Genomic DNA, 55,845 nt, shown 5'->3' on the forward strand with positions numbered 1-55,845 from the left:
TGCCGGAGCTGCACCGTCCGCGTCCGCCCGGATCGGCATAACGCCCGGAATCGCTGTCGGTACATCCCGAGCTGCCACGCCCGCGGCCCACCGGATCGGCATAGCGCCCGGTGTCGCTGTCGGTCGTCTGGAATGCGCGGGCGGGCGTGCCGCCAACCACCGTACTCAGCGCGCCGATGCTCGCTGCGGCGCCGACGCGTCCTAAAAAGGACCTGCGGTCGAGTTTGGAACTCATGTGCCCCTCCCCATCAAAATGTTACGCGCGCCCGGTGAAATCCTGTAAGCTTCCGGCGGTGAGCTGTCAAAACCCTGCAGTAAAATAACAAAATTTTCCATTAAACGGTCTCCTCGCCGGTTCGCTGTGATCCGCTGACCCTGATATCGTGCCGCTTTCCGCATTTCGGCGTCATTCCGGGCAGGTGGTTCGCGTGCCGCCCCGGCCATAGCCGGCAGGATCGCCGCACCGCCCGGAATCGCTGTCGCTGAAGCCCGATCTCCCGCGCTCCCCGCGCCCGTGGCCGGCAGGATCGGCATTGGCCCCGCCGTCGCTGTCGGTCACGCCCGAGCGGACGTCCGGGCCCCGGCCATGACCGGCCGGATCGGAAACCGCGCCGCCATCGCTGTCGGTGATACCGGTATGGCCATAATCGCGTGCCGGCTCGCCCGGCGGATCGGCATAGCGCCCGACATCATTGTCGCTGCGTTGATAGGCATGGGCCGGCTGCGCTCCCGCGACGACGCCGAGCGCACCCAGGCCGGTCGTCGCGCCGACCTGCCCGAGAAAGGAGCGCCGGCCTATCCTGTGGCGCGAGGCCATCAGTCGCTCGCCGCCATGCTCGTCACCCAGCGCACGCGCGGTTCGGTGAAGTCCACCACCTCGCCGAGTTCGTAGACATTGGGATAGCCATAGCCGACAAGATTGATCATCGTCTGGATGTTGAGCGCCAGGGTGATCACCTTGCGCACGACCGGGGTTACGTCGTTCGAGAAATTGTTGTTGCAGTAGATCAGGATCGCGCGGTCCCGGTCCTCGCCGATCACTTCGGCCAGGCTCTGCGCGGTGAAATCGGGCAGCGGCAGGTTCACCGCGCCGTCGATATGGCCAAGGGCGAACGCCCCGGCCGAGCGCGCATCGAGCAGCAGCACGTCATCGCGCGCTGCCATCGCTTCGAAGGTCGCATGGTCGACAAGCCGGTCCGCGCGGGTCGTCTGCACCTGCGCGGCCATTTCGACATAGCCGGGAAAATCGATCTGGGGATTGTCGCCCGGGGCCGGTTGCAGGCCTGGTTGCTGGGCGAGAGCGGGCAGGGCGGCGAGAAAGAGGGCCGTCCCGGCAGCCGCTCGGGCAAGAGAAAGGCGCGCGCGCATTCGGCAATGCTCCTTTGGCATCGTGGCGCGACCCGGGTTAAGACGTGGCCCAGCGAAGATGAGCGGAGGCTGAACGACAGTCGGCCGCCGGAAACGGGAAGGGCATCGATGAACGAGAACGCCGCGGCGATTGTCGAAGCGCTGGGCCTCCAGCCGCATCCGGAAGGCGGATGGTATCGCGAGACCTGGCGGGCCGACGCGGCGGGCGGCGAACGCGCGGCGGGAACGGCTATCCATTTCCTGCTCGCAGCTGGCGAACGCTCCCACTGGCACAGGGTCGACGCCGCCGAGATATGGCTTTGGCATGGCGGGGATCCGCTGACATTGCAGATGGCGCAGGACGAGGCGGGGCCGATCAGGGCGGTGACGCTGGGCGGCAATGTTCCGCGGGGGGAGGCGCCCCAATGCGTGATTCCCGCCGGTGATTGGCAGGCCGCCGAGCCGCTGGCCGGCGATGCGGGCTATGTGCTGGTCAGCTGTATCGTCGTGCCGGGGTTCGAATTCGCCGGCTTCACGCTCGCCGATTCGGGCTGGGCGCCGGGGCAGGCCTGAGCGGCGCAGCGGCGATCCTGCGATGCAAAATGCTGCGCCCATGCTGCGCAAAAGACAGGCTTGCGCAGAAATTCCCCAAGCGATTCAAACGGCTGGAAAGTTATCCCCGATATCCTCGTTATTAGACTGCATTTTTCGCTTGGCGCGACTCGGAATCCCGTGAGACTTTTCAGTTGTCAGCGAAGCAAGCCGAGGGAGGCAACGACCGAAGCAAGCATCGCAGACCACCGAACCGGAAAGATTGCGGACCGCAAGGAAAGCAAGATGGAAAGCGAGGTGCGGCGTTCGGGACAATTGTCGGCAGTCATCGTGCAAGCGACGACACAGCAGACGATAGAAACAAACGCCAAAGGATAGCGCAAAAGATTTTCGGATCGATTCGCTGTCCCCGTGCCAGAGCGCGGACCGGAGCGCCTTCGGGCAATTCGATCTCGACGCTCGGCGCAGTGGGGGCTGATCTTCGGGTCAGCCCCCATTTGATTCCGGGCTCGCCGATCCGGCTTCAGCCCGTCCCGGGCCGTTTAACTCCCGGCCGCTTTCTTCGCGGCAAGAAGCCGCGCGAAGCGATCTTCGGGCCAGGTCTCGCGCATCGGATAATAGCCTTCGACCGCCAGCACGCCATCGGGCAGCCGCACCCAGGCCTGTTTCGAGCGCGTGAAGATATGGATATCGGGCGGGCAGGCGGCGGGCTCGTCGAGCGTGCCGGCGCGCAGAAAGGCGACGCCGCGCCCGGCACCGGGATAATACATCCAGAGAACCGCGCCGCATTCGCCGCATTGCTGGGTCGCAAGGCCGCCGCCGCTTTCGGTCGGCAGCATCACTTCGCGGATTGCGCCTTGCCGCACGGCGATCCGATCGGCCTCGATCAGCGCGTTGACGGCAAAGGCGCCTCCCGTCTGGCGCTGGCATTCGGTGCAATGGCAGCAATGGACGAACATCGGCGGCGAGGCGAGCGTGTAGCGGACGGCGCCGCATCCGCACCCGCCTTCGCGTGCGCCGTTGTCGTCGCCCCCAACCACGCCTGCGCCTAGCGCTCCAGCTGGCCGCGGATCGCGCCGGCCGGATGATCCGCATTGTGGACGTTGAAATAGAAGCCGGCCGGGTTCTCCCGGATTTCCCGTCGCAGCGCCGCGGTCGCATCGAGGCAGCCGTCGCTGCCGCCATCGGCGCCCGGCGCGTCCAGCGTCAGCACCGGCGGCCCGGCTTCGCCCACCGCGCCGCGATGAACATGCGCCGCCGTCGCCGTGCCGATATTCTCGACCGCGAGGACATAGCAGAACTGTTCATTCTCCGCGTGCCATTCGAGCGTCGCGATGCCGGTGCCGTCGGCATCGCCCGGCCCGGGCGCTTCATTGGCGCCCGAAAGATCGGCAAAGTAGCTTTCTTCCTCCTGTGCCGCCGCCGGCCCCGCAAGGCCGATCGCGGCAGCGATCAGAGCCGCAAAACATGATATATTCCGCATCCCTAATTCTCCCAAGATCGTCCGGTCGGCTCGGGAGGCGCGGGACGCCCGCGCCGCCGCCGGATCGTGGCCCGACCATAGCATATCGCCGTGCCCGGGCGGGAGAGGGATTCGCGCCGCCGGGGGAAGGCGCCGGCCATCTATATCGCGTCGAGTATCTCGGCTTTCTTGGCCTGGAAATCGGCCTGGGTGATCAGATCCCGGTCGAGCAGGTCGCGAAGCTCGGCGAGCCGCGCCGCCGCGTCATGATCCTCGCCGGCCCATTCCCCGTCGCCGTCGTCCTGCGTGTCGAGCGCCCTATGGCGGACAGAGACCTTGCCTGTCTTTCCGTTCTTTACGGCGTCGGCGACGAGCGAGAGTATCGCGCTGATATCGCCGCCGCGCGCCGCTTCGTGCAGGCTGTCGGTATCGCGCGGCGCTTCGTCGGGCGCTGCCGGGGCGACGAGCGGATCCGGAACCTCCTCCCATGGGCCGACCCGGTCTTCCGGCCGGCGCCGGAGGACCGGCAGGAGGGGGAGGATCAGCGCGAAGGCGGCCGCCGAATAGACGAGAAACGCCGCGAGGAGCGCGTTCAGCGACACATCCTGCACGCGCCCTTCGGCCAGGCAGGAGAAGCTGCGCAGGAGGCCGCTTTCGCCGGGATCGATCGCAAGAACGCCATCGCAGACCAGCGGCGCGGCGACATTGGCGAGCGGCGGATAGAGCGCGATTCCCGCCGTCGCGATCGCCAGCCCGGCCAGCAGGGCGCCGGCAATCGCGATGAGCCAGAAGGCCCGGGGAAGGGATCGGAACAGCAGCATCGTCGGCGCGCCTTTCAACCGATTGGCCGGAGAGCGTAGCGCGCCGCCATGATTCGGCCCAAGGGGAATCGTCTCCCCTTCGCCCTCGGCCCGGCCCGACTCCGCCCCGGCTTGCCGAGCATCGCCCCAACATCGCCGGAGCATCGCCCGAGCATGGCGCGGCCCCGGCCGGGAAAGCGGCGAAGCGGGCTTCAGAAAGTGTGGGAAGACCGGGGCGGGCCCCAGCCTCTAATCTTCGCGCGCGGCCTTTTCGGCGGCGATCTTTTCGCGCTGGGCGGTATTGTGTTCGACGCGCTCGGCCATTTGCAGCCAGGCGTCGCGCGAGCGGATATTGCGTTCGCGGACATTGTCGAGACTGGTTTCGCTGGCCTCATGTTCGGCCTGGGCGGCGAGCTTGCGGTAATGTTCGGCGGGGTAGGTAACCATGAAACCGGAACTCGCTTTTGGAGGAACGGGAAAAAAAGGGCGGCGCCGCTACCGGTCGCCGCCCCGTTTTCCGGTTTAGGCCTCGGCGAGGTTCGTCGCGGCTTCCTTGCCATTGCGGCCGGTTTCGAGCTCGAAGGAGACCTTCTGGCCTTCGTTGAGCGTCTGCATGCCGGCGGCTTCAACGGCGGAAATGTGGACGAAGGCGTCCTTGCCGCCGTCTTCGGGCTCGATAAAGCCGTAGCCCTTGCTGCTGTTGAAAAATTTTACGGTGCCAATAGGCATAGTCTTGTTCCCTATTTTGGGTGTCGTCCCCATCGGGGGAGGACAGGATAAGCCGCGACCGAACACCGGGCGCGGCCTGCGTCATATTGCGTGTAGTAAGGGAATAGAGGGCGTTGGACGCCTTAGTCCGTCGCCACGTGCGACATCGGCAGTGCCCGCGATATACGCCCAGTTGTGGATAAGTGCAATCAAAAGGATTCCGGCCCGTGCGGCGCCCCGCCGCAGGGCCGGGTCCGGCGATCGAACGAATCCCGCCGCCCTAGCGCGAAAGCTGCCCGCGGACCGCGCCGCCGGGATAGTCGGCCGTATGCACGTTGACATAATAGCCGGCCGGATTGGCGATGATCGCCGCGGCGAGCGTGCGTTCCACGCTGTAGCAGCGCGAGGAGCGGCCGTTCAGCGGCGGATCCAGCGTTAGCACCGGCGGCCCGGCCTCCCCGCGCGCGCCGCGATGGATATGCGCGGCGGTCGGCTGGGAAATCGCCTGCACCGTCAAGGCGAAGCAGATATTGTTGGTGGTCGCGTCGGCGGTGATCCGTGCGGTGCCCGATCCGTCGGGGTCGCCCCGAACGCCATCGGGCCCCGGCACCTCCTGCCCGCCGGAAAGCCCGGTCGTATAGGTTTCGCCGACGGTATCGGCGATCGTCGCGCAGGCCGTGAGCGCCAGCGCCCCGGCCAGCGCCCCGGCAAGCGCCGCGCAGGGCAGCGGAAGGGCGGCAGGGAAAAGCGCGATGCGGGATAGGCGGGGCATGATATTGGTCTCCTCACTGCCCCTGCCGCCCGGGATTAGGGGGCGGCGCGGGCTTTGGCTAGAGGCCTTGTGGCGAGGGCGGCCCGGTTGACACTGGTTGACACAGGTCAGGGGTCTTCGCCGCCCGCCAGGCCCCTGCCGTTGCGATCCTCCCCGTCGCGATCCTCCCAGTCGCTATCCTCCCAGTCGGCAACCGCCTCATCGTCATCCTCATACATCCGGTCGGCCAGCCCGCTGCGTTCGGCGCGCAGCCATTGCTCCCCGCTCCATTCCTCCGCCTCGGCCGGATCGAGATCGGCGATATCCACCTCTTCGGGCGGGGTCGCCATGATGCGCTTATAGGCGATCAGCGCCTCGAGCGCCTCTTCGTCGCCGGCATAGCCGCACGGCCCTTCCGCCGGGGCGACAAAGGGCTGCCCCTCCTTCCAGTCCCACTGCGCGCTGGCGGCGATCTCGGCGAGCAGCATCTCCCGGTCCACCGCCGGCGCTTCCTGGCCGCCGTCCGCCCCACCGTTCCTCCCGTCGCTCTCGGGCGGATCGAGGCAATCGAGCAAAGCCTCGAAATGCCGTTCGGACTGCTGCAGCGGCCGGGCGGCGAGCCGATCGTCGTCGCAGCGCCGGTCCGCCCGGGCCAGCATGTGGCGCAGCATCACGCCGTCGGGCTTGGTCCGCTCGGCCAGCTGGCCGTCGATCACCACCTCCTCGGTCACGCCGACCATCGCCCGTTCCAGGCACAGATCGACCAGCGCATCGCGGTGCCGCAGCATCGCCCCCTGCCAGGCCCGCTCGAACGCCGTGTCGCGCGCGCGCAGCGCATAGACCGACTGGCGCGACAGCCCCATCTCCCGGCACACGCCCAGCACATTGCCGGTATCGGCGAGGCGGCTGAGGAAATAGCGGATGCGCGGCGGCGTCCAGCCCGGATCGACGGGCGAAGCGCGAGCGGGGAGGGCGTCCGGCAATTGGCGCGGAGGGGAGGAAGCGGCCGGTCCGGCGGCGTCCGGGCGATGCTGATTCTCGGGGGTCGTCATCCGACAGGATAAGTCAGATGATCTCCAACATTGCAAGGAAATAGGATTTTGTACTGTTAACTGGCCTTCTCCAATTCGGAATAGGTGGGAAGCTCAATCTTTACGCCGACATAGAGCTCATCGGGGTCGAAGAGTGCTCCGATGTTGAGATTGTGCAGCAACAAGATGGCTGCGTCTTCCGGGCCGTTCATTTCGGCGGTAGCGATCTTTTGGGCCGTATCGCCCGGCTTGATTACATACGACCGAACCTTGTCCGGAACCCGTAGGTTCCGATCGTCCCACAGGGATTTCGTTTCTAATAGCGCTTGAGAAATCTCGATTTCAGTCTCTTGCTTCATCTCTTCAAGTGCAGGCCAAAATTCTTTCAAAGAAGGAGGGCGATATTTCTGAACTTCTGGTAGATTTTTCGCATCAGTGTGAAAGCGCCGCACTAGAGATTTATGAAAATCTGTGCGGTCTATCCCGGTGAAATGGCGGTCGCCTAAGCCAACTCCTACCAACCTATCTTTCCAACTCCAATCAAGCTTTCCATTAGCGTTGAACAGCTGCGCCCGATGGTTCGGCTTCAAATCATAAAGTGGGGATTGCGAATCAACATCAAAAGCTAGTCCTTCTCGCCTCGCGGCATTAAAGATCCATTCTAGTGCCGCGTCCGACAGTCCTCGAACTGGGCCACCGCCACCAACCGCGGAATGGGTGCCCGGAAAAATAATCTGTTCGTATCGATTGCCGCTATCTGACGCTGCATTCAGGTCTGCCAGATTGCTCCATAGGCTTGGTTCAAAAGTTTTGCGCTTTTCATCCGCTGCCACTGCATGCCGAGCTCTTTTCACGAATGAACTCAGTGCAGTGTCATGAAACTGATACTTTTTATTCAAAAACCGTAACAATCTCAGATTGTTGGGGATCCCTAGTGCCCCAACAGTGTCCCAAACTCCAACGTATTTTATCGCCAGATCAACATCATGATCTGTGCCTTCATAATCGTGAGCTTTCTTCCTCCATGCCTTGTCGCCGGGCAAGCACAGCATAGGGCAGTGTTCGAAACGGAACTGGCGAGCGAGTTCTGAACCTGGAGAGGCTTCTTTGTCGCGACTCAAATATAAGTTGAAAGCTGCTCGGATGTGATGGAGAGAGCGGCGAGATACTATACCACAGTTCCTAACCAGTCCCACAAATGAGCGTGCAGTAAATGCCCCTCTAGAAAAACCAAAAACATAAATTTCATCGCCGGGTTCATAGTTCAGAACTAAAAAATGATATGCCTCAATGACATTATCTTTTAGGCCGTGGCCAAAAATCCCACCTGTCAGTCGAGCTGTTCTTGTTGTACCAACACCTTCATCATAGTGGATTATCTGCGGATTGCCCTCGGGATCTCGGCGGCTAATCGATTGGCTAACTCGCGCTACGTTGGTTGGATACGCGCCATCAATCTTGTTCCACGTACCATCAAAGCAAAAAGCTATGCGCCTCATAATCTTCGCCTCGAATTTGCCATCCAGCGATCATTTGTAATCGGCGAGCGATAGATGCCGTTATCGAGAAATTTGAGAACGGTGATAAGGTCCCTTCCTTCGGGCAGAACAATTCTCCCTCGTTCTACCTGAATTTCTAGCTCCATTTGTGCTGCAAGTTCTTGCACGTCTTGAGCTGGCCGCTCCGCAATTACTCCGGCCCTGGAAATGGAAAAAATCAGTTTCCTTGCCGTTTGATTTGCATTTTCACAAAAATCCTCGAGATTTCCCAAATCAACTGGATGATTATCTGCAAATGCAATTATATCCGCATCCGTAGCTTCTCGATATATCTCAAATAAATTAAATACTTGTTTTAAAACATTAAATTTCTTGAACTGCACATGCCCTCGCTGCATGATTGCGTCGATTTTAGGCGCTATTAACAGCGACGGCTCCTCCAACTTAGAGAAGGTTTCCCCATTAAAAAACAGTGGTGCTTTCCGAGTTAGGGCTTGGGCGCGAGTAAAATTCTGAACCAAATACCGTTCATTCGCGACTTCTTCTGGGCACCAGACAAGGGCTCGTATATCTTCAATGGGCGTTTCATTCGGTCGAAATGGATCTCGACCAATGGCTCCCTGAGCTATTTGTTGGACAACATCCCCCATTTCCTCAATCATCGGCATATCTACAATTTGATGTTGATCGGGGTTATACCCGCCATCAAATCCGACGGTTTCCTCAATGCCTTCAAGAAACTGCTCTTCATATATCGGAAATAGATCGTTCAGACTCTGCTGGACAGCGCCATCAACCTGCATCAATCGAACTTCTGCTATGCCGCGAGGACCGATTAGCCCGTATAAGTTGCCCAATTTTCTCTCCCCTATCTCTCCTTCACTTCCATGATTACATAGTCGCTCAATGACACCACTTCAATTGTATCAACTACGTTTCGAATCGATCTACGAGTAATGAGGACTCTTGCCACGTTATCTGGAGTGGCCACCTTATAAAAATGCCACTTAAATATATTCAGAAGTGGGTTAAAATGATAATTATTTCCACTCATAACAACTATTAGAAAGAGTATAACTACTGGTATTGCTATAGAATAATTTAAACTATCTGCGGGACTTGTAAAAAGTGGAGATATGTATAGCAATAGAAATGCGATATTTTCCTGATCTGCCGTTTCTGCATATGTGAATTTCACCTTCTTTCTTGATAATTTTGCTCGAATAAGCGAAATATATATAAGGGCAGTTAAAGTCAGTACGATTGCAGCTAAAAGCAAAATCAGGGCGGCCCGTTTTTCTCCTGATATTGATAAGGCATAGGCATAAACTATCGCTACGGGAGCTATCGCCGTAGACGTAAATAAAAACCGAGAAATAAAGCCAAGCATTTTGTTCTACTTCAGCATAGCCTTCAAATACTCCCCCGTAAAACTCCCCTTCGTCTCCCCTAGCCCTTCCGCCGCGCCTCGGCGACCATCCGCTCATAGCTTGCTTCGTCGATCAGCCCCTGGGTGCGCAGGGTGGAGAGGGCGTCGAGCTTGGCGGGGAGGTCGGCGTCCTGCATGTCGATCGTCCGGCCCTCCATGCGGATGCGCGGATCGCCGATCGCGCGGATCGCCTCGCGCATCCGTGCCGTCTGGCCGCGCAGCGCGCGCAGGCCGAAGAAAAACAACAGCAAAAAGGTGATCAGGCTGTAGATGCCGATGGCGGTGAGGATCGCGCTGGCCGTCACGTCCTCCGCTTCCTGCCCGTCGCGATAGCATACGAACGCGCTGTTATAGGTGACCTCGTTGGCGGACTCGCCGCGGATCACATCCTGGCTCAGCTCGCCGCCCGCGCACACGATCGGCTGGGCGACCTGCGCGATGGGCGGGAAGGCGAGCGGCGCGACCCAGCCGATCATCACCCCGAAAAACAGGCTGATCCCGATCAGCCAAGCGAAAACCTTGCGCAAGTTCATGCCGTCATTCCCCCCTGTGGCGGCGCGCCCTCTGTTTCGCGCCCTATTTCGCCAGCATATCCTTCAAATATTCGCCCGTAAAACTGCCCTTGGTTTTCGCGACCTCTTCCGGCGTGCCTTGCGCGACGATCCTGCCGCCCTTGTCGCCGCCTTCGGGGCCGAGATCGAGGATATGGTCGGCGGTCTTGATGACGTCGAGATTATGCTCGATCACCACCACCGTATTGCCCTGCTCGACCAAGGTGTGGAGCACCTCCAGCAGCTTGCGGACATCCTCGAAGTGCAGGCCCGTGGTCGGCTCGTCGAGGATATAGAGGGTGTTGCCGGTGGCGCGCTTGGAAAGCTCTTTCGAGAGCTTCACGCGCTGGGCTTCGCCGCCCGACAGGGTGGTCGCCTGCTGGCCGACCTTGATATAGCCGAGCCCGACCTGTTCCAGCATCGCCATCCGGTCCCGGATCGGCGGCACGGCCTTGAAGAATTCATGCGCATCCTCGACCGTCATGTCGAGCACGTCGGCGATGCTCTTGCCCTTGAACTTCACCTCCAAGGTTTCGCGATTGTAGCGCGCGCCGTGGCAGACGTCGCACTCGACATAGACGTCCGGCAGGAAGTGCATTTCGATCTTGAGCACGCCGTCGCCCTGGCACGCCTCGCAGCGGCCGCCCTTGACGTTGAAGCTGAAGCGGCCGGGCTTGTAGCCGCGCGCCTGGCTCTCGGGGAGCCCGGCGAACCAGTCGCGGATCGTCGTGAACGCGCCGGTATAGGTGGCCGGGTTGGAACGCGGGGTGCGGCCGATCGGCGACTGGTCGATATCGATGACCTTGTCGAGAAATTCGAGGCCTTCGAGCTTGTCATGCTTGCCGGCGACGACGCGGGCGCCGTTCAGCGTGCGCGCGGCGGCCGCATAGAGCGTGTCGATGGTGAAGGTCGATTTGCCCGATCCCGACAGCCCGGTGACGCAGGTAAAGGTGCCGAGGGGGATCGACGCGCTGATGCCGTGGAGATTGTTGGCGGTGGCGCCCTTGACGGTGATCTTCTTCCCCGTGCCCTTGCGGCGTTTCTTCGGCACCGCGATTTCGCGCTCGCCGTTCAGATATTGCGCGGTGAGGCTCTTCTTCGATTTGAGGATCTGCTTGAGCGTCCCCTGCGCGACGACCTCGCCGCCATGGACGCCGGCGCCCGGGCCCATATCGACGATATGGTCGGCATGGCGGATCGCGTCCTCGTCATGCTCGACGACGATCACCGTGTTGCCGAGATCGCGCAGGCGCTTCAGCGTGGCGAGCAGCCGGTCATTGTCGCGCTGGTGCAGGCCGATACTGGGTTCGTCGAGCACATAGAGCACGCCCGACAGGCCGCTGCCGATCTGGCTGGCGAGCCGGATGCGCTGGCTCTCGCCGCCCGAGAGCGTGCCGGAGGAGCGGTCGAGGTTCAGATAGTCGAGGCCGACATTGTTGAGGAAGCCCAGCCGCTCGACGATCTCCTTGAGGATCGGGGTCGCGATCTGGAGCTGGGTGGGGTTGAGTTTCTCGGGCAGCGCCTCGAACCAGGCGAGCGCCTTGCCGACCGGGCGGCGGGCGCTCATCGAGATGTCCTCGGCCGCGATCTTCACCGCCAGCGCCTCGGGCTTGAGCCGCGCGCCGCCGCACACTTCGCACGGCGCGGCGGTCTGGAATTTCGACAGCTCCTCGCGCATCCAGGCGCTCTCCGTCTGCATCATCCGGCGATTGAGATTGCCGATCACGCCCTCGAACGGCTTGCGCACGTCATAGCTCTTGCGCCCGTCCTTGAAGCTGAGGGTGATCGGCAGGCCCTGGGTGCCGTGCAGGATGACGTCGCGATGCTCCTCGCGCAGCTCGCCGAACGGCGTGTCGAGCGAGAATTCGAAATGCTTCGCGATGCTGGCGAGCACCTGCATATAATAGGGCGAGGGCGGGTTGGACTTGGCCCAGGGAACGACCGCGCCCTTTTTCAGGCTGAGCTCGGGATTGGGGACCACCAGCTCCTCGTCGAACTCCAGCTTCTCGCCCAGTCCGTCGCAGGCCGGGCAGGCGCCCTGCGGCGCGTTGAAGGAAAAGAGCCGCGGCTCGATCTCCGAAATGGTGAAGCCGGAAACCGGGCAGGCGAATTTCTCCGAGAAGACGATGCGGTTGTCGGGCAGGCCCGCGCCCTTCAGCTTGCCGCTGCCGTCCTCGTCCGGTTCGCGCCCCGGCACCGTCCCGTCGGCCAGGTCGACATAGGCGAGGCCGTCGGCGAGCCGGATCGCGGTCTCGAAGCTGTCCGCCAGCCGCGTCTCCATGCCTTCCCGCACGACCAGCCGGTCGACCACGACCTCGATGTCATGCTTGAATTTCTTGTCGAGCTTCGGCGCGTCCTCGATATCGTAGAACTCGCCATCGACGCGGACGCGCGTAAAGCCCGCCTTCTGCCACTCGGCGATTTCCTTGCGATATTCGCCCTTGCGACCCCGCACGACCGGCGCGAGCAGATAGAAGCGCGTGCCCTCTTCGAGCGCCATCACCCGGTCGACCATCTGGCTGACGGTCTGGGCGGAAATCGGCTCGCCGGTCGCGGGGCTGTAGGGAATGCCCGCCCGCGCCCAGAGCAGCCGCATATAATCGTAGATCTCGGTAACCGTCGCGACGGTGGAGCGCGGATTGCGGCTCGTCGTCTTCTGCTCGATCGAGATCGCCGGGCTGAGCCCTTCGATATGCTCGACGTCCGGCTTCTGCATCATTTCGAGGAATTGCCGGGCATAGGCCGACAGGCTCTCGACATAGCGCCGCTGGCCCTCGGCATAGATGGTGTCGAAGGCCAGGCTCGATTTGCCGGAGCCCGAAAGCCCCGTGATCACGATCATCGTGTCGCGGGGCAGGTCGATATCGACGCCCTTGAGATTATGCTCGCGCGCGCCGCGCACGCTGATTTTCGAGAGACTCATGGGAAAGGTTTGTTCCAGATTTGTTCTGTTCGCGCAAGCCCGAATCCGGCGCGATCCGGGCAGGCTGCCGACATGTGTGGCCGCCCTGCAAATGGCAAGGGTTCGGTGCGTTGCGGATCCGAAACAATTCTCGACGGCTTTAAATGGCTGTTTACCCCGTGCCCCTACGGCTTTGTGCGGGGGACAACGGGGGAGCGGGGGAGGCACGATGAAATTGCCGACCGCGATAAGGCGCGGCCTTGCGGGGCCGGACGCGCATATCGACGATACCGCTCTTGAATCGGCGGTATCGTCGGCGGTTGCCGTTTCGCTGGCCGAGCATGAAAAATCGTCGGTGCTTGCCGGGATATTCGGCATCATCGTCATCGCGCTCACCGCCTATTTCTCGTCCAAGGCGCTGTGGTTCGTGCCGATTGTCGCGCTGCGCATCGCCTTCATGGCGGCCAACTATCTCGCCTGCCAACGCATCCTTGCCGCCGTCGCCGAAGGCCGGTCGCCGGCCGGGCTGTTGCGGCGCTTCGACGGGACGATGGCGCTGAACGGTTTCTCCTGGGGCCTGTTCATCTGGCCGGTCGGCGGCGATATCGCCGGCGATCTCGCCGCCCAGATACTCATCATCGCCACGCTCGTCTCGGTGGGCATATTGACGATCGCGATCGTGATGCGGCCGCGCGCGATGTTCCTGTCGCTCGGCTTTTTCGGCATCAGCGCGCTCGCCCCCCTGCTGCTCAGCATCCCTGCGATCGGCCCGGTGCCGGCGATCGGCATGACCGGCTATCTTTTCGCCATGGCCTATTATGGCTGGCGGCAGGGACGAAGCGTCCGCGCCCATATCCGCGTGGGGATCGAGAATGAGCGGCTTGCCGCCGATCTCGGCTCCGCCAACAAAAGGCTGGCCGAGGCGCTGGAGACCGCAGAGCGCCTGTCCGAGGAAGACAGCCTGACCGGCCTCTATAACCGCCGCGCCTTCCAGCACCGGGCGATGAAGCTGCGCGCGGCGGCCGGGCAGACCGACGCCGTCTATCTGCTGCTCGCCGATATCGACGAATTTCACCGGGTGAACGACGAATTCGGCCATGTCGTGGGCGATGGCGTGCTGCAACTCGCCGCCGAAGCGCTGGCCGAAGCCTGTGGCGGCCATGCGCTGTGCGCACGCTGGGGCGGCGAGGAATTCCTCGTCGCGATGACGGCATCCTCGCGCGAAGAGGCCGAAGCGGTAAGCGGGCGGATCGGCGAGGCTGTCGCACTGGCCGGCGGCCGGCTCGGCATAGACGGGGTCGCGGTCAGCGCATCGATCGGCCTTGCCGTCTGGGGCGCGGACGACGCGCTGGACGACGCCATCGTCCGCGCCGACGAAGCGATGTACCGGGCGCGGGAAGAGAAGGGCCTCTGATCGCACGAGACGGGCGGGGCGGTTGCGCCGGGCCGCGGCTTGCTTCATGCGCCGGGCATTGGCTTTCGTCCCCCGGTTAACCGATTCGGATATCATGCGCCTCTCGATCCACGCCCTGCTCGACTACACGGTCCATGCCGAGGCCGATGTTCTGTTGCAGATCGAGGCCGCGCCCGACGGGCCCGCGCAGAATGTCATCGAGGGTCGGATGACGGTGTCGACCGGCTCGGAGCTTCATCCCTTTCACGCCGGGGAAGGCTATGGCCGCCGCACCTGGACGCGCGGCGCCGGGCATTTCCGCGCCGATTATCACGCGACCGTCGAGGTCGAGCGGACGCCGCCCGATATCGCCGGCCTGCCGCAACATGCCTATCACGAGCTGCCCCCCGAGACGGTGCCCTTCATCTGGCCCAGTCGCTATTGCCAGTCCGACCGGTTCGAGAGCTTCGTCGCCAAGGTGTTCGGCGACAAGATGGGCGGCGACAAGATCCTCGCCATGGCCGACTGGATCGAAAGACAGCTCGACTATGTTCCCGGCGCCAGCACCGCCGCGACGAGCGCCGTCGATACCTTCATCTCGCGCGACGGCATCTGCCGCGATTATGCGCACCTGCTGATTTCCTTCTCCCGGGCGGCGGGCATCCCGGCGCGGATGATGTCGGCCTATGCCTGGAATTTGCAGCCCCAGGATTTCCACGCGGTCGTCGAAGTATGGCTGGGCGGCAGCTGGCATATCGTCGACCCGAGCCGCCTCGCGCCCGTCGAAGGCCTGGTGCCGATCATCGTCGGCCGCGACGCGACCGATATCGCCTTCATGACGATCTTCGGCCGGGCGGACCTCAACGAGCAGCAGGTGACGGTAGAGCGGATCGACTGACGATATCGACAATTCCCGTGCGGCTGGGCTAACCGGCGATCATGCTGCGCCTTCTCCTCCTCCTCATCCTGCTCGTCATCGCGGCGGGCGCGGTCATGGCGTTCACCGCCGACCGGCTGATGCTGTTCAACTGGATGGTGCCCAAGGATGCCGGGTCGGAGCAGGTGGCGCGCGACATCGCCTATGGCCGGGACGCGCGCCAGCGGCTCGATATCTATGCCCCGCAAGGGGTGGATGCCGATGCCGCGCTTCCGGTCATCGTCTTCCTGCATGGCGGCGGCTGGCGGAGCGGCGACAAGGCCGGTTATGCCTTTGCCGGGCGCGCCTTTGCGGCGCGGGGCTTCGTCACCGTGGTCGCCAATTACCGGCTCGCGCCCGATCATCCCTTTCCCGATTTCGTCGAGGATGCCGCCGCGGCCGTGCTCTGGACGGAAGCGAATATCCGCGCGCGCGGCGGCGATCCGGGGCGGCTCGTGCTCGTCGGCCATAGCGCGGGCGCGCATATCGCCGGGCTGCTCGCGATGGACGGGCGCTGGCTCGGCGAAGCCGGCCACCGTGCGATCGCGGGCTGGGTCGGCATGGCCGGGCCCTATGATTTCCTTCCGCTCGATACGCCCGCGACGCGCGGCGCGTTCGGCAATGCGACCGATCTGGCCGCGACCCAGCCGATCAACTTCGCCGATGCCGGCGATCCCCCCGCGCTCCTCCTCCATGGCGATGCCGACGAGACGGTGCGGCCCTTTCATTCCGAGCGTCTTGCCGCGCGGCTGGAAGCGGCGGGGGTGCCGGTGACGCTGCGCAGCTATGCCGGTATCGGCCATATCCGGATCATGACCGCGCTGTCCCGCTGGACCCGGGGTTCGGCGCCCTCGCTCGACGATATCACGGCCTTCGTGCGGTCACTGTAAATTTGTCAGAACGTTGCTTGCGCAACGTCGCCGCGCCAGCCCGCCCTCCAATCCCGACAAATGGCTTCGACGAAGCGCTGCGAACCGTCGCTTTCCGCCGCCTGACCGCCGCCTTGATCGACGCCGGGATGCCGTTCGTCGATTGGACGCTCCGCTGGCCGCGATTGTCGATCCGCGCGCGAACAACTGTCATCTTCGGCTTATAAATGGCCCCAGACGGCAAGACCGGGAAACCCGGCAGCCGCCCGTCAAAGGATCTTTCGGGATGGTCCCGAAGGGCCAAGGTTCAGGAGTTTGAAACGATGAAGAAATTTGCTTTCGCTGTCGCCGCCATCGGTATGGCCGGTGCCACCACGGCGTTCACCGCCGCCCCGGCTTTCGCGGGAACCGAAACCGGAGAAACTCAGAGCGTCGCGATCAACACCGGCATCTATAATGTCGGTTCGGCCGCCGGCTATCGCGAACTTTCGCAGCGGATCGATCGCGCCGCCCGCCAGGTGTGCGGTACGGTCAGCCCGCAGCGCCTCGCCGAAGCGCCGGCGATCCGTGCGTGCCAGGAAGATGCCCGCGCCTCGGCGATGCGGCAGCTCAGCCAGATCGCCGAAGCCCCCGCGGCGGACGGTGTGATCGCCACCCGCTAGGCGCAACCCAATTGCTCCCAGGGCCCTCCAGCCCCTATCAAGGGCCCAGGCAATGCCCCCGGACGGGAAACCGTCCGGGGGTTCTTTGTTTCGGCGAGAAAAATCGTCTTTTTCGAGCATCTTGCCCGCACGGCCATATTCAGGATTATGCGATCTATATCAGCGATCTGGCCAATAGCGGCGACTTCAACCTGATGCTGGTCACGACCTTTGCCAACACCGCCGATCTGGCGCCCAACCAGGCGCGTTACCAGGCGTTCATGCGCGAATGGGGCGCGGCGAACGAGGCCGCCGGCGAGGAAATCGCCACGACCGTGTATCCGAATATCCGGAATATCACCGGCGACTATCTGATGCGCGAACCGACCATCAATCCCGAATAACGCCAATTGGGGGCGGGAGCGCCGCGCCCTGCCGCGCTCTCGCCCCCAAGCCGGGCGTTACTTGCCGGCGATCTGCTTGACCTTTTTCAGGTAGGTCCGCCCGATCCGCACTTCGGAAGCATCGGCCATTTCGGCATACCAGCCGCCCTGGCCGTCATGGCGCAGCTTGGCGATGCGCTCGCGGTTGAGGATCGCCGAACGGTGGACGCGGATGAAGCGTGCGGGATCGAGCCGGTCCTCCAGGTTGCTGATCGTCTGGTGGAGCAGATAGCTGCGCTCGCCGATATGGAGGCGCATATAATCGCGTTCGGCCTCGATCCGATCGATATCCTCGGCCGCGACGCGGATCACTTCGGAACGGTGCGGCACCCAGAATTCCTCGGTCCAGGGCGTGGATTCCTCGGCCTCTTCGGCCTTTTCGCGGATCTGCTCGGTAACCCGCGTCAGCGCCTTTTCGAGCCGCTCCTGCGCGACGGGCTTGAGGAGATAATCGACCGCGGCGACGTCGAACGCCTCGACCGCGAACTGGTCGAACGCGGTGACGAAGATGATCGCGGGTTTCAGCGTCGCATGTTCGAGCGCGCGGGCGACCTCCATCCCGTCCATGCCGGGCATCGCGATGTCGAGCAGCAGCAGCTCGGGCTGCAGCGCTTCGACGAGGCGCAGCGCGCTCTCGCCGTCCTGCGCCGTGCCGATCAGGTCCAGCCCCTCGGTGCGCGCGCACAATATCTGCATGCGTTCGATCGCGAGCGGCTCGTCGTCGACGAGCAGGGTGCGCAAGGGTTTCGTATCGGCCATGACGAGCGTGTCCTGCATCAGCAACTTTCCCTGTTGATAGGCATTTCGAGGCGTACCGCAAATCCGCCTTCGGGGCGCGGACCCCAGGTGGCCGAGGAATCCTCGCCATACCGGGCTTCCAGACGGTCGCGGACATTGCCGAGGCCCACGCCGGTGCCGTGCGGCCCGTCCGCCGGCATCGGATCGCCATCGTCGGCGATGGTGATGATGAGCTTGCCCTCGGCCTCTTTTGCCCGGATCGCGATTGTCACCGGCCGGCGGACGCGCGAAACACCGTATTTCAGCGCGTTTTCGACGATCGGCTGGAGGATCAGCGCCGGCACGCAGCAGCCGTTGAGTTCCTTGGGGACCTCGATCTCGACCTTCAGCCGTTCGGGGAAACGCACCGCCTCGATATCGAGATAGAGCTGCTGCAGGCGGATTTCCTCTTCCAGCGAGACATCGTCGGCGGGTTCCGCGGTCAGGCTGGTGCGGTAGAAGGTCGAAAGGTTGAGGATCATCTGCTCGGCCTCGTCGCGCCGGTCGCGCATGACGAGCGAGGAGAGGACGTTCAAGGTATTGAACAGGAAATGCGGATTGACCTGGTAGCGCAGCGCGCGGAGCTGCGCGGTTTGCGCCTCCTGCGCGAAGATCGCGGCGCGGCGTTCGGCACGGCGCACGATCTGGGCGTAGCCGAGCGCCATGTAGAGCAGCGACCAGGCGATCACGACGAAATAGCGCGACATCACCTGTTCGACGAAGATCCGGTATTGGGCATAGGGATCCATCTCCAGCATCTGCTGCATCTGCTGGCGCTCGACCTCCCATTCCTCGCCCGAGAACAGGTTCATCGGATCGGCGACCTCGAAGATCAGCGCATTGAAGGCGGCGATCGCGGCGGCCACGGGCAGCGCCGAGGCAAAGGCGATCGGAATCCGCCACCGCAGCGGCCGGTCGGCAAAGCGTTCGAGGAACAGGAACAGCAAATAGGTGAGGAAGATCGCGAACAGCGTCACGACCACGCGATAGGCGAGCATGCCCAGCTGGCCCTCCCAGCCGAACACCGCGGCTCGGATGGTGATCACGGTAAAGTAGAAGGCCCAGAAGCCGACGATCGAGATCATCCCGATCTGCCGGTCCACATTGACGCTTCTCACCGATTCGGGATGCGCATTGTCCATAGGGCCTTCTAACCACATCGGACCGAATCGTCGCCTAACCGCCGCGCTGCCAGTCGAACGCGCGCGGCTTTTTGTCGATGGGACATGCCGTTCGCGTTTCGAGCGGCATTTTCGGGCGTTTTCAAGCCGGTGGCGGCCTGTCCTTGCGCAGCGCGACGAACAGCCCCGCGATCATCGCGACGAGAACGACGGAAAAGGGCAGCGCGGCGGCGATGGCAATCGCCTGCAGCGCGCCGAGCCCGCCCGCGAGCAGCAGCGCCGCGGCGACCGCGCCGATGGCGATGCCCCATTGCACGCGTTCGGCCAGCGGCGGATCGGTATCGCCGCCCGCCTGCAGCGTGGTGACGACCAGCGTGCCGGAATCCGCGCTCGTCACGAAGAACAGGGCGACCAGGATCGTGGCGATGGCGGCGACCGCGGTAGCGATGGAGCCGGGCTGTACCGCCTCGATCATCGTATAGAGCGAGAGCCCCGGCGATTGCTGGGCGAGCGCGATGATGTCCGGTTCGGCGCGCGCGACCGAAAAGGCCGCGCCGCCCATGATCGAAAGCCAGACAAAGGTGACGACGGTCGGGATCAGCAGCACGCCGCAGACGAATTCGCGGATCGTGCGCCCGCGCGAAATCCGCGCGATGAACAGGCCGACGAACGGCGTCCAGCTGATCCACCAGCCCCAGTAGAAGGTCGTCCAGGCCGCGGACCAGCCGCTATTGTCCGCCGCCGTGGCCAGGGTGAGCGAGGGCAGGCTCCACAGATAGTCGCCGATGCGCAGGGTCAGGTTGCGCAAGATCGGCTCCAGCGGCGCGAACGCCAATGTCACGGCTAGGATCAGCGCGGCGAGCCAGATATTGGTGAGCGAGAGGATCTTGATGCCGCGCTTGAGGCCCGAAGCGACCGAGAAGACGGCGACGGCGGTGATCCCGGCGACGATCAGCAGCCGGTGGGTGATGCTGATCTCGAAGCCGAACAATTGTTCGAGCCCGGCATTGATCTGCGCCGCGCCGAAGCCGAGCGAGGTCGCGACGCCGAAGACGGTGGCGACGATGGCGACCACGTCGATCGCCTTGCCGGGCAGCCGGTCGACCGCATCGCCGATCAGCGGGCGCAGCGCGGAACGGATCGTCAGCGCCTCGTTCTTGCGGAACGAGAAATAGGCGAAGATCAGCCCGGCTATCGCATAGAGGCCCCAGGCGTGCAGGCCCCAATGGAAATAGGTGATCCGCATCGCCATGCGCGCATGTTCGACATCGTTGGTATTTTCGGACCAGCTTCCGATAAACGGATTGCCCGCATAATGGGTCAGCGGTTCGGCGACCGACCAGAAGACGAGGCCGATCCCCATGCCCGCGGCGAACAGCATTGCCGACCAGGCGAGCCAGGAAAATTCCGGCCGCTCCATGTCGCCGCCCAGCCTGATCTTCCCCCATTTGCCGAACAGCAAGGCGATACAGGACAAAAGGCACAGCGTGACGACGAAGCTGTAGAACCAGCCCGCGGTCTGCGAAATCCAGTCGCGGAACAGCGCGAACCAGTCGTTCGCCATGGTCGGGAAAAGCACGGTAAAGGCGACGAACAGCGCAACCGTATATTTCGCGCCGCCGGAAACGCCCCGGATATCGTCCCTGTGCAGGATCGCGGCGCCGGCGACCGGGCTCTTGTCGGGCATGTCGTCCATCGGCCGCCTGTCCTTCCGGGCTATTGCCCTTTTCGGAAATGCAGGATGCCCCAGGCGAGCAGCCCCTTGTCCGCGCCCTCGACCCAGTGGGAAAGCCCCTCCAGCATCCGGTCGACAAAGGCATCGTTCGCGGCGAGTTCGCTGCGGCGGGCGTCCAGCTCTTCGGCGACGCGCGCATAATGGTTGCGAAGCTCGTGGGTCAGTATCTCGACATCGACCTCGCTGAGGCCGCGATCGAGAAGTTCGTCCCGGTAAAAGCCGACACTGGCGAGATCGGGCAGATGGATGCGGTCGTAGATCGGGCGCAGCGCCGAGGGATCGTCCAGCCGGTCGGCCTGCATCGGATCGGTGAAGATCAGTTCGCCGCCCGGGGCGAGCACGCGGGCAATCTCGTCGAGCACGGCGCGCCGGTCCGGCGCGTGCAGGATCGCGTCCTGGCTCCAGGCGATATCGAACTGGATCTCGTCGAACGGCATCGCGTCGAACGATCCGTCGATGATCGCGATCCGGTCTCCCAGCCCCGCCTCGCGGGTCAGCTGCCGGTTGCGTTCATTCTCGACCCGCGAAAGGTTGAGGCAGGTGACGCGGGCGCCATATTCGCGCGCCAGCACACGCGCCGCGCCGCCGAAACCGGCGCCGAGATCCAGCACATGCTTGCCCTCGATGCTGCCGAGATGCTTCGCCATGCGATCGACGGTTGCCCGGCTCGCCTCGCGGATATCGCGGCTTTCCTCGTAGATTCCGACATGGATATCCTCGCCGCCCCAGATGGTGGCGTAGAAATTGTCGGCTTCCTCGCTGTCATAATAGTCGCGTGCGGTGGCAACGCCCGCGCTGATCGCCTCAGTCACCGGCATAGCTCTTCTCCGCGACATGGATGAAGAAATCGGGGTCCTTTTCCTCGCCCTCTTCCTGGAAATCGCCATAGCTGTGGAATTGCTGGAAACCGACATCGCGCAGCAATCCGCGGACATAATCCTTGCGCAGCGGAAACATGTTGAGATTGTGCTTGGAACCGTCCGGGAAGGTATATTCGAACCGCGCCAGCCCTTCGTCGATATGGACGGGCTCGGCGGTCACCTTGTCGCCGCAATAATAATATTTGTGCTTCGAGCTGAATCCGTCGTCGAGGATCTTGTCGTAATTGCGCTGGTCCAGGATCAGGATCCCGTCATGTTTCAGCGCGGCATAGAATTCGGCGAGCGCGCGGCGGCGGTCATTCTCGTCGAACAGATGGGTGAAGCTGTTGCCCAGGCAGATGATCGCGTCGAACTTGCCGTGCACGTCCCGGTTGAGCCAGCGCCAGTCGGCGTGGACGGTCTTGATGACGACATTGTGATCGCGGCCATTCTCGAATGCCTTGCCCAGCATTTCCGCGGAGCCATCGGCCGATGTCACGTCGAAGCCGGCTTTCAGCAGCTGGATCGAGTGGAAGCCGGTGCCGGTCGAAACATCGAGTATGGTCTGCTTGCCGCGCGCCTTCAGCACATCGATGAAGAAGCGGCCTTCGCTCTTCGCGCGCTGCTCCCAGTCGATGAGCTCGTCCCATTTTTCGACAAAGCCGCGGACATATTCCTCGACATATTTATCGGTTTCGCGGACCTCGGTCGGATTGTCGCCATAGTCCTGCTGGTCGTCGGGCGCAAAGATCGTGCGCTCGGAATCGGCCATATTGTCCCCCGTTCGGGTTGAGTCTGTTATTTACGGCGCAAAAGCGCAACCGAAACGCGCGCTACAAGGCCGCGGCGCCGAACATATCGGGCACGGCCATCGCCAAGAGTGCGCCCATCCTAAAGATCGACGGGGCTATGACAACCACCCTTATAACTCTTTTTTGCCGGTCGCCGCGAAAGCGCCGGCGCGAAGGGAACGAAGCGACGGTCCGGAGGGTTGAGACCAAGGAGGAGAAACATGATGACCGATACCATTCCAGCCGGCGGTGCGGGCAAGGACCGCGAAGACGAGGAACTCGACGAGGGACTCGATGAAAGTTTTCCGGCGTCCGATCCGCCCGCCAATACCCAGCCCGGCCATGAACAGCCGCGGCCCGAACCGAAAGACGCGAAGGACTAGCTGCTTCGGCCCCTGATTATCGCTTTCGTGCAACATGTGGGCCGCAATCCACATGATATTGCGATTTGGCCTTGATGCAGTGCAGCATTGTCGATTCTAATGGTGGCGGGCCTCGATGGTTAACGCACCGTCAACCTGTTGCGTGCCATAATCGGCCCTCGGATCAACAGCGAACCGGAGGGTTCGATGGCCAAGGCAAATTCTCCCAAGGACGGCTCGCTGGCGCTTGCCGAAATGAAGGAATTTGGCTCTTTCGAAGCCGCGACCCAGCGCTATGTCCGCCGCTCTCTCGATGTCGGTCTCGATCGCCGCGACGCCGTCCGCCGCTGGTCGCGCGACGTCGTCGAGGCCGCCAGTATCCGCGCGCAAAAGGCGGTGTACCGCCGGCTCGAGGAAATCCGCGAAAATGTGCCGGACGATAGCGGGCTCGACGCCGTCGAACCCTTTTTCGCACCGCTCATCACCATTTCGGCTTTCGATCTGGGGCAGGACAGGCTGCCGAGTTTCGCCGCCTATCGCTTCCTCTACGAACGGTTGCTCGGCCCCTATGTGCGGCCCTGGCTGCCCGGCGCCTTTTGCGCCGCCGCCGCGCTGCCCCATATCCATCCCGAACGCCGGCGCGAACTGCTCCAGTCGATCAGCGAAGCCGCCGCGACCGCGCCGGGCTGGTCCAACCGCGCGCCCTGTTTCTACCCGGACTGGGTGGAAAAAGTGCCCGAAGGCGCGCTTCCCAACTAGGGCGCCCCGGCCGCGCGCGATGGCGCTTTTCGCTTTGCCGCTTTTTCGCTATGCTCCCGCCTGCAACGCTCGGGAGAAACGCAATGAACGCTTTCGTGAAATTCGGCGCGGCCGCGCTCGTTTTCGCCGCCGCGGCGCCCGCTTCGGCCGGATCGGTTGCCGCCTGTCTCGGCCATAGCCAGGATCGCAACGGCGTCACCAGCTTCGAAGGCTATACGGTGGCGGTGTCCGATGCCATTGATGTCGATGCGGCGGTACTCCGCCGGGAAGCCGAAACCGGCTTTGCGGAACGCTATGGCGATCCCGGGCGAGTGATCTGCGAAGCCCATTCGGGCAGCGGCCATTATGTCGTTGTCGGTGGGGGGATCGAGGTGAACGGCGCAGTCCGCAACCTGATCGGTTTCGGTTTTGGTCCCACGCGCTCGGCCGCGCTCGCCAATAGCGACAACCGTCTCAACAATGTCCACGAATATAATGTCTTCCGGCATAGCGGCGGCCGCCTGACGGTGATCGAAGAAGGCGAAATCGGCGGATAACCCCCAAGCGGGCGGCCGGTTCGCACCCAAGTCAAAGGAAACCGGCATGTCCGCGCAGCAACTGGCGACCCGCGCTGTCGTAAAGCCCTGGGGCCGGCGCGTGCCGGGTCTCGGCTTCGACGATCCGGCGCCCGGCGGCCAGCCGGTCGGCGAGATCTGGTTCGAGGCGCCCGGGACGAGCGGGCCGGAGGCCGATCTTCTCGTCAAATATCTCTTCACCAGCGAAAAGCTCTCGGTGCAGGTCCATCCGGGCGATGCGGCGGCGCAGGCGCGCGGCCATGCCCGCGGCAAGGAGGAGTGCTGGCTGGTGCTCGATGCCGAACCCGGCGCGCGGATCGGCATCGGCCTTGTCGCCGCGACCGCGCCGGAACGGCTGCGCGCGGCGGCGCTCGACGGTTCGGTCGAGGCGCTGCTCGACTGGAAGGATGTGGCGGCCGGCGATTTCTTCTACCTGCCCGCCGGCACGATCCATGCGATCGGCGCAGGCGTGACGCTGCTCGAGGTGCAGCAGAACAGCGACATCACCTATCGGCTTTTCGATTATGGCCGGCCGCGCGAACTCCATCTCGAAGAGGCGGTCGCGGTGGCCGATGCGGCGCCCTGGCAGCCCCTGGCGGCGCCGGGCATGGTCGACGAGGGGCGGGAAATCCTGGCGGCCGGGCGCGCGCTCGTCCTCGAACGCTTTGCCGAGGGGGCGAGCGGCACGCTGGCGCCCGATCCCGGCCGTCCGGTCTGGATCGTCCCGCTTTCGGGCGAGGGAAGCATCGATGGCGCGCCGCTCGCGCCCGGTACGGTCTGGCTGGCGGACGGCGAAACGGCGCTGGATTTCGCCGGAGATCTGGTGATTGCCTATCCGGGCGCCCGCCCGCTGGCCGCGTCTATCGTCCCGCCGGGCCCCTGAAAATCATTCCTGAACGATAATCGCGCGCGCCCGTTCACGGGCCTCGTCGAGCGCGCCCGAAACATCGGCTTCGGTCAGTGCATCGACCAGTGGAGCGCCGTCGGAGGCGATCGCGATTCCCCGGGCCGGCTCGGGGCGTAGGCCGGCCGCGACCAGCGCACGGAAGCGTTCGGCGACGCGCCGGGGATGCATCCGCCGGGAAATCATCGCCGGCCGGGCATTGCCGCACAGGAAATCGCCGACATGGCCATGCTGTTCGTACCAGCCGGCCGTGTGGCGCAGCCAGGGCGGCAGCAGCGCATCGCCCGGTTCGCGCTCCATCCTGCGCCAGTCGAAACCGAGATCGCACTCGCCTTCATAGGTCAGCGCGACCGGCCCTTCGGCCGTCCACAGGGTCGCCCTGTTTTCCCAATCGACCGTCGCGACCCAGGGCAGGGTGACGATCAGCACCGCCTCTTCATCGCCGGTGACGAGGAAGCTGCGCGTTTCGACATGGGCGGCGCCGGGCCCGGCGGCCAGCAGCGCCAGCGCGCAAAAGGCGGCGATCCGCATCAAAGGCCGAGCAGCGCCATGCGAACCTGGGCCTGCAGCGCCTGCGGCACGGCCGAGGCGATCAGCGGTTCGGCCGTGCGCAGGTCGCGGATCGCGAGGCTGCGTGCCAGCCCGTCGTCGATGCCGAGCGCGCGCAGCGCGGCATAGGCCCCGGCCGCCTGGCGCGGGGTGCCGGCGATCGCCACCTGGGCCTGTTCGAGCCGGGACTGGCGCGTGCCGCAGACGAACGCGACGATCGCCTCGTCGCCGCCGCCCGCCGCCCGGTCGAAGCCGAAGGACGGCGCCGTTCCGTTTTCGAGATAAGGGAGCGCTTCCTCGCCGGGGCCGGTCGCTGCGGTCAAGGTGCCGCTGACGACGCCGGCCGCACAATCGGCGGTGGCGCGCATCCGCGCGGTGCCCTGCAGGGCGCCGTCCTGGAAATAGAAGAAGCTGAGCGGCCAGACGCCGGAATCGACAAGCGTTTCCTCGATCGAAACGAAGGCCGATCCGGCGGGGTCGGCATAGACGAGATAGGTGCCGCGCGGGGTCGCCTCTTCAGCGTCCTGGGCGGCCGCGGGGGCTGCGAGCAGCAGCAGAAACAGGGGCAGGAAACGGGTCATTGCTACGCTATCCTCAAGTTCGGCTTAATCGCGGCTGTATCAGCCGCGTGTCGCCCGGGTCAGCTTTTCGGCGGTCACCGGATAGCCGGCATCGTCCGGGATGCAGAGATATTTGTCGCCGTCGCGTTCCTCGATCCAGGGCGTGATCATGTCCACCGCGAAAGCCTCGGCATGGCTGCGGGCCGCTTCGAAACTCTCCCATAGCGCCAGCCGTTCCAGGTTGCGCAGGGTGGGGAAGATCACCGAGCATTTGCCGTTCGCGGCATCGTCGATCACATGCTGGGCGGCGGCCCAGCGGCTGGCCACGCTTTCGCTGCCATCGGCGGTATCGTCGGCGAGTTCCGGCGCGCGGGCGACGAAGAACCAGGTGTCGAAGCTACGCTCCTGCCGGAAATTGGGCTTCCAGCGGGACCAGGGCGTCAGGTACGACAGATCGAGCCGCCAGCCGCCGGTCGCCAGCATCGCGCCGAAATCGGCTTCCTCGTGCAGGGCCTCGCGCAATTGTTCGACGGCGACGGGATCGGGCAGCGGATCGAAGGCCACGGCGACGCCGGTCTCCTCCAGCGTCTCGCGGATCGCGGCGACCCGCGCCGCGCTTTCCAGCGCATCGCCCGGCGCACCGCGCACCACCGCGTGATTTTCGGCCAGCGCATGATCGCCGGGATCGATCCGCCCGCCGGGAAACACCATCGCGCCGCCTGCGAATGCCATCTTCCGCGCGCGCTGAACGAGCAGCAGTTCGGGCGCCGCCGTCGGCCGGTCGCGCATCAGGATCAGCGTTGCCGCCGGAATGCCGGGATGGTTTTCGGGAAGCTCTTCCATCGTCCCTGTCTATACGCGCTGGCGCATCGGGCAAGGGCGCGCGCCCTTGCCGCGCGATGCGCGCCGTGTCAGCGTCTCCCGGTGGGCGCGGTCGAACTTGTCGCGCTGGCCGGATCGGTCAGCCTGCTCGCCGGATGGCGGCTCTATCTGTGCGTGTTCGCGACCGGCCTTGCGATGCGGGCGGGCTGGGTGGCGCTGCCCCGGCATCTCGAAAGCCTCGATATCCTCGCCAATCCCTGGGTGATCGGGGTCGCCGCCGTGGCGCTGCTGCTCGAATTTCTGGCCGACAAGATCGCGCTGCTCGACAGCGTGTGGGACGCGGTCCACACCCTGGTGCGGCCGGTGGGCGGGGCGCTGCTCGCACTCGCCATCGTCGATGCCAACGATCCCGCCTGGCAGGTCGTCGCGCTGCTGCTGGGCGGCGGCGGCGCGCTGGTCGGCCATGCCGCCAAGGCGAGCACCCGCGCGGCGGTCAACACCAGTCCGGAACCCTTCAGCAATGTCGTGGTGTCGACCGGGGAGGATGTCGCGACGGCGGGGCTGACCTTCGCCGCGCTCGCCAGCCCCGTGCTGGCGGTGATCGTGTTCGTCGTCGTGCTGGTCTTCAGCCTGGCGGTGCTGTGGATCGCCGGGCGGTTCCTCAAGCGCCTGTTCCGGCGAGAGGTGCCGCCGGGCTAGCGCGGCGGGAAGGGCGCGAAATTGTCGACAACGATCCGCCAGCCATCGCCTTGGCGCTGCCAGATCCGCAGATAGGCGGCGCGGCGCGTTTCCTCGCCCTCGCGCCAATCGGCATAGCCATAGGTCCAGCCCAGATCGCCTGCCGCCGAAACCCCGCCGCCCTCATAGTGGGCGGCAACCGGCTCGGGCCGCGCCGCCAGCGCGCCGGCGGCCGCCGTGCGGCCGATCGCCGTGTCGGCTTCCATCCCCATGACGCGCGCATCATCGGAAAGCATCTCCGCTATCGCCGCCCAGCCGTGGGCGAGGCTCGAATCGACATGCGTGTCGGCGGCCATCAGTTCGAGCATACCATCCGCCTCAGTGTTCGCGGGATTCGCCGACGGTCCGAGAAGCGCGACCTCGGGCGCGTCGAATGCGGCAGGCGTGCGGCTGCCCGGCGCGCCATGGTCGATCAGCCAGCGCCATTCGCCATCGGCCTGGCGCTGCCAGACGGTCAGATAGGTGCCGTGTCCGCCATCCGCCGTCTCATAAGGGCCGGTCGTGAAACCAAGATCGCCCGACAGCGCGGCCCCGGCAAAGGCCGGTTCCCATTGCAGGCTGCCTGCGCTGTCTGCATCGGGCCAGCTGGCGATAAATTCATGCGCGCCGAGAATGGCGAATGGCCGGAGCGCGATGCCGTCTTCGGCGGCGAAACGCGTGAAAGTCGTCTTCAGCGATTCGGACTGGCTGTCCGCAGCAAAGGCGCGCTCGGCAGCGATCACCTCCTCGACCGGCGCGGCGGCGGCCGGAGCCGCAATCAGCAGCGCGGCGAAGAACAGGATGGAACGGTGCATGGCTATCCCCTCGCCGCCCTGCCTTTCTCGCCGGGTGCTGTCCCGCAACCCGGCTTCGGCGGGCGCGCCGATTTTCTCGACCGGCGGCCCGCGATCAGAGCCGCGCGGCCTGGACGTGCATCCAGTCATAATTGCGTTCGCGGCCCAGGCTGATCCAGCCTTCGCTCTCCCAGATATCGAGAAAGGGCGCATAGTCCGGCCCGGCCATCCGTGCCTTGTCCCGCCCCCAGCGCAGGGGGTTATGTTCGGGATCGAAATCGATGGCGATGCCCCAGCTGTGCATCGAGAGCGCCTTGCCGCCGCGCATCGCCCGAATGTTGAGGCAGCCGGCGAACAGGTCGAGCCCGAGGCGGCGGATAGCGTCCTCGCCATAATGAGCACGGATGCCGGCAAAGGCGCGCGCGGCGCTTTCCCGCGCCTTTTCGTGGATCGCAAAGCGGCGGATGACCGTGCCCTTGTCCCAGGCGAGCCGCATCGGGAAGGGCAGGTCGAGCATCGCCTGGTGCGTGCCGGGTTCCCCGTAGAAACCGGGCACGTCCTTCTGGCGGGGAAAGACATCCGGCTGGTGGGCGATTTCGGCGGCCCGGGGCGTCAGGCCGCGCAGCCGGTCCTGCCAGCGTTCCCAGGCGATCCGGGTCTGGGGGCCGGCCAGTCCGTCTACCGGCCCGCTCTCGATTCCCGCCGCGGCCATGATCGCCTGTTCGATGGCGATCCGGCAGCGCGGATCGATCCAGGCTGCGATGTCGTGATGATCGCCGATCAGGGCGCAACGCGCCGCTCTGGCCGTCGCCTCTCCATAGGCGCCGTCGATTGCGCCCTTATAGGCGCCCTTCGCCGCCAGCGCGCGTTGCACGGTTCGGTCGTCAAGCATCGCCTTCTCCAGATATAACCAAATAGGTAAATATCTGTCTTAGAGCATATCCAACATTGCAAGGGCGCTTTTCGCGTCTTGCATCGCGGCGCGCATCTCGCGACAAGGCGGGCGAGGAGGAGGCGCATCATGACCGACAACGAGCTGGACCGATGGCGAAGCAGCATCGACAATATCGATACGGCGATCGTCTCGCTGCTGGCCGAACGGTTCAAGGTCACGCGCGAGGTCGGCAAATGGAAGGCCGCGAACAGGGTCACCGCGGTCGATGCCGATCGCGAACGCCGGCAGGTCGAGCGGCTCCGCGCGCTGGCTTCCGAAGCGGGCCTCGACCCCGATTTCCTCGAACGCTTCCTACGCCTGATTATCGACGAGGTCGTCTCCCATCACCGCGCCATCCGCGACGACGATTTCGAAACCCCTTCGCCTTTTTAACGGCGTTCCCTAGGCGCTCCCCATTCCCATCGGCCGGAGCGGCCAGCCGAGATTGCCGGAGACGATTGCCGCGACGAGGTTGCGGGCGGGCCAGAGCCCGGCGAAATAATGGACGAGCTGGTCGCGTATGAACGGGCGGAAGCTGTCGTCCGACTGGTAGAGCGGGGTGAAGAAGCGGCTCATCGCCTGGTAAAGCCGGATATGGCTGGCGCGCAGCCAGGCATAATGGGCGAGCGCATCGGCGATATCGGCGTGGCGCTCGAACGCGCCGCCGAGCCCGGCGGCATCGAGCAGCGCCATGTTCGCGCCCTGCCCCAGCTGCGGGCTCGTCGAATGCCAGGCGTCGCCGATATGGACGAGGCGGCCCTCCACGGGGCGGCGCACGGTGCGATGGGCATAATGCGCGAAGACCATGTCGCGCGTGTCGGCGATCTGTTCGACCAGCCTTTCGGTTTCCGGCCAGAGCGCGATCGTCTCGGCCTTCCACGCGTCGGTGCCCGCTTCGTGCAGCGCCTCGACCCGGTCGGCACGGACGCTCCAGAAAAAGGCCGCGCCCGCCCTGCCGCTCGCCGGGTTGGCGCCGATCGGCATGACGCCGGCCATTTCGCGCGCGCGGCGATAGCGCTGGTCGAGCGCGTCGGCCGGGAAGCTGCCGGTTTCGGGCCAGTCGAGCGTCGCCCAGAGCGCGCCATAGGCGAGGTCGCCGCCGCAGGGCGGCGTGAGCGGCGTGCGCGCGCCCAGCGCATCGACCAGGCAATCGAAGCGCGGCGAGGTCGCGCCGTCGGCGAAGCGGAAGCGGCCGTCTTCGGCGCCCGCCACCGTCCGCCCGGTCTCGATGGCGATGCCTTTGGCGCGAACCGCCTCGTAGAGCGTGCCGAAGAGCAGGCTGCGATGGACGCCGAACGCGCATTGATCGCCCTTGAGCGCGCTGTAGCGCATATCGAGCGCGCGCTTGCCCGACAGGACCGAGGTGCCTTTCAGGAAATCGATCCGCGCGCCCCGCTCGCGGATCGGCGCGGCGAGCCCGAGTTCGCCGAGCACAGCGAGCCCGGACGGCTGGACGAGCAGGCCCGATCCGACCGGCTGCGGTTCCTCGAACCGCTCGTAGAGCGTGACCTTGTGGCCGAGCCGGTGGAGGAACAAGGCTGCGGTCAGCCCGCCCGGCCCGCATCCGGCGATCGCGATATCGTGCCCCCCCATCGCGATCAGACCGCCGCCGGCAAGGTCAGCCGCACCAGCAATCCGCCCAGGTCCTCGCTCTCCTCGAGCGCGACCGCGCCGCCGTAAATCTCGGCGACATCCTTGACGATCGCGAGGCCGAGGCCGGTGCCCGGCTTGTTGGTGTCGAGCCGCGCGCCGCGGCCGAAGATCGCCGCGCGTTCTTCGGAAGGAATGCCCGGGCCGTCATCTTCGATCAGGATCGCGACCGCGCCTGTTTCGGGGTCGAGCGCGGGTTCGGCCGCCGGTTCCGGCTCCAGCTTCTCCACCGTCACGAACACGCGGCCGCCGCCATATTTGGCCGCATTCTCGATCAGGTTGCCGAGCATCTCGTCGAGATCCTGCCGCTCGACGCGCACGGCGGCATCCTTGGCCCCGGCAATATCGATGGTGACCTGCTCGTGCAGCAGTTCGACCGCGCGCTCGACCGATTCCAGCGCCGGCCAGACGGCGCTGCGCGATTGCCCGGCGCCCCGCCGCCCGACGGCGCGGGCGCGGGCGAGGTGATGATCGACCTGGCGGCGCATCGCTATCGTCTCGCGCAGCACGGTGGCGGGCAGGTCTTCGCTTCCGGCCTGCGCCTCGTTCTGGATCACGGTCAGCGGCGTTTTCAGCGCATGGGCGAGATTGCCGGCATGGCGGCGCGCTTCCTCGGCCTGGCGTTCATTATGGTCGAGCAAATTGTTGAGCTCGACGACCAGCGGTTCGATCTCGCGCGGCAACGTTTCTTCGACCCGCGATTTGCGCCCGGTACGGACATCGGCGATCGCCTCGCGCATCCGCCGCAGCGGCCACAGACCGAAGGTTGCCTGAAGGGCGGCCAGCACGATCAGGCCGAGGCCGAGCAGCGCGAAGGAGCGCGTCAGCGTGCGGCGCAGTTCGGCGATCTGTTCGTCGAGCACGGCGCGCGAGGAGGCGACCTGGAAGCGATAGGGGATATCGGTGCCCGGCAGGATTGCGTCGCGCTCCAGGATGCGCAGCGGCTCCTCGGCGAAGCTGTCATCGTCATAGCCGTGGATTTCATTGTCATTATGGTCTTCGCCGGCGGGCAGCGCCCGGTCCCAGAGCGAGCGCGAGCGAAAGGGTTCGCGGCCGCCGCCCGATACCTGCCAGTAAAAGCCCGAATAGGGTTCGAGGAAGCGTTGGTCGGCGGGTTCGCGGATGAAGCGGATATCGTCATTCTGGTCGAGCTCGGCCGAGACGATCATCGCGGAAAGCACATATTCGAGCCGGGAATCGAAATTGCGCGTAAAGGCCTGGGTCAGCACCCGATCCAGCCCGACGCCGCCGATCACCAGCAGCACGGCGATCCAGATCGACGCGATGCCGATCATGCGCCGGGTCAGCGATCCGCGGCTGTGCGGGCGCGGCGTCGCCGTACCCGGCGCTTCGCTGTCGGTGTCTTCGCTGGGAGGGGCGGCTGGTTGGTCCAAAGGGGCTCCCGTCCTTTACGGCGGGTTTATTCCGCCCGCCGTTCGCTCGGGTCTTCGAGGCTGTAGCCGAGGCCGCGGATCGTGGTGATGACGTCGGCGCCGAGCTTCTTGCGGATGCGCGTCACGAACACCTCGATGGTGTTCGAGTCGCGATCGAAATCCTGGTCGTAGATATGCTCGATCAGCTCGGTGCGGCTGACCACCTTGCCCTTGTGGTGCATCAGATAGCTGAGCAGCTTATATTCCTGCGCCGTCAGCTTCACCGGTTCGCCGTCCAGGCTGACTTTGCCCGATCGCGTATCGAGCCGGACATCGCCGGCGACCAGCTCGGAAGAGGCGTTGCCTGAGGCGCGGCGGATCAGCGCGCGCAGCCGGGCGATCAGTTCTTCGGTCTGGAACGGCTTGGCGAGATAATCGTCGGCCCCGGCGTCGAGCCCGGCGACTTTGTCTGACCAGCTGTCGCGCGCGGTAAGCACGAGCACGGGAACGACCATCCCTTCCTTGCGCCAGCGATCCAGCACGGTCAGCCCGTCAATCTCCGGCAGGCCGAGATCGAGCACGATCACGTCGTAGCTTTCGGTGGATCCGAGGAAATGCCCGTCCTCGCCATCGGTGGCGAGATCGACCGCATAGCCCGCGCCTTCGAGTGTGGCGCGGAGCTGCCGCCCCAGGGTCGGTTCGTCTTCGACTATCAGAACGCGCATATGGCTTTACCTATCGCTTCGGTCCCTGATGCGGCCGGAGCCGGCATCCACATCGACGCGGATGACCTGTCCGTTCCGCATGAACGTCATGCGATAGGTGTTGCTGCTCTCAAAATAAATAGGGTTGCCCAGATAGTCGGCGCCGCGCATCTGCGTGACGACACGCCGTTCGATCTGGCGGAGCGGCATTGCGCGCCCCTGCTGGCGGTTCTGGAACACCATGTCCTGCTCGCTGCGCTGCTGCGCATGGACCGGGGCGTAAACCGGGAGAGCCGCAGCGGTGGCCGCTGCGACTCCGATTCCCAAGACAAGGTTCCTAACCATCGACATGATCGCTGGCATAGCCGCGGGGCATTGAACAAGGAGTGAATGGGCGTTCGGGGCTTTGTTCAGCCTTGCTGTTGCGTCGATGCCGCACTTTCCGGGTCCGAAACGGTCTGCGCCTGCCCCGAAACGGCCCGGGCGGAAAGGATTTCCGGCTTTCTGAGGATCGCCGCCGAAATGAGCGCGACGATCAGCCCGATCGGGAAAATCTCGAGAAACGTCATCGGCAGCCGGAAAAGCGGGTTGCCGTAATTTTCCCGTAGCGCGTCCATCTCGGCGAGTTTCGCCGCCAGCGCCGCTCCCGTCAGCCCCTCGGCCCGCGCCGATTCGACGATCGCCGCGATGTAGCGGTCGATAAAGGCGTAATCGGTCGTGTAGAGATAGCTTTCCCAGACGAGCACATAAACCAGCGCCGCGATCGCCGCGATGCCGAGCCCAAGGCCGAAGGCGCGTCCGAAGCGGATAACGCCGCCCCGCTCGATATCGCGGTAGCGCTTGATGCCGATAAAGATCAGCGACAGCGCGATCAGCATGATCAGATAGCCGAACCATTCGGAGGCGAAGAAGCCCTGGCTGTCCGAGGCGACGATGCCCAGCAGCATGGCGGCGATGACGACGAGCCCGGAAAGCCCGCCATAGAGGAATGCATATCTGCCCATGATGCGAATCTCCTGTGTCAGTGGAGCCCCGAAACTATGGCGTGCGGTTCGCCGATCCTATCGCCCATAAGGGTGATCGGGGCCCGATCGTCCATAGAGATTATGGTATCAGCGCCAGGCTGCGCGCCTTGCGGATCGCCTGGGTCCGGCGCTCTACGCTGAGCTTTTCGAACAATCGCGCGACATGCGTTTTCACCGTGTTGGGCGAAATGCCGAGCGCGCGGGCGATTTCCTTGTTGGAAAGCCCGGCCGAGAGCTGGCTCAGCACCTCGCATTCGCGCGGCGAAATGCCGAGCGCGTCGAGCGCCGCCTCGTTGATCGCGAACGGCGGCGGCGCCGTCTTGCGGGTCAGCCGGTTGCCGGCCCACATGCCGAGCGCGGCAAAGCCGATGGCAATGAGGACGATATAGAGTTCGCCCGAAAAGGCGCGCGTGAGATATTTATATTCGATCCATTGCAGCGCGCTCGCGGCGAGGGCGAGGGCCAGTGCATAGATCAGCATCGTGCGAACCATGGGCGCAAGGCTGACAGATTTGCGCGCTGTTTTCCAGCGCCCGGAACAATGGGGCGCCCCGCGGGACCACAAACCGCGAGGCGCCCTTCGGCAGGCTCCGTTCCCGGGCGCGCTCTCGGGAGAGCAGGGAAAGTGTGGAGCCGGCCTTTACGCTGCCTCCCTTGCCAGAAGGCGGCGCAATCCGTGGAGGGGAGGTCTAGTCGCTTGCGCTGGCCTCTCCTCCGGTTCCGGTGCGGATCGTTTCGCGCGCTTCGGCGATCGCCGAGGCTTCGTCGCGGTCGCCCGAGACGATTTCGAGCGCGAGCCCGTACAGCGTGCCCGAGATAGTGTTGCCCATGCTCGGCTCCTCGGTCAGCGTGACGCCGTTATCCGCGGCGATCGCCTCGTCCCAGGCGGCGCGCACGGCAGCCCAATAGCCCTGCGTCGCGGCCCAATATTCATCGGCCGGCGCGGGGTTGTAATCCTCGGAATGCGCATAGGTGTTGAGCACCGTTTCCTGGACGAAGGGCACCACCTCGCCATCGACCAGGCCCTGCTTGATATTGTCCTGCCAGTGGATCCAGCCGGCGGGCGAAGGCGAATGGCGGTTGATCGAGAGATAGCGGTCATAGACCGGCTCGCGCACGGCGTCGCGCCGGGCCAGCGGCCGCAGGGTCCAGTTGGAGCGCCAGCGCGGCACGCCGCCTTCGTCCGTCCATTCGCCCCAGCCGCCATAGCGCGGGGAATCGTCGACCTGCCACACCGTCTGCGACCAGCGGCCGTGGCGCATCCGCTCGGGCACGGGGACGACGTCCCACCGGCCTTCGCCGACATAGGCGAGATAGGTTTCCGGCTCATAGGTCCAGTCCTGCCGCCAATGCTTGACGACGACCGGGCTTTCCTCGGTGCCGACGACGAGCAGGTGCTGCAGCACGATGTGGCGCCCGGTGTCCTCGATCACGCGGACGCTCTCGAAGCCGCCCGACATTTTGGGTTCGAGCGGCGTGTAATCGTTCCGCCAGCTCGTGGTTTCGCGCATGTCGAAGGTGACGCGGTAATTGCCGGCCATGGCGAGGATCGCGGCGCGATCGGCCTCGAAGCTCGCGGCCTCCTCGGCGGCCGTGCCCTGGGCGACGGGCCCGTCGGCATGGGCCGGGGCGAGCGGTGCCAGGCTCATCAGCGCGGCACCAAGCAGCAGGCGGGTCAAACGGGTTGTGGTCATTTTCAGTTCCTCTTTCCTCGGTTTGTTATGGTGGGAATCCGGCCGCTAGAATCGGGCGGTCAGCGAAACGCGGAAATTGCGGCCCGGCTGGGTGTAGGCGTCGAGATCGACGGCGGTTTCCGACAGCCCTCGCACGTCCCGCCAATAGGCGTATTTTTCGTCGGTGATGTTGAACAGGCCGGCCCGCACCGTGAAGTTCTCGTTGAAGCGGTAGAAGGCCGTCGCATCGAAGGTGGTGAAGGAGCCCGGGCGGAAACATTGCGGCGCGCAGGCGGTGCCGAGGCTGTCTTCAAGCGATTCGCGGGCGACGCTGGTCATGATGACGCGGCCGCCGAAGCGCCCGTCGGGATCGCGCCAGCCCGCGCCGAGCACGACTTCCAGCGGATCGACGGTTTCAAGCGGGAAGCGCGCGCCCTGCGAGATCACGTCGCCGGTCGCATAGGCGAAGGCGGCGTCGAAATTGAACCCGCTCGGGAAATCGAGGCCGACCCGGCCCTCGACGCCCTCGATCTCCACCTCGTCGAGATTGACGAACTGGAAGACGCCGGGATCGGCGGGCGTAAAGCTGCCCGAGACCTGGACCTGGGCGATGAAATCGTCATAGCGGCCGAAAAAGGCGGTCAGCGATGCCGAGACGATATCGTCGTCGAAGCGGATCCCGCCTTCGAAGGTCTCGCTGGTTTCGGGGCGCAGGTCCGGATTGGGCGCCGAGGTATAGCCGAAGATCAGATTTTCGAAGAACTGGTTCATCTGACCCGGCTCGGGCGCGCGGAAGCCCTGCGCGTAATTGCCGTACAGGCTCACGCCGCCGCCGATCTCGCCGATCACGCCGATACGCGGGGTGAGGCGGGAATTGCTCTGGCCCGCGCCGGTGAATGTCGGCAGCAGCGGATCGGCCTTGGGATCGAGATCGTAGAAATCGAAGCGCAGCGCCGGGAACAGCGTGATCGGCCCGAATTCGATCTGGTCGCCGACATACAGCCCGCCCTGCATATAATCGGTTTCGGGGAAGGCGGCGGTCGGGAAGGTTTCGCCGGTCGGCGGCACGGTGCCGTCGCGCACGCCCGTCTGGTTGGTGAAGGAGATATCGCCGCCGAAGACGATGCTGTGCGAGAAGGCACCGGTCTCGAAGCTCGATCGCGCCTCGGCGCTCGCGCCCCAGACGCGGTTGTCGAAGCTGTTGATCCGCGAACGGTCGTCCTGCGGCGTGCGTTCCTCGAAGGCGGTCTGACGGTTGTCGCTATCCTGCCAGTAGAGCGCGATCTGCGCGTAATCGATCGCGCCGCCTTCATTCTGGTAGCGCCAGTCGAGGCTCAGGCGGACGCGTTCGATCGTGTCGCGCGCGGTCAGGCTGTCGGTGGTTGCGCCGGTAAAGGCGGATGTCGCCCGCGCGCTCAGCACGTCGCTATAAATGAATGTGTCGAGCCATTCGCCGGTCAGGCGTATGCGGTTATTGGCGTCCGGCGCGAAGACGATCTTGCCGAGGAAATTGTTGGAGCGCGTATCCTGCGGATTGGGCAGGGTGCGCGTCTGGCCGGTGCCGCCGACATCGCCCTCATTGTCGAGCTCTTCGCCGTCGCGCCGGGTGAAGGCGGCCAGCGCCGACCATGGCCCGGAACGCCCGGCCAGGATCGCGGTTTCGGAAAATTCGTTGCTGGAGGAATCGTACGTGCCGCGCAGCATGCCGGTGAGATCGTTGCCGGTGACCGCGAGCATGTCTTCGGGATCGGTGGTGACGAAGCTCACCGCGCCCGAAAGCCCGTCCGATCCGTAGAGCGCGGAAGCGGGGCCGCGAAGGATCTCGACCGATTTGACGAGGCCGAGATCGGCATAATCGCCGCGCCCGGCGGACTGGGCACCGAAGGTGAAGCCGTCCGGCGCGCGAATGCCGTCGACCTGGATCAGCACGCGGTTGCCGCCGATGCCGCGGACCGTGAAGCCCGAATTGCCGTCGCGGCCCGTGGTGCCGAGCGCCGCGCCGAAGCGCGCGGGCGCGCGGCGGACGCTGACGCCGGGTTCGAAGCGGACGAGATCGTGAACGTCGGTGGCGAGTTCGTCGGCGATCTGTTCGGCGTCGATCACCGTCACCGTGGCCGGCACTTCGCTGGTCAGCGTGGGAACGCGCGTCGCCGTCACCGTGATCGTCCGGTCGGCGGCGGAGGCCGCCGCGTCGTCCGCATGGGCGGCCGATATCGGCAGGATGGCGGCGGCGATGGCCGACGAAAGAAACAGGCTGCGCTTCACGAAATTCCCCCTCTGGATTCTCTATAATCAATATTGCGAGTGATTCGCAATGGTAATAAGAATCATTCGCAAAAAGAGTCAACAGGGGATTGGTGGAAAGGCGCTGGAAATTGTCTCCGCTTGCGGTCCGGAGCGCCGCGCCCTAGGTGGCGCCGTCATGTCCGCGCCTGTCCTCTCCTTCGAAAATCTCGGCCTTAACCAGGGCGTGCGCTGGCTGTTTCGCGGTATCGACCTGCATATCGCCGCGCGCGACCGGCTGGCGCTGATCGGCCGCAACGGCACCGGCAAGACGACCCTGCTGCGCCTGATCGCCGAGGAGATCGAAGCCGATGAGGGGCGGCGGACGATCGTGCCGGGCACCCATGTCGTGCTGCTGGAACAGGACCCGGACCTGGCGGGCCATGATACGCTGAAGGACTGGGCGCTGCATGGCGAGGATGCGCCCGAAGCCCATGAAGTGGAAGCGATAGCCGGCCAGCTCGGCATCGATCTTGCCAAACCTGCCGCCACCGCCTCGGGCGGCGAGCGCCGCCGCGCCGCGATCAGCCGCGCGCTGGCGCAGAACCCGGACGTGCTGCTGCTCGACGAGCCGACCAACCATCTCGATCTTGCCGCGATCGACTGGCTGGAGGACTGGCTCGGCCGCTATACCGGCGCCTTCATTGCCATCAGCCATGACCGGACCTTCCTGAAGCGGCTGACCAAGGCGACCTTGTGGCTCGACCGCGGCACTCTGCGCCGCGCCGATATCGGCTTTGGCGGCTATGATGCCTGGGTCGAGAAAGTCTATGCCGACGAGGCCAAGGCGGCCGAGCGGATGGACGCCAAGCTCAAGATCGAAACCCATTGGCTCCATCGCGGGGTGACCGCGCGGCGCAAGCGCAACCAGGGGCGGCTGACCAAATTATGGGAGCTGCGCGAGCAGCGCGCCGAGATGCTCGGCCCGACCGGAACGGCGAAACTCGCGATTTCCAGCGACGAGGTGAAGACCAAAAGCGTCATCTTCGCCGACAATATCTCGAAAAGCTTCGGCACCGGCGACGAGCAGCGCGTAATCATCAAGGACTTCACCCTGCGCATCCAGCGCGGCGACCGGATCGGCATCGTCGGCGCGAACGGCGCGGGCAAGACGACGCTGCTGAAGCTGCTGACCGGGGAGATCGAGCCGGATTCGGGCCGCATCCGGCGCGCGAAAACGCTCGACAGCGTGGTGATCGACCAGCAGCGCTCGCTGCTCCAGCCCGACAAGCGCCTGCGCGACATACTCGCCGATGGCGGCGACTGGATCGACCTGCGCGGCGAGCGCAAGCGTATCGAGGCCTATCTCAAGGATTTCCTGTTCGATCCCGGCCTCGCCGATGCCAAGGTCGGCACCTTGTCGGGCGGCGAGCAATCGCGGCTATTGCTGGCGCGCGAATTTTCCAAGCTCTCCAACCTGCTGGTGCTCGACGAGCCGACCAACGATCTCGACATGGAAACGCTCGATCTGCTGCAGGAAGTGATCGCGGATTATGACGGCACGGTGCTGATCGTCAGCCATGACCGCGATTTTCTCGACCGGACGGTAACGATCACGCTCGGATTGGATGGATCGGGCACGGTCGATATCGTCGCCGGCGGCTATGAGGACTGGGAAAAGCGCCGCCGCCCGGCGCGGACGCCAAGCAAAAAGCCCGGCAAGAAGGCCGCCGCTCCGCCGCCGCCTTCGCCCTCCAAGCCTGCCAAGCTCAGCTATAAGGACCAGCGCGACCTCGATCGGCTGCCCGGAGAGATCGAGAAGCTGGAGGCGGAGATTGCCGAGGCCGAAGAGGCGCTGGCCGATCCCGATCTCTACCGGGCCGATCCCGATCGTTTCCACGCGCTCACGAAACGGATCGAAACCGCGCGCGCGGCGCGCGAGGCGCATGAGGAACGCTGGCTGGAAGTCGCCGAAATGGCCGAGGCGCTGGGCGCGGGCTAGAGGAAGAAATCCGCTTCGACGAGGGTGACGGTGCTTTCCAGCCGGATGATAAAATCCGCGACGGTATCGCCATCGGTATCGCCGAAGATCCGCGTTTCGCCGCCGATCTGCTGGTAACGCAGCTCGCCCGCAGCGCCGGAAAAGGCATCCGTTCCGATAAAGGTGAAATTCTGCGTGCCGCCGATGGTTGTATCCGCATCGATACCGCTCAACTGGATGCGGTCGCCATCGCCCTGGCTGAAATCGGTGATCCGGTCCGCCTGGGTCAAAACGCCCGAAACATCGCCATCGACGAAAGCGAAGCGGTCGGCGCCGCCGCCGCCTGTCAAGGTATCGCGGCCCGCCCCTCCGAACAGCGTGTCGGCACCGCCGCCGCCCTTGAGGATGTCGTTGTCGCCCTCACCCTGCAACCGGTCGTCATTGGCGCCACCGAACAAGGTGTCCGCGCCGCCGCCACCGAGCAGCCGGTCCTTGCCATTGTCGCCGTGCAGCTCGTCGCCGCCGCCATTGCCGGCGAGCGTATCGTCCCCGTCGCCGCCGTGTAGCGTGTCCGATCCGCCGCCGCCTGCGAGGACGTTATCGAGCGCGTTGCCAAACCCTTCACGCGCCACCGGGCCGACCAGCCGCAACTCCTCGACATTGTCCGGCGCGGTGATCCCGTCGAGATACACGAAGACCCGGTCGTACCCCTCATCGGCATTCTCGACGATCTCGTCGCCAGCCTGCTGAAGAAAATAGGTATCGTCGCCCTCGCCGCCGACCATGGAATCGTCGCCCGACGAACCGCCCAGCGTGTCGTCACCGTCGCCGCCGACAAGCGTATCGTTGCCCGCCTCGCCGGATAGCCTGTCATTGCCGTTCCCACCGGCGATGACATCATCGTCCCGGCCACCGCGCAACGTATCGTTACCGCCATTGCCAAAAATGATGTCGGCGCCCGACCCGCCGATCACCGAATCATTGTTGGCGCCGCCGACGATGCTGTCGGCACCATCGCCACCGCGGAGCAAATCTTCCCCTGAGCCACCCTCGAGTGTGTCGTCGCCGTCATCTCCAAGCAGGGTATCGTTGCCGGCCTCGCCTATCAGAACATCGTCGCCGCCCAGCCCGGACAACATATCGTCAAAAGCGCCACCCCGAATAACCTGGTTCGCTTCGCTGCCGATCCGAGTCACCGCAGACTGTGGCGCAACGCCGAAGATGACGTAGCTCTCGCCAACCTCACCGTCGTACCCCGAATCGGCGGCGAGGGCCCCAATTATGATATCATCGAACCCATCACCATTCACATCGCCCGCTGCGGAAACCGAGGTGCCGCTAGCATCAAAGGCTTCAACGCCGTTGATGCGAAAGCCATTGGTGCCGTCAAGCGTGGCAAGGTCAAGACTGGCGGTAAAGCCGCCACCTGAACCGAACACAACATAGCTCTCGCCAGCAAAACTGTTGCCATCAGGATCTGCGCCTCGTGCGCCGATGATGATGTCATCGAATCCGTCGCCATTCACGTCGCCCGCCGAAGAAACAGAAAAGCCACTATTGTCTTGGGCATCGATGCCGTCGATGCGAAAGCCATTGGTGCCGTCAAGCGTGGCGAGGTCAAGACTGGCAGAAAAGCCGTTGCCGGAGCCAAACACAACATAGCTTTCGCCAGCGGAATCCTCGCCGCCCGAGTCAGCGTGATATGCGCCGACGATGATGTCATCGAATCCGTCGCCGTTCACGTCGCCAGCCGAAGAGACCGAAAAACCACTCTGATCGCCGTTATCAACTCCACCGATCCTAAAGCCGTTCGTGCCGTCGAGGTCGGCAAGATAGATGCTGGCTGCAAAGCCGCTTCCCGATCCGAACACGACGTAGCTTTCCCCGGCATCGGAGCGACCGCCAGGAGCGGCAAAGATCGCGCCGATGATGATGTCATCGAACCCATCGCCGTTCACATCGCCGGCCGAGGAAACCGAGCCCCCACTAAAATCGAAGGCGTCAATGCCATCGATACGAAAGCCGTTTGTGCCGTCGAGATCGCCAAGGTCGATGCTGGAGCCAAATGCGCTGCCCGATCCGAACAGGACATAGCTCTCTCCTGCAGCACTATTGCCGTTCGGATCGGCGCCGAAAGCGCCGATAATAATGTCGTCGAAGCCGTCGCCATTGACGTCGCCGGCCGAAGAGACCGACGCGCCGCTTCGGTCGCTGACGTCAATGCCATCGATGCGGAACCCGTTCGAGCCATTAAGCGAGGCAAGGTCGATGCTGGCGGAAAAGCCGCTGCCCGATCCGAATATGACATAACTCTCGCCGGCAAAGCCTCCCCCGGAACCAGCTCGGTCGGCACCGATGATGATGTCATCGAACCCATCGCCATTGATATCGCCGGCAGAGGATACCGCTGAACCGCTCTGATCGCCGGGATCAATTCCATCGATGCGGAAGCCATTGGTGCCGTCGAGACTGGTCAAGGCAAAGTTGGCAGAAAAGCTGCTCCCGGACCCGAAGATAATATAGCTCTCGCCGGCTGTGAAATGTCCGTCTGGTCCGGCGTACCTTGCACCGATGATGATGTCATCGAACCCGTCGCCATTGATATCGCCGGCAGAGGACACCGAAAAGCCGCTTTGATCGCCTGCATCGATGCCGCCCACGCGAAAACCGTTGCTTCCATTAAGGTTCGCCAGATCGAAGATTGCGGGGAAATCCGACTGCGTCTGTTCGGTCGGCAATCGCAGCTCCCGAACGCCATAGTCTTCGTGGTTCTCAAAATCCTGCCAGGTGCGTGACGAATGCATGATCGTCCTTTCGACTTCCGGCTCTGTTTAACGGCGTCGAAAGTCGGTGACCAGATGGCAAGCAGGCAGATCAGCCAATTTTAGTTCATGATCGCCCGACTGAATCCGCTTTCCTTTGAGTTCCGCCATCGTCGATCGAAATCACATGGAGAATCTCGTCCGATTTGAAGCCGATTGCGCTTGGGCAGGCTGTTGCGGGGAGGAAGGTCACGTCGAACAATTCGGTGACGATCCCCTCTATACGCAGCCAGTTGGCGATCGTCCCGCTCTCGATATCGACGATCAGGACGCCGCATCGCGGCTCCGCGTCGCGTTCGCGCAGCCCATCTTCAAGCGGCAGTCCACTGAACGTTGCATTTTCACGCGGCAGGGAGATTCCGATCGCTGCGAAGCCATCGTGGAATGACAGGCCGCGTGCATAGCCCGGGCAGAAGCAGATCGGTCTGAATTCGCCAGCTTCCGCGTCGAACCAGCCGAATTCGCCGGTGCCCGCGTTCAGGAGATAGAGCCGCCCATCATGCCAGCGCGGGCTGTGCGGCATCGACAGTCCATCGAGAAGGATTGCGCCGGTTTCGACGTCGATCAGCAGGCCGCCGCTGACGCGACCATCGCGCCAGCCCTCGGCGGTGTCCGACCGCGAAGCCGCGGTCGCGAAAGCGGGCTTCCCGTTCTTGGTGGCCATGCCGTTGAGATGGCATCGGTCCTCGGCCACGAGCTGCGAGATGAAGGGCGGCTGCCAGAGGGGCCGAAAGCTGTGGCCTTCGCTGACTTCGCCAATGCATGAAAAGCGCGTTGCGACAAAGCTCGGCGTCTTCTCGGCGTCGATGCCAATATCGTGAATATCCAGATCGCCGGTTATCCAGCTATTATGCGGACAATATAGCCGATCGTATAGATCGTCGGCCTTTTGCCCCGGCGGCAGGACATTATCGAAGCGGAAAATCTGATACTGCGTCGCCAGCACCAAGGTGTTCGCGTCGGGGGATACGGCTATCCCCATTGGCCGCTGAAACGTTCGCTCGAAGATCGACATCGCACCATCGTCTTTACGGCCGATCAAAAAAAGCTTGTTGGCTTGGTAGGTGCTAATCGCGATCGAGAGGTTATGACTGCCGAGCCAGCTCGTGAAGTGGCGCGAAGCGCCGATCTTCAGCTCCGTTTTTTTGTCTTCGGCCATACGCACCTTCGCTCGTGTTCGGACTGTCGATATCAGCCGCAGCTTACACTGTTGTGCGAAAGTTTCGCGGCTTTCGATTTCCGTTTCTGCGCCGTCAGAATCTGGCGCCGGCTATAGGAAGAAATCCGCCTCGGTGAGCGTAACAGTGGGTTCGAGCCGGATGACGAAATCCCTGCCGGTGCCGCCGTCGATCAAGTCACTGCCGAGGCCGCCAAGGATCGAATCGTTCCCGCCCAGCCCGAAGATCGTATCGGCGCCATCGCCGCCCCTGATGGCGTCTCGGCCATTGCCCGCCCAGGTGATCAGCGTCGCGAAGGGGTTGAATATTACATAGTCGGAGCCGGTGAGGGAATCGTCGCCTTCGAGGCCGTCGATAATATTGAACTCGCCCGGCGTCCCGACGATCGTGTCGTCGCCGGATGTTCCCACATGATTGGCCATCGCATTGCCTCAAGCTGCTGATGCTATGACAGGCCTAGTCGGCGGTGCGGCGATACTTTGAAAACGGGCAAGGAATTATTCCGGCAACTGAAATTCGAACAAAAAGCGCCCCGCGGCCGGAGTAACCGCGGGGCGCTTCCTGCAGGGTTGCAAGTCTGCAGGGGGGTCAGACCAGGAAATCGGCCGTCGTCAGTGTCACCTGATCGTCGAGGCGGATGATGAAATCGGCTGCGCCGTCGCCATCGGTATCGCCGAAAACGCGGGTTTCGCCGCCGACCTGCTCGTAGCGCAGCTCGCCCGCGGTTCCCGTGAAGGCATCGGTGCCGACGAAGGTGAAGGCGTCATCTTCGCCGCCCGCGATCGCGTCCATGGTACGCAGGTCGATCCGGTCGCCATCGGACTGGCTGAAATCGAGGATCATGTCGGCATTGCCGAGCACGTCCGAACTGTCGCCGTCGCCGAACAGGAAGCGGTCGGCACCGGCGCCGCCGGTCATCGTATCGCGGCCTGCACCGCCGATCAGCGTGTCGACGCCCTCGCCACCGTCGAGAATGTCGGTGTCCGCGCCGCCCTCGAGCCGGTCGTTGCCGATACCGCCGGACAGCTGGTCGAAGCCGTCCATGCCGCGCAGCAGATCGTTGCCCTCGCCGCCGATGATATTGTCGCCGCCGCCATTGCCGTTGATCGTGTCGTTGCCGATGCTGCCATCGAGCGTATCGGCGCCGCCGCTGCCGACGAGCAGGTTATCGAGTTCGTTGCCCGTGCCGTTGCGCGCGGTGGGGCCGACCAGCCGCAGCTCCTCGACATTATTCTCGAGCGTGTAGTTGTCGATATAGACGCGGGCGATGTCATAGCCCTCATCGGCATTTTCGGTGATCGTGTCACCGGCCTGCTGGACATAATAGATGTCGTCGCCCGTGCCGCCGACCATCAGGTCGTCGCCGCCCGCACCGATCAGCGTGTCGTTAAAGGCATTGCCGTGCAATTCGTCATTGCCGTTGCCGCCATGGAGACGGTCCGCGCCGTCGCCGCCGTGCATCGTGTCGGCGCCATTGCCGCCGCTCATCACGTCGTCGCCGCCATTGCCGGACATCGTGTTGTCGGCGCTATTGCCGATCAGCGTATCGTTGAATTCCGACCCGATCAGATTCTCGATGCCGGTGAGCTCGTCGCCCTCGGCATCGCCGCCGGCGCCGATGCCCTGGCCGAGATTGACGTTCACCGCGCTGCCCGATGCCGAATAATCGGCGGTATCGGTGCCCTCGCCGCCGTCAAGCGTATCGGCGCCCGCGGATCCGATCAGCGTGTCGTTGCCGCCCAGGCCGCGCAGCACATCGTCGCCGCCCGCACCGTTGAAGACATCGTCGCCGGCGCCGCCCTGCAACAGGTCGGAACCGCCGGCGCCGGTCACCGTGTCGCCGAGATCGCCGCCATACCAGACCAACTGTTCGATATTCGAATAGGTCGAGCCGTCGTCGAGCGTGCCGCCGGCGCCGGTGAAGGTCCAGTCGACGGGCGCGCCCCAATCGGCGGCCGAAAGGAACAGCGTATCGGTGTCGTCGCCGCCGTCGAGCGAATCGACGCCCTGGCCGAGGCTATGGATGAGGAGATCGTCGCCGCTGCCGCCCGATACGCTGTCGTTGCCGGGGCCGCCGCGGATCACATCGTCGCCGCTGCCGCCATCGATGGTATCATCGCCCTCGCCGCCATCGACGATGTCGTTACCGCCCAGCGCCGAGATGTTGTCGTTGCCGCCGCGGCCATCGATATTGTCGCCAAGGGGCGTACCGAGCAGAAGCGGATCGCCCAGCTCCGTGCCGTTGATGACGATACCGCCCGAGGGGAACAGGGTAATTTCGACCGAAAGATCGGGGAGGTCCCCGTCGATATCGATTCCCAATATGCCCAGAATATCGAGGTTGAGACTGCTGAGGTCGAGGTTGTTGATCGTGTAGTTGTGCAACGGGGGACGTGGCATCTCTTGCTCCCAAAGATTTGGCGCCTTGCGCTCTGAAGGGGGCATATTGCCCATCTTCGGTTGAACGACATGGCCCGTCTGCGGGAACGGCAAATTACGGAAAATGCGAAGAAAAAATCCGGCCGCCCCCTTTTTGCCAATGGCGGAAATGCGGGGGCCCGGCGGGGAAAGCGGGAGCGCCGGTAAACGGAATGTTTACGCAACAATATTTCGTTCACCCAAACTTTACGCAGATTTCGCATATCGGCTCATGGGCGATCGGTTGCGATTCGCCGATAAAGTTCGGGGGGGTGACAGGAGATTTGTCGCCGTGAACTATTTGGGATCCCCGAACTTTCCGTCAGAGGCCGCGGAGGATGGCGACATCGCCGAAAGCGGCGCGGAGCAGGTTACCGCGACCGAGATGACTCGGAATTTCCGTCACTGGCAGGAGCGCGCGCGCAGCTGCCCGATCGCGATCACCCATCATGGCTCGCCCCGATCCTATCTCGTGTCGGCAACGCACTATCGTCAGATGGGCGGTTCTGGCGGCGGCGGCAAACAGGCGAATGCCGGCGCGCTGCGCTTTGCGATCGACCAGATAGGCGAACATCTGGTCGTCGTCGACGATCGCTGGGACGTCCAACTCGTCAATTCCGCCGCCGAGGCGCATCTCGGGCAGTCGCAGGCGGCGCTGATCGGGCGCAATTTTTTCACGACCTTTCCCGAGCTTTGCAATTCCTACACGGCGGACCGGATGCGCGAGGCGCAGGAAGCCCGCACAATGATCGAATTCGAAGCGCCGTCTTCGGTCAGCCCGGGCCGGACGATGTCCTTCCGGCTGTTCCCGTTCGGCAAGGGGCTCGCCATTCGCGTCCGCGATATCAGCGAACAGGCGCGCTACCGCCGCTATTTCGCCGAGCGGGAAAGCACCTATGCGGCGCTCGCCGCGCATGGCGGGGTCGCGCTCGGCAGGATCAACATGCGCGGGCGGTTCGAGGATTTCATCGCCAGCACCACCGAGCTGCTGGGCGTGCGCGAGGACGGGCTGTTCGGCATGCGCTTTGCCGATATCTTCCCGACCGAACGGCGCGTCGAGGCCAATGACGCCGTGGAGGCGGCGCTTGGCGGCAAGCCCCTGGCGATCGATACCGAGATACTGAAAGCCGGGATGGGGAAGGTCCGGGTCCGGCTGGCGCTTGCGCCCACCTATTCGACGATGGCGATCGAGAGCGCGACCTTCGTCATCACCCCGGCCGCCTAGCGCGGTCAATCCAGCGGACGGCCCGCCCGCCCGGCCAGCTCGACGATATATTGCCAGGCGACGCGGCCCGAACGGCCACCCCGCCGCGTCGCCCAGCCGATCGCATCGGCCTCGTCGAAATCCAGCCCGAAATGCGCGGCATAGGCGGCGACGATGGCGACATAATCGCCCTGGTTGGCGGCGTGGAAGCCGAGGCTCAGCCCGAACCGGTCGGCCAGCGCCAGCGAATCGTCGCGGGCGTCGCGCGGGTTCACCGGATCGTCCTGTTCGGCCATCGAGCGCGGCACGATATGGCGGCGGTTCGACGTGATATAGAGCCGCATATTGGCCGGCCGCGCCTCGGCCCCGCCCTCGAGCAGCGAGCGCAACGCCCGCGCCGCGCCATTGTCGCCGTCGAACCCGATATCGTCGATGAACAGGATGAAGGCACGGGGCACGTCTTCCAGCAGGCCGAAGAGCGCGGGCAGGGTTTCCAGCCGGTCTGGCGCGACCTCGACGAGCGCGATCGTCTCGCCTTCCTTCTGCAGCGCCGCGACCGCGCTTTTCGCCAGCATCGACTTGCCCGATCCGCGTGACCCCCAAAGCAGGATATCATGGGCGGCGGCGCCCTGGGAAAGCCGCCGCGAATTTTCGAGCACCGCGGCCTTTTGCGCTTCGATGCCGGTGAGGAGCGCAATCGGCAGCGGCGCGAAATGGCGGGCGGCCTCCAGCACCTCGCCGCGCCACACATAGGCGGGCGCAGCCATCGGATCGGCGGCCGCGGCGGGCGGCGGCGCGATACGGTCCAGCGCATCGGCGATGCGGGAGAGCATGTCGTCGGTCATGGGTGCCTCATAGCCTCAAAACTCACCGTCGTTCCAGCGAAGGCTGGCGCCGGGGCGCGAGAGTGGCCTAGCTGGCCGCGCGCCGCGCGGCCGCCAGCCGTTCGGCGATATGCGCGTCGCCGGGCGCCAGGCTCTGCGCCTTTTCCAGCAGTTCGAGGCCGAGCGTGCGGTCCTGGCCGCTGTCGAACAGAACCCAGCCGTATATCTCGCTGGTCGAGGCGTTCATCGGCACGAGCAGATAGGCCCGGCGGGCGAGCGCGACGGCATGTTCGTCGTCGCCGAGTTCGTGGCGGGCCCAGGCGAGATTGGCGAGGATCGCGGCGTCGCGGTCGCCGACCCGCAGCCTCAGCTGTTCGAGGATCGCGGCGGCCTGCTGCCAGCGCCCGGCGGACAGGTTCAGCTGCGCGGCAACCATTGCCGTCGAGAGGTTGCGCGGGTTCTGCTGGCGGAACAGGCTGAGCGTACGCAGCGCCTCCTCCGCCTGGCCGGCGCGCAGCAGGGTATCGATCATGCGCAGCGCCACGGCCTCCGAAAAGCGGATATTGGCGGCGCTCGCATAGGCGGCGGCGGCATCGCCATAGCGGCCTGCCGCGCCCAGCGCGTCGCCGTACAGGATATGCGCGTCCGGGGCGCCGGGATTGTCGGCGCGCAGCCGCTGGGCGCGGGCGACGGCATCGCCGGTCCGGCCCTGGGCCAGCGCCGCGCGGATCGCGGCCACCTCGGCAGGCGCGCCGCCGGCCGGCTCCGCGACGAGGCTGAAATCGGTGGCCGCCGCGATCGGGGTCAGCCCGGCGCGGATCGGCCGCGCGGCCCGATCGAGATAGGGCGCAGCGCGCTCAAGATCGCCGCGCCGCTCCCAGGCGCGGCCGGCCAGGGTCAGCACATAGGTGTCGGCATCGGGACGGTCGGCGATCGGCGTCAACGCGGCGAGCGCGGCGCGCATGTCGCCCGCGCGGAACTGCGCGGCACCGAGCAGCCGCTGCGCCGTGCGGTTGGCGGGCTGCTCTTCGAGCAGGCTTTCGAGCCGCCGGATCGTCGCCTGGTAATTCTCCTGCTCGAAATCGATGCCGGCTTCGAGCAGCATCATCGAGGGCCGGCCGTCGAGTACGCCGCCGGTCAGCATGGTCAGCCTCCGCGCGAGGGTGAAGTTGCGCGCGCGCGCGGCGAGCACGGCCTGCAGATAGCGCGCCCCGGCGTTGGAGGGATCGACGGCGAGGATCGCCCGCGTGCCCGCGAGCATATCGGCCATGCGTCCGATTTCGCCCAGGGTGGCCGTGCGTTCGAGCATCGCCACGATATTGTCGTCGTCGATTTCGATCGCCCGCTCGAACCAGGCCAGGCTGGCGACCAGGCCATATTGCTGGCGCACGAGCCGGCCCTTGACGATCAGCGCCTCGATATTGTCGCTATCGAGGTCGAGCGCCCGGTCGATGGCCGCGATCGCGCCCGCCTGCTCGCCGGTCGAGAGACGGAAATCGGCGATGTCGATCCAGAGCTCGGGATCGTCCCCGTCGGCTTCGATCGCCAGGGTGAAGGCATCGGCCGCGGCCTCGGAATCGCCAAGCGCCATATAGGCGCGGCCGCGCACGCGCGCCGCGTTGCCGAAAAATTCGGGATCGACCGCCGCGCCGCGGGTCACCGCAAGCGCGGTCTGCGGGTCGCCGGAGAGCAGCGCCGCTTCGCCGGCCAGATGGCGCGTGCGGGTTTCGGAAACGCCCGCGCGGGTCGCTCGCTCCACCGTGCCGCGCGCCGCCTCGCCCTGGCCGAGCGCGATCTGCGCGCGCGCGAGCATCCGCCAGGCCGCTTCGTTTCCGGGGTCATGATCGACGGCGTTCATTGCCTCGACGCGCGCGGCAGCGAAATCGCCTTCGGCCTCATAGGCCTGCGCCCTGGCCAGCGCGCCTGCGGGATCGGGGCCGCGGCCGATCACGAACCAGGCGGCAAGCAGCGCCAGCATCAGCAGCGCAAGAGCTCCGAAGATCCGCGTCAGCGGGATCGGCGCGATGCTGCGCCGGCTTTTCGTGCGCCTGCGCCGTCGGGTCATGATGGAGAAAGGTCGTACTGTTTGAGCAGGTCGTAGAGCGTCGGGCGCGAGACGCCGAGCAGTTTGGCGGCCTGCGAGATATTGTTCTCGGCGCGCGACAGGGCGTGGCGGATCGCCTTGCGGTCGGCGGTTTCGCGTACGGCTTTCAGGTTTAGCGGCTCGTCCTCGCCTTCGCCCTCGAAATCCAGATCGGCGGCGGAAACGAGCTTGGCATCGGCCATGATCGTCGCGCGCTTCACCCGGTTTTCCAGCTCGCGAACATTGCCCGGCCAGCTCCAGGCATCGATGGCGGCGAGCGCATCGGGCGCGAAACCCTTGACCGGGGAATTCATGTCGGCGGCATATTTGCGCAGGAAATGCTTGGCGAGCAACGCCGCGTCGCCCGGCCGTTCGGCGAGCGAGGGGATGGTGACGACGATCTCGGCGAGGCGATAATAGAGATCGTCGCGGAAGGTCTTTTCGGCGATCATCGCGTCGAGATTCTGGTGCGTCGCGCAGACGATGCGGACGTCCACGGGGATCGTCGCGCGCCCGCCGATGCGTTCGACGACACGCTCCTGCAGGAAGCGCAGCAATTTCACCTGGAGCGGCAGCGGAATGTCGCCGACCTCGTCGAGGAACAGGGTGCCGCCCTCGGCCAGTTCGATCTTGCCCTCGGTCGTCTTTACCGCGCCGGTAAAGGCGCCCTTTTCATAGCCGAACAGTTCGGCCTCGAGCAGGTTTTCCGGGATCGCCGCGCAGTTGATCGCGACGAAGGGCTTGTCCTTGCGCGGGCTTTCGTCATGCACCCCGCGGGCAAGCAGCTCCTTGCCGGTGCCAGACGCGCCGAGCAGCATCACCGAAACATCGGCGGTGGCGACGCGTTCGATGGTGCGCGCGACCTTCAGCATTTCGGGTGCGGCGGTCACCATGCCGCCGAGCACGGTTTCGTCTTTGCCCGTCGCGCTCGCCAGCCGCTCATTCTCGCGTTCGATCGCGTGGAGCTGGAAGGCGCGGGCGACGATCAGGCCGAGCTCGTCGATATCGACCGGCTTCTTGTAGAAATCATAGGCGCCGGTGGAGATCGCGCGGAGCGCGCTTTCGCGCGCGCCATGGCCCGATGCGATAATCACCTTGGTATCGGGCTTCAGCGAGAGCATCGCATCGAGCGTCGCGAAGCCTTCGGTCGTGCCGTCGGGATCGGGCGGCAGGCCGAGATCGAGCGTGACGACCGCGGGCTCGTGCTGGCGCAGCATGTCGATCGCGGTTTCGCGGTCCCCGGCGCACACCACTTCATAATCTTCGTACGCCCAGCGCAGCTGGCGCTGGAGCCCTTCATCGTCCTCGACGATCAGCAATACCGGTTTCTTGTCAGCCATCAGGCGGTCTTTCGTTCGGGTTGCGCGGGCGCGGCGTCAACGGCCGCGGCGGGAAGGGTGATGGTGAAGCGCGTGCCTTCGCCCGCGCGGCTGTCGACATCGATCCGCCCGCCCATCTCGGCGATCAGCGCCCGCGCCTCGAACGCGCCGATGCCGAAGCCGCCGGGCTTGGACGAGCTGAAGGGGCGATACAGATGCTCGCGGATGAAATCGGCATCCATGCCGGAACCGGAATCCTCGACCGCGATCCAGGCTTCCTCTCCGGTATGGCCGACCGCGATCCAGACCGGCGCGTCGTCCTCGCTGGCGTCGATCGCGTTCTGGACGAGATGGACGAGCGCGGTTTCGAGCCGGACAGGATCGGCCATGGCCAGCGTTTCGGCGCCGGCCGAAATCTCCACCTGGTGCGCGCCCTGTTTTTGCGCCGAGACGGTCTTGGCCATCTGGCGCAGGTCGATCGGGCGCGGCGCTTCGGCGCGGCCATGTTCCTTGGGCGCGAGCCGGGCCAGCAGGTCGTTCATCTTGCCCACCGAATCCTTGAGCGTCGCGATCATGTCGGCGCGGAAATCGGGATTGTCGGCATGGCGTTCGGCATTGCGCGCGACGAGGCTCAGCTGGCTGACGAGATTCTTGATGTCGTGCAGGATGAAGGCGAAACGGCGATTGAACTCGTCGAAGCGTCGGGCTTCGGCGAGCTGGTCCTGGCTCTTCGATTCCGCGAGATAGCTCGCCGCCTCGCGGCCGACGATGCGCAGCAGATCGAGATCCTCCCAATCGAGCGTGCGGTGGATGCTCGGGCGGCGAAGCAGGACGGCGCCCACCAGCGTGTCGCGATGGATCAGCGGCACCAGCGCCCAGGCCGCCTCGTCCTCGGTGATCCAGCGTGGAAGCAGGGTTGCGATCTCCTCGGCATCGTCCCGTGCACCGTTGCGCAGCGGGTCGAGCTCAACGATATGGCCGCTGCTTTCCAACCATTCGCCGAGCGACCGGTCCTCGGTCGCTTCGGCCTTGTCGCCGGTCCAGTTCCAGCGCGCCGCCGGGTGCAGCCGGCCGTCGATATTGCGCGCCAGCAGCAGGCCGCCCTGCGCCTCGGTGATCTCGGCGATCGCCTGGACGACGCGTTCGTCGAGCGGCGCGGCATGGTTGCCGGGATCGGCGAGCGTCTGGTTGAAGCGGATCCACTCGGCGCGATAATCGTAGCGATGTTCGAACAGATGCTTGGCGACCTTGACCCGCAGCCAGGCCCGCACGCGCTGCGAAGGCAGCAGCACGATCGCGCCGACCGACAGCAGGAAGACCAGCCCCGCCTGGATCAGCGCGGCATGGCTTGCGGCGAACAGTTCGATCGCCTGGCTCGCGAAGAACATCAGCAGGAAATAGCCGGCGATGGCGAGCAGCGAGAGCGAGCGGAAGGTCACCTTGCGGGAGAGCTTCATCTTGACGCCGATGTCGCGCCGGGTGGCGATCAGGAAGGTCGGAACGAGCCCGATCATCAAGAGGCCGCGCAGCGCCAGCAATTCGGTCGCGGGCCGTTCGGTCAGCCAGGCGAAGGTGTAGAGGTTGAGGTCGTACGCCCACATCGCGGTGATCGCGATCATCGCGAGGCGAATGCCGAACCGCGCCTCCGGGGCGGCCGCGGTGTAGAGCGCATGGACGAGCAGCAGCGCGCCGATCGCGAAGAAGAGGTAGAGCAATACGGTCGCGTTATGGGCGAGCTGCTCGAGCTCGGGGCTTGCCGGCAGCTGGCTCAGCACGCCGTTCACCATCGTCTGCATCAGCGCGATCGAGAATAGCGCGATATAGATCAGCCCGACGAACGGGCGCCGTTCGTCGCCCAGGCCCTGGCGCAGCAGCACGAACATGAAGGTCAGGAAGCCGATATTGCGCGCCGTCTCGCCGAGGCCCGAAAGGGTGGAGGCGGGGCCGGTCGCGGCGACGATGCCCGCCCAGATCGCGGTCAGCAGGAAGGCGCCGGCGAGGATCGCCATCGCGAAGCGGCGCTCGCCGCGGATCGTCTGCCACAGGAAGAGCAGCGCGAAGAGCGCGGCGGCGATGCCGTGGCTCCACTGGCCGACAAGCATGATCATGTCAGCGCGCTCCTTCGGGCCAGAGGACGACGCGGATCGTCTGCAACAGGATCAGCAGGTCGAGGAACGGCGTGTAATTCTTGGCGTAATAGAGATCATATTCGAGCTTGTGTCGGGCGTCGTCCAGGCTCGCGCCATAGGGATAGTTGATCTGCGCCCAGCCGGTGATTCCCGGCTTCACCATGTGGCGCTCGGCATAATAGGGCAGCTTGGTCGCGAGATCCTCAACGAACTGCTGGCGTTCGGGGCGCGGCCCCACGAAACTCATCTCGCCCTTCAGCACCGTCCAGGTCTGGGGCAGTTCGTCGATCCGCAGCTTGCGAATGATCTTGCCGATCCGGGTGATGCGCGGATCGTTCTTCTCCGCCCATTGCGCCTTGCCGTCCTTTTCCGCGTCCTGCCGCATGGAGCGCAGCTTGATGAGCTCGAACTCCTGCCCGTACAGGCCGACGCGCTTCTGGCGGAAAAAGGCGGGGCCCGGGCTTTCGAGCCGGATCAGCAGCGCGGTGACGAGCACGATCGGCAGGCTGACGACCAGCAGCACAAGGCTGGCGAGGATGTCGAACAGCCGCTTGGCCACGCTCGACAGGCGGCGGCCCGAGGAAAAGCCGTCCGAAAAGATCAGCCAGCTCGGGTTGAGGCTGTCCAGATCGACGCGGCCGGTCTCGCGTTCGAGAAAGGTCGAGAGATCGTTGACATGGACGCCGGTGGTCTTGATCCGCAGCAGGTCTTCCAGCGGCAGCGCGTTGCGCCGCTCCTCGAGCGCCAGCACGACCTCGCTCGCGTTCAGAAGCACGACATGGTCGGCCAGATTGTAGATCGCGTCGCGGTTGATCGCTTCGGGGATCTGCTGCCGTCCGTCATTCATGCCGATAAAGCCGACGACGACGAAACCGGCATTGGGCGAGGCAGCGAGATCCTTGATTCGCTGCGCGCGGCTGCCCGCGCCAAGGATGACGAGCCGGCGCTTGAACGCCGCGCCGCCCAGCGTCTTGCCGAGCAGGATGCGCAGCCCGAACAGCAGCACGGTGGCGGCAATCATCGAATAGAAGAGGTTCGACCGCCACAGCGAAAGATCGGGGACGAGGAAGAAGACCGCCGACAGGCAGATGATGCCGAGCGAAATCGAAACCAGCAGCCGGGCAAAGGCGAAGCGCAGCGAATTCAGGGCCTCGATGCCATAGACGCCGACCGCGATCATCGCAGTTTCGAGCGCGACCGCGAAGGCGATCAGCTGCGGGATGCGCGTCGAAACGGGCTCGGGCGTGCTGCCGAGCTGGCTCAGCCGATAGATCCAGCCCAGCTCGCCCGCGAAGAGCAGCAGCACGAAATCCATGACGCCCAGCAGCAGCACTGCGTGCGGCACATAATGTTTGAACAGCCTTATCACGCGTCCATAACCCGTTCATCGCCTATATTTTCAGGGGGTTTAGCGGCAAATCGTAAAGAATTCCGACACATTTGTCGCTGTCGGTCTTTTTTACGCACAGGTGCGCGATGGCGCGAAAAGGGCCGGAAAAGCGGGAATGTCCCGGTATCGGCGCGGCAAGGCATGACGCGCCCCCAAAAAGCCGATAAGGGCAGGGCGATGAACAGCCTCATCACCCCCGTCATTCTCGCCGGCGGTTCCGGAACGCGGCTCTGGCCGCTGTCGCGCGCCGCGCGGGCGAAGCAGTTTCTGAAGCTGATCGGCGAAGAGACGATGATCGGCGAGACGCTGGCCCGGG

The 55,845-nt window shown here is 64.7% G+C and carries 58 protein-coding genes (2 of these 58 running past the window's edge); 16 read left to right on the plus strand and 42 right to left on the minus strand.

Annotated features, from left to right (window positions below):
• The 3 genes from H6P80_RS02510 to H6P80_RS02520 all read right to left on the minus strand — a co-directional run.
• Positions 1-235, minus strand: the beginning of a protein-coding gene (locus tag H6P80_RS02510) for a hypothetical protein (protein WP_185799766.1). The gene continues 560 nt to the left of window position 1, outside the view; the window shows 235 of its 795 coding nt (coding positions 1-235); it begins with the start codon at positions 233-235; the stop codon falls past the left edge of the window.
• Between the two features lie 171 nt (positions 236-406).
• Positions 407-817, minus strand: coding sequence for a twin-arginine translocation signal domain-containing protein (locus H6P80_RS02515; protein ID WP_185799767.1), 411 nt, complete (start codon positions 815-817; stop codon positions 407-409).
• Positions 817-1,368, minus strand: coding sequence for a rhodanese-like domain-containing protein (locus H6P80_RS02520; RefSeq protein ID WP_221892857.1), 552 nt, complete (start codon positions 1,366-1,368; stop codon positions 817-819). The genes H6P80_RS02515 and H6P80_RS02520 overlap by 1 nt, the downstream gene beginning before the upstream one ends.
• 108 nt (positions 1,369-1,476) lie before the next feature.
• On the opposite strand from H6P80_RS02520, the gene H6P80_RS02525 reads away from it, so the two are divergent.
• Positions 1,477-1,920, plus strand: coding sequence for a cupin domain-containing protein (locus tag H6P80_RS02525; RefSeq protein ID WP_185799769.1), 444 nt, complete (start codon positions 1,477-1,479; stop codon positions 1,918-1,920).
• Between the two features lie 521 nt (positions 1,921-2,441).
• Here H6P80_RS02525 and H6P80_RS02530 read toward each other — a convergent pair.
• The 12 genes from H6P80_RS02530 to uvrA all read right to left on the minus strand — a co-directional run bounded on the left by H6P80_RS02530 (position 2,442) and on the right by uvrA (position 13,053).
• Positions 2,442-2,939: a GFA family protein gene (locus H6P80_RS02530; protein WP_328804919.1), complete on the minus strand. Its 498-nt coding sequence runs from the start codon at positions 2,937-2,939 to the stop codon at positions 2,442-2,444.
• An 8-nt stretch (positions 2,940-2,947) separates the two neighbouring features.
• On the minus strand, positions 2,948-3,382 hold the full coding sequence (locus H6P80_RS02535; RefSeq protein WP_185799770.1) for a CHRD domain-containing protein: 435 nt from the start codon (positions 3,380-3,382) through the stop codon (positions 2,948-2,950).
• 140 nt (positions 3,383-3,522) lie between these two features.
• Positions 3,523-4,182, minus strand: coding sequence for an SHOCT domain-containing protein (locus H6P80_RS02540; RefSeq protein WP_221892858.1), 660 nt, complete (start codon positions 4,180-4,182; stop codon positions 3,523-3,525).
• Between the two features lie 228 nt (positions 4,183-4,410).
• A complete protein-coding gene (locus H6P80_RS02545; protein WP_185799772.1) occupies positions 4,411-4,608 on the minus strand; it encodes a hypothetical protein in 198 nt (65 codons plus the stop codon).
• Between the two features lie 75 nt (positions 4,609-4,683).
• Positions 4,684-4,890 carry a cold-shock protein gene (locus tag H6P80_RS02550; protein WP_185799773.1) on the minus strand — a complete coding sequence of 69 codons (207 nt, stop codon included), beginning with the start codon at positions 4,888-4,890 and terminating at the stop codon, positions 4,684-4,686.
• 259 nt (positions 4,891-5,149) lie between these two features.
• Positions 5,150-5,641 (minus strand): CHRD domain-containing protein, encoded by a 492-nt coding sequence (locus H6P80_RS02555; protein WP_185799774.1) that lies wholly within the window; start codon positions 5,639-5,641, stop codon positions 5,150-5,152.
• Between the two features lie 107 nt (positions 5,642-5,748).
• Complete coding sequence (locus H6P80_RS02560; protein WP_185799775.1) at positions 5,749-6,672, minus strand: hypothetical protein; 924 nt, start codon at positions 6,670-6,672, stop codon at positions 5,749-5,751.
• Between the two features lie 56 nt (positions 6,673-6,728).
• Positions 6,729-8,150: a T6SS phospholipase effector Tle1-like catalytic domain-containing protein gene (locus H6P80_RS02565; RefSeq protein ID WP_185799776.1), complete on the minus strand. Its 1,422-nt coding sequence runs from the start codon at positions 8,148-8,150 to the stop codon at positions 6,729-6,731.
• Positions 8,147-9,007 carry a Kiwa anti-phage protein KwaB-like domain-containing protein gene (locus H6P80_RS02570; RefSeq protein ID WP_185799777.1) on the minus strand — a complete coding sequence of 287 codons (861 nt, stop codon included), beginning with the start codon at positions 9,005-9,007 and terminating at the stop codon, positions 8,147-8,149. The genes H6P80_RS02565 and H6P80_RS02570 overlap by 4 nt, the downstream gene beginning before the upstream one ends.
• Positions 9,008-9,018: 11 nt before the next feature.
• A complete protein-coding gene (locus tag H6P80_RS02575; RefSeq protein ID WP_185799778.1) occupies positions 9,019-9,540 on the minus strand; it encodes a hypothetical protein in 522 nt (173 codons plus the stop codon).
• Positions 9,541-9,599: 59 nt separating this feature from the next.
• Positions 9,600-10,112: a hypothetical protein gene (locus H6P80_RS02580; RefSeq protein WP_185799779.1), complete on the minus strand. Its 513-nt coding sequence runs from the start codon at positions 10,110-10,112 to the stop codon at positions 9,600-9,602.
• Between the two features lie 43 nt (positions 10,113-10,155).
• On the minus strand, positions 10,156-13,053 hold the full coding sequence (gene uvrA / locus H6P80_RS02585; RefSeq protein ID WP_185799780.1) for an excinuclease ABC subunit UvrA: 2,898 nt from the start codon (positions 13,051-13,053) through the stop codon (positions 10,156-10,158).
• 208 nt (positions 13,054-13,261) lie between these two features.
• Here uvrA and H6P80_RS02590 point away from each other — a divergent pair, with 208 nt between their 5' ends.
• The 6 genes from H6P80_RS02590 (at position 13,262) to H6P80_RS02615 (ending at position 17,255) form a co-directional block, all read left to right on the plus strand.
• Positions 13,262-14,446 (plus strand): GGDEF domain-containing protein, encoded by a 1,185-nt coding sequence (locus H6P80_RS02590; protein WP_185799781.1) that lies wholly within the window; start codon positions 13,262-13,264, stop codon positions 14,444-14,446.
• Between the two features lie 94 nt (positions 14,447-14,540).
• A complete protein-coding gene (locus H6P80_RS02595) occupies positions 14,541-15,323 on the plus strand; it encodes a transglutaminase-like domain-containing protein (protein WP_185800947.1) in 783 nt (260 codons plus the stop codon).
• Between the two features lie 41 nt (positions 15,324-15,364).
• Positions 15,365-16,231 (plus strand): alpha/beta hydrolase, encoded by an 867-nt coding sequence (locus tag H6P80_RS02600; protein WP_185799782.1) that lies wholly within the window; start codon positions 15,365-15,367, stop codon positions 16,229-16,231.
• 17 nt (positions 16,232-16,248) lie between these two features.
• Positions 16,249-16,437 carry a hypothetical protein gene (locus H6P80_RS02605; protein WP_185799783.1) on the plus strand — a complete coding sequence of 63 codons (189 nt, stop codon included), beginning with the start codon at positions 16,249-16,251 and terminating at the stop codon, positions 16,435-16,437.
• Between the two features lie 96 nt (positions 16,438-16,533).
• Entirely contained in the window at positions 16,534-16,872 is a 339-nt protein-coding gene (locus H6P80_RS02610) for a UrcA family protein (protein WP_185799784.1), read from the plus strand.
• Positions 16,873-17,066: 194 nt separating this feature from the next.
• Entirely contained in the window at positions 17,067-17,255 is a 189-nt protein-coding gene (locus H6P80_RS02615; protein ID WP_185799785.1) for a hypothetical protein, read from the plus strand.
• Positions 17,256-17,312: 57 nt separating this feature from the next.
• On the opposite strand, the gene H6P80_RS02620 is transcribed toward H6P80_RS02615, so the two are convergent.
• The 5 genes from H6P80_RS02620 to H6P80_RS02640 form a co-directional block, all read right to left on the minus strand.
• Complete coding sequence (locus H6P80_RS02620) at positions 17,313-18,071, minus strand: LytR/AlgR family response regulator transcription factor (protein ID WP_235973695.1); 759 nt, start codon at positions 18,069-18,071, stop codon at positions 17,313-17,315.
• Positions 18,071-19,213 carry a sensor histidine kinase gene (locus tag H6P80_RS02625; RefSeq protein WP_185799786.1) on the minus strand — a complete coding sequence of 381 codons (1,143 nt, stop codon included), beginning with the start codon at positions 19,211-19,213 and terminating at the stop codon, positions 18,071-18,073. The genes H6P80_RS02620 and H6P80_RS02625 overlap by 1 nt, the downstream gene beginning before the upstream one ends.
• 121 nt (positions 19,214-19,334) lie before the next feature.
• Positions 19,335-20,888: a BCCT family transporter gene (locus H6P80_RS02630; protein WP_185799787.1), complete on the minus strand. Its 1,554-nt coding sequence runs from the start codon at positions 20,886-20,888 to the stop codon at positions 19,335-19,337.
• 20 nt (positions 20,889-20,908) lie between these two features.
• Positions 20,909-21,739: a methyltransferase domain-containing protein gene (locus H6P80_RS02635; protein WP_185799788.1), complete on the minus strand. Its 831-nt coding sequence runs from the start codon at positions 21,737-21,739 to the stop codon at positions 20,909-20,911.
• Entirely contained in the window at positions 21,732-22,559 is an 828-nt protein-coding gene (locus H6P80_RS02640; RefSeq protein ID WP_185799789.1) for a glycine/sarcosine N-methyltransferase, read from the minus strand. Before H6P80_RS02640 ends, H6P80_RS02635 begins: the two co-directional genes overlap by 8 nt.
• A gap of 240 nt (positions 22,560-22,799) precedes the next feature.
• Here H6P80_RS02640 and H6P80_RS02645 point away from each other — a divergent pair, with 240 nt between their 5' ends.
• The 4 genes from H6P80_RS02645 to H6P80_RS02660 all read left to right on the plus strand — a co-directional run bounded on the left by H6P80_RS02645 (position 22,800) and on the right by H6P80_RS02660 (position 25,136).
• Positions 22,800-22,961, plus strand: a complete 162-nt coding sequence (locus tag H6P80_RS02645; protein ID WP_185801033.1) for a hypothetical protein — start codon at positions 22,800-22,802, stop codon at positions 22,959-22,961.
• Between the two features lie 186 nt (positions 22,962-23,147).
• Positions 23,148-23,699 carry a hypothetical protein gene (locus tag H6P80_RS02650; RefSeq protein WP_185799790.1) on the plus strand — a complete coding sequence of 184 codons (552 nt, stop codon included), beginning with the start codon at positions 23,148-23,150 and terminating at the stop codon, positions 23,697-23,699.
• 83 nt (positions 23,700-23,782) lie between these two features.
• A complete protein-coding gene (locus H6P80_RS02655; protein WP_185799791.1) occupies positions 23,783-24,235 on the plus strand; it encodes a hypothetical protein in 453 nt (150 codons plus the stop codon).
• A 46-nt stretch (positions 24,236-24,281) separates the two neighbouring features.
• Positions 24,282-25,136, plus strand: a complete 855-nt coding sequence (locus H6P80_RS02660) for a class I mannose-6-phosphate isomerase (protein ID WP_185799792.1) — start codon at positions 24,282-24,284, stop codon at positions 25,134-25,136.
• Between the two features lie 3 nt (positions 25,137-25,139).
• Here H6P80_RS02660 and H6P80_RS02665 read toward each other — a convergent pair whose 3' ends face one another.
• The 3 genes from H6P80_RS02665 to H6P80_RS02675 are packed head-to-tail and all read right to left on the minus strand — an operon-like array spanning position 25,140 to position 27,109.
• Positions 25,140-25,688: a hypothetical protein gene (locus H6P80_RS02665; protein WP_185799793.1), complete on the minus strand. Its 549-nt coding sequence runs from the start codon at positions 25,686-25,688 to the stop codon at positions 25,140-25,142.
• Positions 25,688-26,287 carry a hypothetical protein gene (locus tag H6P80_RS02670; RefSeq protein WP_185799794.1) on the minus strand — a complete coding sequence of 200 codons (600 nt, stop codon included), beginning with the start codon at positions 26,285-26,287 and terminating at the stop codon, positions 25,688-25,690. The genes H6P80_RS02665 and H6P80_RS02670 overlap by 1 nt, the downstream gene beginning before the upstream one ends.
• A gap of 39 nt (positions 26,288-26,326) precedes the next feature.
• Entirely contained in the window at positions 26,327-27,109 is a 783-nt protein-coding gene (locus H6P80_RS02675; protein ID WP_235973696.1) for an NUDIX hydrolase, read from the minus strand.
• Positions 27,110-27,190: 81 nt separating this feature from the next.
• On the opposite strand from H6P80_RS02675, the gene H6P80_RS02680 reads away from it, so the two are divergent.
• Entirely contained in the window at positions 27,191-27,787 is a 597-nt protein-coding gene (locus H6P80_RS02680; protein WP_185799795.1) for a DUF4126 domain-containing protein, read from the plus strand.
• Here H6P80_RS02680 and H6P80_RS02685 read toward each other — a convergent pair.
• Positions 27,784-28,620: a nuclear transport factor 2 family protein gene (locus tag H6P80_RS02685; protein WP_185799796.1), complete on the minus strand. Its 837-nt coding sequence runs from the start codon at positions 28,618-28,620 to the stop codon at positions 27,784-27,786. The two genes, H6P80_RS02680 and H6P80_RS02685, sit on opposite strands and share 4 nt — an antisense overlap.
• Positions 28,621-28,714: 94 nt before the next feature.
• Complete coding sequence (locus H6P80_RS02690; RefSeq protein WP_221892861.1) at positions 28,715-29,491, minus strand: M15 family metallopeptidase; 777 nt, start codon at positions 29,489-29,491, stop codon at positions 28,715-28,717.
• 129 nt (positions 29,492-29,620) lie between these two features.
• Between H6P80_RS02690 and H6P80_RS02695 the strand changes: the two genes are divergently transcribed.
• Positions 29,621-29,926 carry a chorismate mutase gene (locus tag H6P80_RS02695; RefSeq protein ID WP_185799797.1) on the plus strand — a complete coding sequence of 102 codons (306 nt, stop codon included), beginning with the start codon at positions 29,621-29,623 and terminating at the stop codon, positions 29,924-29,926.
• A 9-nt stretch (positions 29,927-29,935) separates the two neighbouring features.
• Here H6P80_RS02695 and H6P80_RS02700 read toward each other — a convergent pair whose 3' ends face one another.
• The 8 genes from H6P80_RS02700 to H6P80_RS02735 form a co-directional block, all read right to left on the minus strand.
• Entirely contained in the window at positions 29,936-31,126 is a 1,191-nt protein-coding gene (locus tag H6P80_RS02700) for an FAD-dependent oxidoreductase (RefSeq protein WP_185799798.1), read from the minus strand.
• Between the two features lie 5 nt (positions 31,127-31,131).
• Entirely contained in the window at positions 31,132-32,478 is a 1,347-nt protein-coding gene (locus H6P80_RS02705; RefSeq protein WP_185800951.1) for a sensor histidine kinase, read from the minus strand.
• Positions 32,479-32,603: 125 nt separating this feature from the next.
• A complete protein-coding gene (locus H6P80_RS02710) occupies positions 32,604-33,281 on the minus strand; it encodes a response regulator (protein ID WP_185799799.1) in 678 nt (225 codons plus the stop codon).
• A 6-nt stretch (positions 33,282-33,287) separates the two neighbouring features.
• On the minus strand, positions 33,288-33,587 hold the full coding sequence (locus H6P80_RS02715; protein WP_221892862.1) for a hypothetical protein: 300 nt from the start codon (positions 33,585-33,587) through the stop codon (positions 33,288-33,290).
• 83 nt (positions 33,588-33,670) lie between these two features.
• Positions 33,671-34,264 carry a DUF4199 domain-containing protein gene (locus H6P80_RS02720; RefSeq protein WP_185799800.1) on the minus strand — a complete coding sequence of 198 codons (594 nt, stop codon included), beginning with the start codon at positions 34,262-34,264 and terminating at the stop codon, positions 33,671-33,673.
• Positions 34,265-34,364: 100 nt separating this feature from the next.
• Positions 34,365-34,778 carry a response regulator transcription factor gene (locus H6P80_RS02725; protein ID WP_185799801.1) on the minus strand — a complete coding sequence of 138 codons (414 nt, stop codon included), beginning with the start codon at positions 34,776-34,778 and terminating at the stop codon, positions 34,365-34,367.
• A 196-nt stretch (positions 34,779-34,974) separates the two neighbouring features.
• Entirely contained in the window at positions 34,975-35,979 is a 1,005-nt protein-coding gene (locus tag H6P80_RS02730; RefSeq protein ID WP_185799802.1) for a DUF6607 family protein, read from the minus strand.
• Positions 35,980-36,024: 45 nt separating this feature from the next.
• Positions 36,025-38,223 carry a TonB-dependent hemoglobin/transferrin/lactoferrin family receptor gene (locus H6P80_RS02735; RefSeq protein ID WP_185799803.1) on the minus strand — a complete coding sequence of 733 codons (2,199 nt, stop codon included), beginning with the start codon at positions 38,221-38,223 and terminating at the stop codon, positions 36,025-36,027.
• Positions 38,224-38,380: 157 nt separating this feature from the next.
• Between H6P80_RS02735 and H6P80_RS02740 the strand changes: the two genes are divergently transcribed.
• Positions 38,381-40,183, plus strand: a complete 1,803-nt coding sequence (locus H6P80_RS02740) for an ABC-F family ATP-binding cassette domain-containing protein (RefSeq protein WP_185799804.1) — start codon at positions 38,381-38,383, stop codon at positions 40,181-40,183.
• Here H6P80_RS02740 and H6P80_RS02745 read toward each other — a convergent pair.
• The 4 genes from H6P80_RS02745 to H6P80_RS02760 form a co-directional block, all read right to left on the minus strand.
• Positions 40,180-42,966: an FG-GAP repeat protein gene (locus tag H6P80_RS02745; RefSeq protein ID WP_185799805.1), complete on the minus strand. Its 2,787-nt coding sequence runs from the start codon at positions 42,964-42,966 to the stop codon at positions 40,180-40,182. The two genes, H6P80_RS02740 and H6P80_RS02745, sit on opposite strands and share 4 nt — an antisense overlap.
• 85 nt (positions 42,967-43,051) lie before the next feature.
• The gene (locus tag H6P80_RS02750) at positions 43,052-44,143 is read right to left on the minus strand and encodes a TIGR03032 family protein (RefSeq protein ID WP_185799806.1); all 1,092 of its coding nucleotides are present in this window, start codon (positions 44,141-44,143) and stop codon (positions 43,052-43,054) included.
• A gap of 111 nt (positions 44,144-44,254) precedes the next feature.
• The gene (locus tag H6P80_RS02755; protein WP_185799807.1) at positions 44,255-44,584 is read right to left on the minus strand and encodes a calcium-binding protein; all 330 of its coding nucleotides are present in this window, start codon (positions 44,582-44,584) and stop codon (positions 44,255-44,257) included.
• Between the two features lie 166 nt (positions 44,585-44,750).
• Positions 44,751-46,562, minus strand: a complete 1,812-nt coding sequence (locus tag H6P80_RS02760; protein WP_185799808.1) for a calcium-binding protein — start codon at positions 46,560-46,562, stop codon at positions 44,751-44,753.
• Positions 46,563-46,872: 310 nt separating this feature from the next.
• On the opposite strand from H6P80_RS02760, the gene H6P80_RS02765 reads away from it, so the two are divergent.
• Complete coding sequence (locus H6P80_RS02765) at positions 46,873-47,805, plus strand: PAS domain-containing protein (protein ID WP_185799809.1); 933 nt, start codon at positions 46,873-46,875, stop codon at positions 47,803-47,805.
• A 5-nt stretch (positions 47,806-47,810) separates the two neighbouring features.
• On the opposite strand, the gene H6P80_RS02770 is transcribed toward H6P80_RS02765, so the two are convergent.
• From H6P80_RS02770 to H6P80_RS02790, 5 genes are all read right to left on the minus strand, one after another.
• The gene (locus H6P80_RS02770; protein ID WP_185799810.1) at positions 47,811-48,629 is read right to left on the minus strand and encodes a DUF815 domain-containing protein; all 819 of its coding nucleotides are present in this window, start codon (positions 48,627-48,629) and stop codon (positions 47,811-47,813) included.
• Between the two features lie 67 nt (positions 48,630-48,696).
• On the minus strand, positions 48,697-50,673 hold the full coding sequence (locus tag H6P80_RS02775) for a tetratricopeptide repeat protein (RefSeq protein ID WP_185799811.1): 1,977 nt from the start codon (positions 50,671-50,673) through the stop codon (positions 48,697-48,699).
• Positions 50,670-52,031, minus strand: coding sequence for a PEP-CTERM-box response regulator transcription factor (gene prsR, locus H6P80_RS02780; RefSeq protein WP_185799812.1), 1,362 nt, complete (start codon positions 52,029-52,031; stop codon positions 50,670-50,672). The genes H6P80_RS02775 and prsR overlap by 4 nt, the downstream gene beginning before the upstream one ends.
• Positions 52,031-54,118, minus strand: coding sequence for an XrtA/PEP-CTERM system histidine kinase PrsK (gene prsK, locus H6P80_RS02785; protein WP_185799813.1), 2,088 nt, complete (start codon positions 54,116-54,118; stop codon positions 52,031-52,033). The genes prsR and prsK overlap by 1 nt, the downstream gene beginning before the upstream one ends.
• Before the next feature lies 1 nt (position 54,119).
• Positions 54,120-55,508, minus strand: a complete 1,389-nt coding sequence (locus tag H6P80_RS02790) for a TIGR03013 family XrtA/PEP-CTERM system glycosyltransferase (RefSeq protein ID WP_185799814.1) — start codon at positions 55,506-55,508, stop codon at positions 54,120-54,122.
• 198 nt (positions 55,509-55,706) lie between these two features.
• Here H6P80_RS02790 and H6P80_RS02795 point away from each other — a divergent pair, with 198 nt between their 5' ends.
• Positions 55,707-55,845, plus strand: the 5' end (the start) of a protein-coding gene (locus tag H6P80_RS02795) for a mannose-1-phosphate guanylyltransferase/mannose-6-phosphate isomerase (RefSeq protein ID WP_185799815.1). Its footprint extends 929 nt past the window's final position; only the first 139 of its 1,068 coding nucleotides appear in the window; the start codon lies at positions 55,707-55,709; the stop codon falls past the right edge of the window.

The sequence above is a fragment of the Parasphingopyxis marina genome, assembly GCF_014237875.1.
Lineage (GTDB): Bacteria > Pseudomonadota > Alphaproteobacteria > Sphingomonadales > Sphingomonadaceae > Parasphingopyxis > Parasphingopyxis marina.

Bases quoted from the DNA above. Each gene is read 5' to 3' on its own strand.
- H6P80_RS02515 (WP_185799767.1), bottom strand. From the start codon at position 817: ATGGCCTCGCGCCACAGGATAGGCCGGCGCTCCTTTCTCGGGCAGGTC.
- H6P80_RS02520 (WP_221892857.1), bottom strand. From the start codon at position 1,368: ATGCGCGCGCGCCTTTCTCTTGCCCGAGCGGCTGCCGGGACGGCCCTC.
- H6P80_RS02525 (WP_185799769.1), top strand. From the start codon at position 1,477: ATGAACGAGAACGCCGCGGCGATTGTCGAAGCGCTGGGCCTCCAGCCG.
- H6P80_RS02535 (WP_185799770.1), bottom strand. From the start codon at position 3,382: ATGCGGAATATATCATGTTTTGCGGCTCTGATCGCTGCCGCGATCGGC.
- H6P80_RS02540 (WP_221892858.1), bottom strand. From the start codon at position 4,182: ATGCTGCTGTTCCGATCCCTTCCCCGGGCCTTCTGGCTCATCGCGATT.
- H6P80_RS02545 (WP_185799772.1), bottom strand. From the start codon at position 4,608: ATGGTTACCTACCCCGCCGAACATTACCGCAAGCTCGCCGCCCAGGCC.
- H6P80_RS02550 (WP_185799773.1), bottom strand. From the start codon at position 4,890: ATGCCTATTGGCACCGTAAAATTTTTCAACAGCAGCAAGGGCTACGGC.
- H6P80_RS02555 (WP_185799774.1), bottom strand. From the start codon at position 5,641: ATGCCCCGCCTATCCCGCATCGCGCTTTTCCCTGCCGCCCTTCCGCTG.
- H6P80_RS02560 (WP_185799775.1), bottom strand. From the start codon at position 6,672: ATGACGACCCCCGAGAATCAGCATCGCCCGGACGCCGCCGGACCGGCC.
- H6P80_RS02565 (WP_185799776.1), bottom strand. From the start codon at position 8,150: ATGAGGCGCATAGCTTTTTGCTTTGATGGTACGTGGAACAAGATTGAT.
- H6P80_RS02575 (WP_185799778.1), bottom strand. From the start codon at position 9,540: ATGCTTGGCTTTATTTCTCGGTTTTTATTTACGTCTACGGCGATAGCT.
- H6P80_RS02580 (WP_185799779.1), bottom strand. From the start codon at position 10,112: ATGAACTTGCGCAAGGTTTTCGCTTGGCTGATCGGGATCAGCCTGTTT.
- uvrA (WP_185799780.1), bottom strand. From the start codon at position 13,053: ATGAGTCTCTCGAAAATCAGCGTGCGCGGCGCGCGCGAGCATAATCTC.
- H6P80_RS02590 (WP_185799781.1), top strand. From the start codon at position 13,262: ATGAAATTGCCGACCGCGATAAGGCGCGGCCTTGCGGGGCCGGACGCG.
- H6P80_RS02595 (WP_185800947.1), top strand. From the start codon at position 14,541: ATGCGCCTCTCGATCCACGCCCTGCTCGACTACACGGTCCATGCCGAG.
- H6P80_RS02600 (WP_185799782.1), top strand. From the start codon at position 15,365: ATGCTGCGCCTTCTCCTCCTCCTCATCCTGCTCGTCATCGCGGCGGGC.
- H6P80_RS02610 (WP_185799784.1), top strand. From the start codon at position 16,534: ATGAAGAAATTTGCTTTCGCTGTCGCCGCCATCGGTATGGCCGGTGCC.
- H6P80_RS02615 (WP_185799785.1), top strand. From the start codon at position 17,067: ATGCTGGTCACGACCTTTGCCAACACCGCCGATCTGGCGCCCAACCAG.
- H6P80_RS02620 (WP_235973695.1), bottom strand. From the start codon at position 18,071: ATGCAGGACACGCTCGTCATGGCCGATACGAAACCCTTGCGCACCCTG.
- H6P80_RS02625 (WP_185799786.1), bottom strand. From the start codon at position 19,213: ATGGACAATGCGCATCCCGAATCGGTGAGAAGCGTCAATGTGGACCGG.
- H6P80_RS02630 (WP_185799787.1), bottom strand. From the start codon at position 20,888: ATGGACGACATGCCCGACAAGAGCCCGGTCGCCGGCGCCGCGATCCTG.
- H6P80_RS02640 (WP_185799789.1), bottom strand. From the start codon at position 22,559: ATGGCCGATTCCGAGCGCACGATCTTTGCGCCCGACGACCAGCAGGAC.
- H6P80_RS02645 (WP_185801033.1), top strand. From the start codon at position 22,800: ATGATGACCGATACCATTCCAGCCGGCGGTGCGGGCAAGGACCGCGAA.
- H6P80_RS02650 (WP_185799790.1), top strand. From the start codon at position 23,148: ATGGCCAAGGCAAATTCTCCCAAGGACGGCTCGCTGGCGCTTGCCGAA.
- H6P80_RS02655 (WP_185799791.1), top strand. From the start codon at position 23,783: ATGAACGCTTTCGTGAAATTCGGCGCGGCCGCGCTCGTTTTCGCCGCC.
- H6P80_RS02660 (WP_185799792.1), top strand. From the start codon at position 24,282: ATGTCCGCGCAGCAACTGGCGACCCGCGCTGTCGTAAAGCCCTGGGGC.
- H6P80_RS02665 (WP_185799793.1), bottom strand. From the start codon at position 25,688: ATGCGGATCGCCGCCTTTTGCGCGCTGGCGCTGCTGGCCGCCGGGCCC.
- H6P80_RS02670 (WP_185799794.1), bottom strand. From the start codon at position 26,287: ATGACCCGTTTCCTGCCCCTGTTTCTGCTGCTGCTCGCAGCCCCCGCG.
- H6P80_RS02675 (WP_235973696.1), bottom strand. From the start codon at position 27,109: ATGGAAGAGCTTCCCGAAAACCATCCCGGCATTCCGGCGGCAACGCTG.
- H6P80_RS02685 (WP_185799796.1), bottom strand. From the start codon at position 28,620: ATGCACCGTTCCATCCTGTTCTTCGCCGCGCTGCTGATTGCGGCTCCG.
- H6P80_RS02690 (WP_221892861.1), bottom strand. From the start codon at position 29,491: ATGCTTGACGACCGAACCGTGCAACGCGCGCTGGCGGCGAAGGGCGCC.
- H6P80_RS02695 (WP_185799797.1), top strand. From the start codon at position 29,621: ATGACCGACAACGAGCTGGACCGATGGCGAAGCAGCATCGACAATATC.
- H6P80_RS02700 (WP_185799798.1), bottom strand. From the start codon at position 31,126: ATGGGGGGGCACGATATCGCGATCGCCGGATGCGGGCCGGGCGGGCTG.
- H6P80_RS02705 (WP_185800951.1), bottom strand. From the start codon at position 32,478: ATGATCGGCATCGCGTCGATCTGGATCGCCGTGCTGCTGGTGATCGGC.
- H6P80_RS02710 (WP_185799799.1), bottom strand. From the start codon at position 33,281: ATGCGCGTTCTGATAGTCGAAGACGAACCGACCCTGGGGCGGCAGCTC.
- H6P80_RS02720 (WP_185799800.1), bottom strand. From the start codon at position 34,264: ATGGGCAGATATGCATTCCTCTATGGCGGGCTTTCCGGGCTCGTCGTC.
- H6P80_RS02725 (WP_185799801.1), bottom strand. From the start codon at position 34,778: ATGGTTCGCACGATGCTGATCTATGCACTGGCCCTCGCCCTCGCCGCG.
- H6P80_RS02730 (WP_185799802.1), bottom strand. From the start codon at position 35,979: ATGACCACAACCCGTTTGACCCGCCTGCTGCTTGGTGCCGCGCTGATG.
- H6P80_RS02740 (WP_185799804.1), top strand. From the start codon at position 38,381: ATGTCCGCGCCTGTCCTCTCCTTCGAAAATCTCGGCCTTAACCAGGGC.
- H6P80_RS02745 (WP_185799805.1), bottom strand. From the start codon at position 42,966: ATGCATTCGTCACGCACCTGGCAGGATTTTGAGAACCACGAAGACTAT.
- H6P80_RS02750 (WP_185799806.1), bottom strand. From the start codon at position 44,143: ATGGCCGAAGACAAAAAAACGGAGCTGAAGATCGGCGCTTCGCGCCAC.
- H6P80_RS02755 (WP_185799807.1), bottom strand. From the start codon at position 44,584: ATGGCCAATCATGTGGGAACATCCGGCGACGACACGATCGTCGGGACG.
- H6P80_RS02760 (WP_185799808.1), bottom strand. From the start codon at position 46,562: ATGCCACGTCCCCCGTTGCACAACTACACGATCAACAACCTCGACCTC.
- H6P80_RS02770 (WP_185799810.1), bottom strand. From the start codon at position 48,629: ATGACCGACGACATGCTCTCCCGCATCGCCGATGCGCTGGACCGTATC.
- H6P80_RS02775 (WP_185799811.1), bottom strand. From the start codon at position 50,673: ATGACCCGACGGCGCAGGCGCACGAAAAGCCGGCGCAGCATCGCGCCG.
- prsR (WP_185799812.1), bottom strand. From the start codon at position 52,031: ATGGCTGACAAGAAACCGGTATTGCTGATCGTCGAGGACGATGAAGGG.
- prsK (WP_185799813.1), bottom strand. From the start codon at position 54,118: ATGATCATGCTTGTCGGCCAGTGGAGCCACGGCATCGCCGCCGCGCTC.